The organism is Streptomyces sp. NPDC001515, assembly GCF_053597115.1.
The window spans coordinates 1-42,213 of the sequence record NZ_JBSFHN010000053.1 but is presented as its reverse complement, the minus strand read 5'-3'; the positions used below and the strand labels follow the sequence as shown (position 1 = coordinate 42,213).

At 71.7% G+C, this 42,213-nt stretch carries 36 protein-coding genes, 1 tRNA gene and 2 pseudogenes; 16 read left to right on the top strand and 23 right to left on the bottom strand.

The genetic code is table 11. The annotated features are described in order from the left end of the window. Positions 1-121 precede the first annotated feature (121 nt). From ACWCXC_RS35410 to arc, 3 genes are all read right to left on the bottom strand, one after another. Positions 122-340 carry a ubiquitin-like protein Pup gene (locus tag ACWCXC_RS35410; RefSeq protein WP_450683354.1) on the bottom strand — a complete coding sequence of 73 codons (219 nt, stop codon included), beginning with the start codon at positions 338-340 and terminating at the stop codon, positions 122-124. A 120-nt stretch (positions 341-460) separates the two neighbouring features. Next, entirely contained in the window at positions 461-1,972 is a 1,512-nt protein-coding gene (dop, locus tag ACWCXC_RS35405; protein ID WP_450683355.1) for a depupylase/deamidase Dop, read from the bottom strand. A gap of 239 nt (positions 1,973-2,211) precedes the next feature. Next, the gene (gene arc / locus ACWCXC_RS35400) at positions 2,212-3,978 is read right to left on the bottom strand and encodes a proteasome ATPase (protein WP_450683356.1); all 1,767 of its coding nucleotides are present in this window, start codon (positions 3,976-3,978) and stop codon (positions 2,212-2,214) included. A 241-nt stretch (positions 3,979-4,219) separates the two neighbouring features. On the opposite strand from arc, the gene ACWCXC_RS35395 reads away from it, so the two are divergent. After that, on the top strand, positions 4,220-4,531 hold the full coding sequence (locus ACWCXC_RS35395) for a ferredoxin (protein ID WP_450683357.1): 312 nt from the start codon (positions 4,220-4,222) through the stop codon (positions 4,529-4,531). A 32-nt stretch (positions 4,532-4,563) separates the two neighbouring features. Here the strand turns inward: ACWCXC_RS35395 and ACWCXC_RS35390 are convergent, their stop codons facing one another. The 3 genes from ACWCXC_RS35390 to ACWCXC_RS35380 all read right to left on the bottom strand — a co-directional run bounded on the left by ACWCXC_RS35390 (position 4,564) and on the right by ACWCXC_RS35380 (position 7,621). Continuing rightward, the gene (locus tag ACWCXC_RS35390) at positions 4,564-5,157 is read right to left on the bottom strand and encodes a hypothetical protein (protein WP_450683358.1); all 594 of its coding nucleotides are present in this window, start codon (positions 5,155-5,157) and stop codon (positions 4,564-4,566) included. Between the two features lie 245 nt (positions 5,158-5,402). Beyond that, a complete protein-coding gene (locus tag ACWCXC_RS35385) occupies positions 5,403-6,308 on the bottom strand; it encodes a tRNA (adenine-N1)-methyltransferase (protein ID WP_450683359.1) in 906 nt (301 codons plus the stop codon). Positions 6,309-6,370: 62 nt separating this feature from the next. Then, positions 6,371-7,621, bottom strand: coding sequence for a site-2 protease family protein (locus ACWCXC_RS35380; protein WP_450683360.1), 1,251 nt, complete (start codon positions 7,619-7,621; stop codon positions 6,371-6,373). Between the two features lie 172 nt (positions 7,622-7,793). On the opposite strand from ACWCXC_RS35380, the gene ACWCXC_RS35375 reads away from it, so the two are divergent. Further along, positions 7,794-8,639 (top strand): RecB family exonuclease, encoded by an 846-nt coding sequence (locus tag ACWCXC_RS35375; protein WP_450683371.1) that lies wholly within the window; start codon positions 7,794-7,796, stop codon positions 8,637-8,639. Positions 8,640-8,648: 9 nt separating this feature from the next. Beyond that, a complete protein-coding gene (locus tag ACWCXC_RS35370) occupies positions 8,649-9,320 on the top strand; it encodes a response regulator (RefSeq protein ID WP_093541287.1) in 672 nt (223 codons plus the stop codon). A gap of 38 nt (positions 9,321-9,358) precedes the next feature. On the opposite strand, the gene ACWCXC_RS35365 is transcribed toward ACWCXC_RS35370, so the two are convergent. The 3 genes from ACWCXC_RS35365 to metH all read right to left on the bottom strand — a co-directional run bounded on the left by ACWCXC_RS35365 (position 9,359) and on the right by metH (position 15,360). After that, positions 9,359-10,954, bottom strand: coding sequence for an ABC transporter substrate-binding protein (locus tag ACWCXC_RS35365; protein WP_450891643.1), 1,596 nt, complete (start codon positions 10,952-10,954; stop codon positions 9,359-9,361). 73 nt (positions 10,955-11,027) lie between these two features. Continuing rightward, entirely contained in the window at positions 11,028-11,729 is a 702-nt protein-coding gene (locus ACWCXC_RS35360) for an HAD family hydrolase (protein WP_450683362.1), read from the bottom strand. A 118-nt stretch (positions 11,730-11,847) separates the two neighbouring features. Beyond that, on the bottom strand, positions 11,848-15,360 hold the full coding sequence (metH, locus tag ACWCXC_RS35355) for a methionine synthase (RefSeq protein WP_450891642.1): 3,513 nt from the start codon (positions 15,358-15,360) through the stop codon (positions 11,848-11,850). A gap of 233 nt (positions 15,361-15,593) precedes the next feature. Between metH and ACWCXC_RS35350 the strand changes: the two genes are divergently transcribed. The 5 genes from ACWCXC_RS35350 (at position 15,594) to ACWCXC_RS35330 (ending at position 21,375) form a co-directional block, all read left to right on the top strand. Beyond that, positions 15,594-16,358, top strand: a complete 765-nt coding sequence (locus ACWCXC_RS35350) for an IclR family transcriptional regulator (protein ID WP_450683372.1) — start codon at positions 15,594-15,596, stop codon at positions 16,356-16,358. 226 nt (positions 16,359-16,584) lie between these two features. Beyond that, positions 16,585-17,376, top strand: a complete 792-nt coding sequence (locus tag ACWCXC_RS35345; RefSeq protein ID WP_450683364.1) for an MIP/aquaporin family protein — start codon at positions 16,585-16,587, stop codon at positions 17,374-17,376. 72 nt (positions 17,377-17,448) lie between these two features. Continuing rightward, positions 17,449-18,990 (top strand): glycerol kinase GlpK, encoded by a 1,542-nt coding sequence (gene glpK, locus ACWCXC_RS35340; RefSeq protein WP_450683365.1) that lies wholly within the window; start codon positions 17,449-17,451, stop codon positions 18,988-18,990. A 5-nt stretch (positions 18,991-18,995) separates the two neighbouring features. Beyond that, positions 18,996-20,609 (top strand): FAD-dependent oxidoreductase, encoded by a 1,614-nt coding sequence (locus ACWCXC_RS35335; RefSeq protein WP_450891641.1) that lies wholly within the window; start codon positions 18,996-18,998, stop codon positions 20,607-20,609. 94 nt (positions 20,610-20,703) lie between these two features. Further along, positions 20,704-21,375, top strand: coding sequence for a FadR/GntR family transcriptional regulator (locus ACWCXC_RS35330; RefSeq protein ID WP_450683367.1), 672 nt, complete (start codon positions 20,704-20,706; stop codon positions 21,373-21,375). Positions 21,376-21,461: 86 nt separating this feature from the next. On the opposite strand, the gene ACWCXC_RS35325 is transcribed toward ACWCXC_RS35330, so the two are convergent. Further along, positions 21,462-22,241 carry an SDR family NAD(P)-dependent oxidoreductase gene (locus ACWCXC_RS35325; RefSeq protein ID WP_450891640.1) on the bottom strand — a complete coding sequence of 260 codons (780 nt, stop codon included), beginning with the start codon at positions 22,239-22,241 and terminating at the stop codon, positions 21,462-21,464. After that, on the bottom strand, positions 22,238-23,581 hold the full coding sequence (locus ACWCXC_RS35320; protein WP_450685793.1) for an enolase C-terminal domain-like protein: 1,344 nt from the start codon (positions 23,579-23,581) through the stop codon (positions 22,238-22,240). Before ACWCXC_RS35320 ends, ACWCXC_RS35325 begins: the two co-directional genes overlap by 4 nt. Positions 23,582-23,837: 256 nt before the next feature. Here ACWCXC_RS35320 and ACWCXC_RS35315 point away from each other — a divergent pair, with 256 nt between their 5' ends. Continuing rightward, positions 23,838-24,917, top strand: coding sequence for a PAC2 family protein (locus ACWCXC_RS35315; protein WP_450891639.1), 1,080 nt, complete (start codon positions 23,838-23,840; stop codon positions 24,915-24,917). Positions 24,918-25,058: 141 nt separating this feature from the next. Here the strand turns inward: ACWCXC_RS35315 and mshC are convergent, their stop codons facing one another. The 4 genes from mshC to ACWCXC_RS35295 form a co-directional block, all read right to left on the bottom strand. Then, on the bottom strand, positions 25,059-26,288 hold the full coding sequence (mshC, locus tag ACWCXC_RS35310; protein ID WP_450685791.1) for a cysteine--1-D-myo-inosityl 2-amino-2-deoxy-alpha-D-glucopyranoside ligase: 1,230 nt from the start codon (positions 26,286-26,288) through the stop codon (positions 25,059-25,061). Between the two features lie 131 nt (positions 26,289-26,419). Further along, entirely contained in the window at positions 26,420-27,259 is an 840-nt protein-coding gene (locus tag ACWCXC_RS35305; protein ID WP_450685790.1) for an SCO1664 family protein, read from the bottom strand. Beyond that, complete coding sequence (locus ACWCXC_RS35300) at positions 27,223-27,813, bottom strand: DUF3090 domain-containing protein (RefSeq protein WP_020207450.1); 591 nt, start codon at positions 27,811-27,813, stop codon at positions 27,223-27,225. Before ACWCXC_RS35300 ends, ACWCXC_RS35305 begins: the two co-directional genes overlap by 37 nt. Before the next feature lie 114 nt (positions 27,814-27,927). After that, entirely contained in the window at positions 27,928-28,638 is a 711-nt protein-coding gene (locus tag ACWCXC_RS35295; protein WP_450685789.1) for a histidine phosphatase family protein, read from the bottom strand. A gap of 67 nt (positions 28,639-28,705) precedes the next feature. Here ACWCXC_RS35295 and corA point away from each other — a divergent pair, with 67 nt between their 5' ends. Further along, entirely contained in the window at positions 28,706-29,692 is a 987-nt protein-coding gene (gene corA / locus ACWCXC_RS35290; RefSeq protein ID WP_450685788.1) for a magnesium/cobalt transporter CorA, read from the top strand. Positions 29,693-29,708: 16 nt separating this feature from the next. Here the strand turns inward: corA and ACWCXC_RS35285 are convergent, their stop codons facing one another. Beyond that, complete coding sequence (locus tag ACWCXC_RS35285; RefSeq protein WP_450685787.1) at positions 29,709-30,497, bottom strand: ferritin-like domain-containing protein; 789 nt, start codon at positions 30,495-30,497, stop codon at positions 29,709-29,711. A gap of 251 nt (positions 30,498-30,748) precedes the next feature. Then, on the bottom strand, positions 30,749-31,798 hold the full coding sequence (locus ACWCXC_RS35280; protein WP_450685786.1) for an LLM class F420-dependent oxidoreductase: 1,050 nt from the start codon (positions 31,796-31,798) through the stop codon (positions 30,749-30,751). Positions 31,799-31,938: 140 nt separating this feature from the next. On the opposite strand from ACWCXC_RS35280, the gene ACWCXC_RS35275 reads away from it, so the two are divergent. Further along, a complete protein-coding gene (locus tag ACWCXC_RS35275; RefSeq protein WP_450891638.1) occupies positions 31,939-32,922 on the top strand; it encodes an aldo/keto reductase in 984 nt (327 codons plus the stop codon). Continuing rightward, positions 32,919-35,237, top strand: coding sequence for a helix-hairpin-helix domain-containing protein (locus ACWCXC_RS35270; protein WP_450891637.1), 2,319 nt, complete (start codon positions 32,919-32,921; stop codon positions 35,235-35,237). The genes ACWCXC_RS35275 and ACWCXC_RS35270 overlap by 4 nt, the downstream gene beginning before the upstream one ends. Before the next feature lie 60 nt (positions 35,238-35,297). Here the strand turns inward: ACWCXC_RS35270 and ACWCXC_RS35265 are convergent, their stop codons facing one another. Then, on the bottom strand, positions 35,298-35,954 hold the full coding sequence (locus tag ACWCXC_RS35265; protein WP_450685964.1) for a hypothetical protein: 657 nt from the start codon (positions 35,952-35,954) through the stop codon (positions 35,298-35,300). 47 nt (positions 35,955-36,001) lie between these two features. On the opposite strand from ACWCXC_RS35265, the gene ACWCXC_RS35260 reads away from it, so the two are divergent. Continuing rightward, complete coding sequence (locus ACWCXC_RS35260) at positions 36,002-36,190, top strand: DUF5703 family protein (protein WP_383650108.1); 189 nt, start codon at positions 36,002-36,004, stop codon at positions 36,188-36,190. Positions 36,191-36,264: 74 nt separating this feature from the next. On the opposite strand, the gene ACWCXC_RS35255 is transcribed toward ACWCXC_RS35260, so the two are convergent. The 3 genes from ACWCXC_RS35255 to ACWCXC_RS35245 all read right to left on the bottom strand — a co-directional run bounded on the left by ACWCXC_RS35255 (position 36,265) and on the right by ACWCXC_RS35245 (position 38,863). Continuing rightward, positions 36,265-37,011, bottom strand: coding sequence for a chaplin (locus tag ACWCXC_RS35255; RefSeq protein ID WP_450685963.1), 747 nt, complete (start codon positions 37,009-37,011; stop codon positions 36,265-36,267). A 139-nt stretch (positions 37,012-37,150) separates the two neighbouring features. Then, the gene (gene chpH, locus ACWCXC_RS35250) at positions 37,151-37,384 is read right to left on the bottom strand and encodes a chaplin ChpH (protein WP_450685962.1); all 234 of its coding nucleotides are present in this window, start codon (positions 37,382-37,384) and stop codon (positions 37,151-37,153) included. A 144-nt stretch (positions 37,385-37,528) separates the two neighbouring features. Continuing rightward, positions 37,529-38,863 (bottom strand): M20/M25/M40 family metallo-hydrolase, encoded by a 1,335-nt coding sequence (locus ACWCXC_RS35245; RefSeq protein ID WP_450685961.1) that lies wholly within the window; start codon positions 38,861-38,863, stop codon positions 37,529-37,531. A 184-nt stretch (positions 38,864-39,047) separates the two neighbouring features. Here ACWCXC_RS35245 and ACWCXC_RS35240 point away from each other — a divergent pair. Both ACWCXC_RS35240 and ACWCXC_RS35235 read left to right on the top strand, forming a co-directional pair. Beyond that, a tRNA-Leu gene (locus ACWCXC_RS35240) sits at positions 39,048-39,132 on the top strand. Positions 39,133-39,425: 293 nt separating this feature from the next. After that, positions 39,426-40,265: pseudogene (locus ACWCXC_RS35235) on the top strand (winged helix-turn-helix domain-containing protein); the annotation flags it as partial. A gap of 321 nt (positions 40,266-40,586) precedes the next feature. Here ACWCXC_RS35235 and istB read toward each other — a convergent pair. After that, positions 40,587-41,356, bottom strand: a pseudogene (gene istB / locus ACWCXC_RS35230) (IS21-like element helper ATPase IstB). After that, the gene (locus ACWCXC_RS35225; protein ID WP_450891636.1) at positions 41,353-41,994 is read right to left on the bottom strand and encodes a Mu transposase domain-containing protein; all 642 of its coding nucleotides are present in this window, start codon (positions 41,992-41,994) and stop codon (positions 41,353-41,355) included. Before ACWCXC_RS35225 ends, istB begins: the two are co-directional and overlap by 4 nt. Between ACWCXC_RS35225 and ACWCXC_RS35220 the strand changes: the two genes are divergently transcribed. Continuing rightward, positions 41,977-42,213 (top strand): hypothetical protein (locus ACWCXC_RS35220; protein ID WP_450891635.1); only part of this gene is annotated, 237 nt, incomplete at its 3' end. The two genes, ACWCXC_RS35225 and ACWCXC_RS35220, sit on opposite strands and share 18 nt — an antisense overlap.

Below are 42,213 nucleotides of genomic sequence, written 5' to 3'. Positions count from 1 at the left end.
AGCGCGGCGGCGCTGAGCCCGAAGACACCCATGAAGAGAGCCAGTCGGGCCGATCCCCAGCCGACCGACGCGCCCACCGCGTACCCCGCCCGACCGCCGACGGCCCGAGAGGGCCTGCCGGTTACTCGCCACCCTTTTGTACGAACGAGCGCACGAAATCCTCGGCGTTGGACTCGAGCACGTCGTCGATCTCGTCGAGGACGTCGTCCACGTCGTCGCTCAGCTTCTCCTGGCGCTCCTTGAGGTCCTCGGATGCCTGCGCGTCCTGCGCCTGCTCCTCGGTGCTCTCGGTGGAACGCGTCGCCTTCTGCTGTCCGCCGCCGGTGTCCTTGGTCGCCATGTAGCTCACCCCGCTCGGTTCGAAGCACTTGATCAGACCCTACCCAGAGGGTCCGACATCGGCCCGGTACTTGTCTCAACGTCCGGAGGTCATCGGAATGATTCCCAGCCGGCGGTCCTTTCAGCCGCCCGAGAGCACCTGGACCAGCTCTTCGGCGGTGCTGCAGCGGTCCAGGAGGGACTTGACGTGTTCACGGGTGCCCCGCAGCGGTTCCATCGTGGGAACGCGCTGGAGGGAGTCGTGGCCGGGCAGGTCGAAGATGACCGAGTCCCAGGAGGCCGCGGCCACGTCGTCCGCGTACTGCTCCAGACAGCGACCGCGGAAATACGCCCTGGTGTCGTCCGGAGGGGCCGTACGGGCCCTGTCGACCTCGGTCTCGTCCAGGAGCCGCTTCATCCGGCCGCGGGCCACCAGGCGGTTGTACAGGCCCTTCTCGGCCCGTACGTCGGCGTACTGGAGGTCCACCAGGTGCAGCCGCGCCGCGTCCCAGTCCAGGCTGTCGCGCCTGCGGTAGCCCTCCATGAGCTCCCGCTTGGCGATCCAGTCCAGCTCCCGGGAGAGGCTCATCGGATCGTTCTCCAGCCGGTTGAGGGTGTCCTCCCAGCGGCTGAGCACGTCCGCGGTCTGCTCGTCGGCGTCCGCGCCGTACCGCTCCTCGACGTATTTGCGGGCCAGCTCGAAGTACTCCATCTGCAACTGCACCGCGGTCAGCGTCCGGCCGCTGCGCAGCGTGATCAGCTGTCGCAGTCCGGGGTCGTGGGAGACCTGGTGCAGGGTGCGGACCGGCTGGTCGACGGCCAGGTCGACGTTGATGAAGCCGTCCTCGATCATGGACAGGACCAGCGCGGTGGTGCCCAGCTTGAGGTAGGTGGAGATCTCCGAGAGGTTCGCGTCGCCGATGATCACGTGGAGCCTGCGGTACTTCTCGGCGTCGGAGTGCGGTTCGTCGCGGGTGTTGATGATGGGGCGCTTGAGGGTGGTCTCCAGACCCACCTCGACCTCGAAGTAGTCGGCGCGCTGGCTGATCTGGAATCCGTGCTCGTGGCCGTCCTGGCCGATGCCGACCCGCCCGGCGCCGGTGACGACCTGCCGGGAGACGAAGAACGGCGTCAGATGGCGCACGATGTCGGAGAACGGCGTCTCGCGCTTCATCAGGTAGTTCTCGTGCGTGCCGTACGAGGCGCCCTTGTTGTCGGTGTTGTTCTTGTAGAGGTGGATCGGCTGGGCGCCCGGCAGCTGGGCGGCGCGCTCGGCGGCCTCCGCCATGATCCGCTCGCCGGCCTTGTCCCACAGGACCGCGTCCCGGGGGTTGGTGATCTCCGGCGAGCTGTACTCGGGGTGTGCGTGGTCGACGTAGAGCCGCGCCCCGTTGGTGAGGATCACATTGGCCAGGCCGATGTCCTCGTCCGTGAGCTGACTCGCGTCGGCGGTCTCGCGGGCGAGGTCGAAGCCTCGCGCGTCGCGCAGCGGATTCTCCTCCTCGAAGTCCCAGCGGGCGCGCCGCGCCCGGTGCATCGCCGCCGCGTACGCGTTGACGATCTGGGACGAGGTGAGCATGGCATTGGCGTTGGGATGACCGGGCACGGAGATCCCGTACTCCGTCTCGATGCCCATTACTCGCCGTACGGTCATGCGGCCCTCCTTGCCCGGCGGCGCTCCCCTTCCGGGGGCGACGCTCACGTACCGCCGGTTCTCCGGTGTGTGCGCGGTCCGTCCGTCCCCGCACTGCCCGACCGGGCGGTACGCCAGAGCCTAGAGCGCCTCTGTGCTGGTGGGGAGATCAATTACGTCATTCCTGCGGTGTCGTGGGAGCTGTCCGGAAAGCAACCGGCTGCGGACGCCCTGCCGGGCATCCGCAGCCGGTCCGCCTTCTAGAGGTACTGCCCGGTATTGGCCACCGTGTCGATCGAGCGGCCGGTGTCCGCGCCCTGCTTTCCGGTGACGAGCGTGCGGATGAAGACGATCCGCTCGCCCTTCTTGCCGGAGATCCTGGCCCAGTCGTCCGGGTTGGTCGTGTTCGGCAGGTCCTCGTTCTCCTTGAACTCGTCCACGCATGCCTGGAGGAGGTGGGAGACGCGAAGGCCCTTCTGGCCCTCTTCGAGGAAGGCCTTGATGGCCATCTTCTTGGCCCGGTCGACGATGTTCTGGATCATCGCGCCGGAGTTGAAGTCCTTGAAGTACAGGACTTCCTTGTCGCCGTTGGCGTACGTCACCTCGAGGAAGCGGTTCTCCTCGGACTCGGTGTACATCCGCTCCACGACCGACTGGATCATGGCGTGGGCGGCGGCCTCCTTGGAGCCGGTGTGCTCGGCGAGGTCGTCCGCGTGCAGCGGCAGCGAGGGGGTGAGGTACTTCGCGAAGATGTCCTTCGCGGCCTCCGCGTCCGGACGCTCGATCTTGATCTTCACGTCGAGGCGGCCGGGGCGCAGGATCGCGGGGTCGATCATGTCCTCGCGGTTGGAGGCGCCGATGACGATGACGTTCTCCAGGCCCTCGACACCGTCGATCTCGGCGAGCAGCTGGGGGACGATGGTGTTCTCCACGTCCGAGCTGACGCCGGATCCGCGGGTGCGGAAGAGCGACTCCATCTCGTCGAAGAAGACGATGACGGGGGTGCCCTCGCTCGCCTTCTCACGGGCCCGCTGGAAGACCAGGCGGATGTGGCGCTCGGTCTCGCCGACGTACTTGTTGAGCAGCTCGGGGCCCTTGATGTTGAGGAAGTAGCTCTTCCCGGCCGGCTGGCCGGTGACCTCGGCGACCTTCTTGGCAAGGGAGTTGGCCACGGCCTTGGCGATGAGCGTCTTGCCGCAGCCGGGCGGGCCGTACAGCAGGATGCCCTTCGGGGGCCGCAGTTCGTGTTCCTTGAAGAGGTCCGGGTGGAGGTAGGGGAGCTCGACCGCGTCCCGGATCAGTTCGATCTGGTCGCCGAGCCCGCCGATCTTGTCGTAATCGATGTCCGGGACTTCTTCGAGGACGAGCTCCTCGACCTCGCTCTTGGGAACGACCTCGTAGACGTAGCCGGAGCGGGGTTCGAGCAGGAGGGCGTCGCCGGGACGGATGGTGGTGTCCAGCAGGGGCTCGGCGAGCCGCACCACCCGTTCCTCGTCGGTGTGCCCGATCACCAGGGCCCGTTCGCCGTCCTCCAGGATCTCCTTGAGGGTGACGATGTCCCCGGCGCGCTCGAACTCCATGGCGTCGACCACGTTGAGCGCTTCGTTGAGCATGACTTCCTGGCCGCGCCGGAGCTCGTCCAGTTCGACGCTGGGACTGACGTTCACCCGGAGCTTGCGGCCCCCGGTGAAGATGTCGCAGGTGCCGTCCTCGTTCGCCTGCAGGAACACCCCGAAACCGGCCGGCGGCTGTGCGAGCCGGTCGACCTCCTCCTTGAGGGCCACGATCTGGTCGCGGGCCTCGCGGAGCGTGTTGGCGAGCCGCTCGTTCTGCGCGGACACGCCTGCGAGGTTGGTCTGCAACTCGACGATCCGCTCTTCGAGAATCCTCGTATGACGCGGAGAGTCGGCGAGCTTACGTCGCAGGACGGCGATTTCCTGCTCAAGATAGGCGACCTGGCCGGCCGGGTCTTCGGACCCCCGTCCGGGCCGGATGCCGCGGTTGATGTCGTCGTCGTGGGCTGCCACGGTCCTCACCTCCTCCAAAGGGAGCTGGACGCTTCCTGACCCTACCTGGGTGGGTGGTGATTGAAACCCCTAGATCACAAACACTGCGGTGTGTGTCCGATCTTCACCCTTGCGCTCTCCCTCGTCCCAGGGGAATACCCACCCTTCAACATCGGAAAGCCGCCGGTTGTATCGTCGAACCGTTCAACACCCGCCAGGGCTGGCATTTTCTGGTTCGGATACGCAGGGAACGGCAGGAGAAATGACCGTGCAGCAGGACGCTCCCGACGGTGGCGAGTCGCAGGATCTGGAGGTCTGGATCGACCAGGACCTGTGCACCGGGGACGGGATCTGTGTGCAGTACGCCCCCGAGGTGTTCGAGCTGGACATCGACGGTCTCGCGTATGTGAAGAGCGCGGACGACGAGCTGCTCCAGGACGCGGGGGCCACGACGCCGGTCCCGCTGCCGCTGCTCCAGGACGTCGTGGACTCCGCCAAGGAGTGCCCGGGCGACTGCATCCACGTGCGTCGGGTTTCGGACAGGGTCGAGGTCTACGGGCCCGAGGCCGCCTGAGAGCCGCCCCTGACGGGGCGGGGGCGCGCGGGTCAGATGCCGGTGTCCGCGGGGTCGGTGGACTGGCTGCTGCGGACGAAGGCGCCGTTCTGCCACTGCCAGGTGACCTTCTCCTGCTCGTCGGGGCAGCAGGAGGGCACCTCGGGCGAGGAGTAGCCGAGCAGGGTGGCGGCGACCACGCCGTCGCGCACCGTGAAGTCTCCGACGCTCATCTTCTGTACGGGGTCCACCAGGGTCGCCACGATCCTCGGTGCGGCCCCGTTCCCCTTGCCCGGGGTGAGGACGTAGACCCCGCTGGGCGGGGTGCCCGATCCGGCCGCGCAGTGGACCACCGCGACGGTCTCCGGGCGCTCGTCGCCGTCGAGGTCGCCGGGGACCTGCTTGGCGACCGTGTAGCCCGCCTGACCGCAGTCGAGGGGGAAGGCCGCGCGGGCCGGGTCGGGTGCGGCGGCCGGGGCGGCGGCGTGCGCGGCCGCGGTGCGGTGGGGCGTGGAGGCCGAGGCGCTCGAATCCGGCTGGAGCAGACCGGCGGCCGCGACGACGGCGGCCATGGCGGTCGCCGTGGCCACCCAGTGCAGCGGCGTGGTGTCGTTGTGCGCGAGGTCCGGGAGCGCGGAGGTCTGCACGCGGGATGTCTCCTGTGGTTCCTGTGGAGCCGCATACCGGAAGAGGCGGCTCTGTCGGCGGGACGTCGTCGGCCGGGTGGGGTGGCCAGCATCGTGCCACACCTCACACGGCAGCGGAACGGTGGGGTCGCTCCGGATCGTCCCTCCCGTGCGCGGGGTCGCGTACGGGCAACGAGGAGGCGCCGCCGTCGGGTTCCCGGGTCGGTCCGGAATCCCGGCGGCGGCGCCGGTACATGGGGGCGGGCTCAGTCGCGGTCGGAGCCGCTGCGGCCGCCCGGTCCCTCGTAGTCCTCGCCGTAGGCGCCCTTGGAGGGGCGGCGCCGGCGGGCGGGGGCGGTGACGCCGTCGGCCAGCCGGCGGGCGGTGACCAGGAAGCCCGTGTGCCCGATCATGCGGTGGTCCGGACGCACGGCCAGGCCCTCGACGTGCCAGTTGCGGATCATCGACTCCCAGGGCTGCGGCTCGGCGAAGCAGCCGATCTCGCGGATGGACTCCACGGTCCGGGAGAGCTGGGTGGTGGTGGCCACGTAGGCGCAGAGGATGCCGCCGGGGACCAGTGCCTTGGAGACGACGTCCAGGCACTCCCAGGGAGCGAGCATGTCCAGGACGACGCGGTCGACGTCGGTCTCCGTGAGGTTGTCCTGGAGGTCGCCGACCGTGAGCTGCCACGCCGGGTGGGGGCTGCCGAAGTAGCGCTCCACGTTCTGCCGGGCGATCTCGGCGAAGTCCTCGCGGCGCTCGTAGGAGTGCAGCATGCCCTGTTCACCGATGGCGCGGAGCAGGAAGGTGGACAGTGCCCCGGAGCCGACCCCGGCCTCCACGACGCGGGCGCCGGGGAAGATGTCGGCGAACGCCAGGATCTGCCCCGCGTCCTTGGGGTAGACCACGGCGGCGCCGCGGGGCATGGACAGGACGTAGTCGGGGAGCAGGGGGCGCAGCGCGAGATAGGCGACGTTTCCCGTGGTACGGACAACACTGCCCTCGGGGGCACCGATCAGCTCGTCGTGGGGGAAGGAACCCTTGTGGGTGTGGAAGTTCTTCCCGGCTTCGAGCGTGAAGGTGTGGTGGCGTCCCTTGGGATCGGTGAGCTGGACCTGGTCCCCGACCTTGAAGGGCCCGCGTCGGCGGGCGGCACCGGTCGGTTCAGACATGTGACCAGCGTACCGGTGTTTCGGCGGCCTCCGACCGCCCGTCCGGCCGGTGGGAGCGGAGGTCAGGCGGCGGGGCGTGCCATGGCGGCGACGAAAGCGCGTTCGACGTCGGCGGTGGAGAGCACGCCGTAGATCTCGCCGGTCTCCTCGACGACCAGGTACTCGGTGGCGGGGCTGGCCTTGAGGCGGTCGAGCAGGGCCTCTCCGGCGAGTTCCGCGGAGACCCGCATGCCCTCGGTCAGGTCCTGGGCGAGGCCGCTGACGGCCACCCAGGGGCGGCGGTGCTCGGGGACGGCGACGATGGCGGACTCCCGGACGAGGGCCTGGGGCTCGCCGGTGGCGTCGACGACGACGAGGGCGCGGGCGCCGGCCTCGTTGGCCCGGCGCAGGGCCTCGGAGAGCGGGGTGGCCGGTTCCACGGGGACGGCCCGCCGGGTGAGGGTGCGGGCGCGCAGGTCGGGCAGGTGCTCACGCAGCCGGGCCATGCGCAGGCTGTTGCCGGCGCCGGTCCAGATGATGGCGGCGAGGATCGCGGCGAGCAGCGCGTCGGTGACCGTGTCCATGCCGCTGATGTCGCGGTCGCCGCTGCCCAGGGTGTCGGTGCGGGTGAGCAGCGGCAGGCCGACCAGGGTGATGACGGCGAGGGCGCGGCCGACCCAGGCGGCGGCGACGGTGCCGCTCATGGGGCGGCCGGTGATCTTCCAGACGACGGCGCGGAGCATGCGTCCGCCGTCCAGCGGGAGGCCGGGCAGCAGGTTGAACGCGGCGACGATGAGGTTGGAGATCATCAGCCCGCCGAGCAGGACACCGGGCACGGTGCCGCCCTCGACGAACTTCATCGGGACGTAGAAGACCCCGGCGAGGACCAGGGAGAGCAGCGGGCCGACGAAGGCGAGGAGGAATTCGCGCCCGGGGGTCTCGGTCTCCTTCTCGATCTCGGAGACGCCGCCGAAGAACTGGAGCTGGATGCGGCGGACCGGGAGCTTGTAGCGGAGCGCGACGACCGTGTGGGCCAGCTCGTGGACGAGCACGGACGCGTAGAACGCGATCGCGAAGAAGAGGGCGACCAGGTAGCGCGCCGCGCCGAGGTCGGGCAGGACCCGGTCGAGCTGGCCGCCGAAGACCCAGGTGATCAGGGCGGCGACGAGGAACCAGCTGGGCGCCACGTAGACGGGCACGCCGAAGGGACGGCCCATGAGGATGCCGCCCCCGGGCTCGTCGCGGTGTCCGGGTGCGCCCTTGCCGGGGCCGCCGCCGGGGCCCGTACCCCCTGCGCCGGGCTGCGGCCGCCCGCTGTCGCCGCTCTCGTCCACGAGGTCCCTTCGGTCGGTGCCGTTTCGGCACGATGATGCAGTGTTCGAGGGTCTGTGGTCGATGGTATGCCGATTGATGTCAGTGGCGGGCCGTAGGGTCGTGGTCATGACCTCAGTGCCGCGGCCCTCCCAGCCGCCCTCGTCCCTTTCGCCGTCGCGGGCGAGCGACTTCATGCAGTGCCCGCTGCTGTACCGCTTCCGGGTCATCGACCGGCTGCCCGAGAAGCCCAGTGAGGCGGCTACCCGGGGAACGCTGGTGCACGCGGTGCTGGAGCGGCTCTTCGACAATCCGGCCGCGGAGCGGACGCCCGGCCGGGCGACGTCGTTGATCCCGGGCCAGTGGGACCGGCTGCTGGAGTCGCGGCCGGAGCTGGCGGAGCTGTTCGCGGAGGATCCGGGGGGCGAGCGGCTGGCCCGCTGGCTGTCGGAGGCGGAGCGGCTGGTGGAGCGCTGGTTCTCGCTGGAGGACCCGACGCGGCTGGAGCCCGCGGAGCGCGAGCTGTTCGTGGAGACGGAGCTGGAGTCGGGGCTGCGGCTGCGCGGGGTGATCGACCGGATCGACGTGGCGCCCACGGGCGAGGTCCGGATCGTGGACTACAAGACGGGGAAGGCGCCGCGTCCGGAGTACGCGGAGGGCGCGCTGTTCCAGATGAAGTTCTACGCGCTGGTGATCTGGCGGCTGAAGGGTGTGGTGCCGCGCCGGCTCCAGCTGGTCTATCTGGGCAGCGGGGACGTGATGACGTACGACCCGGTGACCTCGGACCTGGAGCGGGTGGAGCGCAAGCTGCTGGCGCTGTGGGAGGCGATCGCGACGGCCACCGAGACGGGCGAGTGGCGGCCCCGGCCGACGAAGCTGTGCGGCTGGTGCGACCACCAGGCGCTCTGTCCGGAATTCGGCGGGACTCCCCCGGTGTATCCGCTGTCGGTGCGCCCGGCGGAATCGGCGCAGGATGTCCAGGGCAGAATGGACCCGGTCCGCACCGGGGCCGGACGGCCTGTGGCCCTTGAAGGGCAGTGAGGAGATCCCGTGGCGATCCGCGTCCTGCTGGTCGACGACCAGCCGCTGCTGCGCACCGGCTTCCGGATGATTCTGGAGGCGGAGGGCGATCTGGCGGTGGTGGGAGAGGCCGGTGACGGTCTCCAGGCACTCGACCAGGTGCGGGCGCTCCAGCCCGATGTGGTGCTGATGGACATCCGGATGCCGCGGATGGACGGGGTCGAGGCGACCCGGCAGATCACCGGACCCGGCCGGGACGGACCGGCGAAGGTCCTGGTGCTGACCACCTTCGACCTCGACGAGTACGTGGTGGAGGCGTTGCGCGCCGGGGCCAGCGGCTTCCTGCTGAAGGACGCGCCGGCCAATGAGCTGGTGCAGGCGATCCGGGTGGTGGCGGCCGGCGAGGCGATGCTCGCGCCGAGCATCACGCGCCGGCTGCTCGACAAGTACGCGGATCATCTGCCGTCCGGCGAGGAGCCGGTTCCGGACACGCTGCACACGCTGACGGACCGCGAGGTGGAGGTCCTGAAGCTGGTGGCGCGCGGTCTGTCGAACGCGGAGATCGCCGCCGACCTCTTCGTCAGCGAGACGACCGTCAAGACGCATGTGGGCCATGTGCTGACGAAGCTCGGGCTGCGCGACCGGGTGCAGGCCGCGGTGTACGCGTACGAGAGCGGACTGGTGCGCCCCGGCGCCCAGTGATCCGGGCGGTTCCGAGGGCCGGGGCGCGGCCCCGGTAGTCAGTCCCGGCCGAGTTCCCAGAGCCGGAGGGTGGAGCCGGAGTCGATGCCGCGGGCGGCGCCGGTGACGCCGTCGCGGGCGGCGACGTACTGCTTGGCCTGCCAGATCGGGAGGACGGGGACGTCCCGGGCGACGAGGTCCTGGAGGCGGGCGAACAGCGTGGCGCCGGCGGAGCGGTCGCTCTCGCGCCGGGACTGGGCGAGGAGCGCCTGCTGCGCCGGCGCGGGGCTGTGGGGCGGGCCGAGGACGTTGTCCGGGCCGAGGAACGGGGCCGTGAAGTTGTCCGGGTCCGGGAAGTCGGGGGTCCTGCGCATGCCGTAGACGGCGTAGTCGCCGCGGAGCCGGGCGGCCCGGTAGGTGGCCGACGGGGTGCCCCGGACGGTGACGTCGAAGAGTCCGCTGTCGTTGAGCTGCTGCCGCAGGGCCCTGAACTCGGCGGCGGTGGCCGGGCCGTTCTGGCCGGTCGGGTAGTGCAGGGTGAGCCGGACCGGGGTCGGGACCCCGGCCTTCTCGAGGATCGCCGCGGCCTTCTTCGCGCTGGGTTCGCCGTAGGTGTCGAAGAAGGCGCTGGTGTGTCCGGTGACGCCGGAGGGGATCAGCGAGTAGAGCGGTTCGGCGGTCGATCCGTAGACCTGGCCGGCGATCCGGTCACGGTCGACGATCTGGGCCATGGCCCGGCGGACGGCCTTGTTCCGGACGGTGGGGTCCTCGGTGCCGAAGCCGAGGTAGCCGATGGCGAGTCCGGACATCTCGGTCAGGGCGATGCCCTCGCCGGTCCGCTCCCGCAGGCGCTGGGCCTGCTGGGGCGAGAGGGTGCGGGTCATCAGGTCGATCCGCCCGGCGTCGAAGGCCCGGCCGAGGGCGGTGGTGTCGGGGAAGAGGGCGAGTTCGACGCCCTCGTTCCGTATGCGCAGGCTGCCCCGGTAGCGGGGGTTCGGGGTGAAGACAATCTTCGTGACCCGGCCGTCGCGCACCTGGGGCTTCATGGTGTACGGCCCGGAGCCGTTCACCAGGAATCCCTCGCGCGGGGCGTCGGCCGGGTAGCTGCCACGCGGGACGATGCCCGCGGTGGGGGTGGCGAGCTTGTACGGGAAGGTCGCGTCGGAGGCGCGCAGATGAAAGACGACCTCGCGGTCGTTCACGGCCTCGACGGTGTCCAGGGTGTCCAGGAGGGCGGCGGGGCCGTGGGGGGTCTTGATCCGCAGGACGCGCTGGATGGAGTACGTGACGTCCTCGGCGGTCAGCTCGCCGCCGTCCGCGAAGGTGAGCCCGGGGCGCAGCCGACACCGGTAGCTCTCGCTCCCGGTGTCGGTGAAGCCGCAGTGCTCGGCTGCCTCGGGGACCGGTGCGCCGCCGTCGTCGGGCAGGCGGACGAGGGTCTGGAGGGTCTGTCGGAGCACGGAGCGGGCACCCGACCCCTCGGCGACGGCGGGGTCGAACGGGGCCGGGGCCTCCTTCGGGGCGGCGAACCGGTCCGTGGTGCCGACGACGACGGTGCCGCTCTGCTCTCCCCCGCCGTCCGACGCGCCGCAGGCGGCGAGCAGCGGCGCGAGCAGACCGGCGACGGCCGGCAGCACCAGGGTCTTGCGGTTCATGGTGGTCGTTCTCCCTCGTGCGGACCTGGGAGAACGACCTTAATGGGCGGGGCGGGCGGTCCCGGCCGACGGGTCAGGACGCCTGGGTGACCAGGTCCCGCAGGAAGGCGAGGTCGACCTCTTCCAGGGATCCGACGACCACCCGGCCGTCGGCGGGCGCGATGGGCGAGACGGAGGGGACGGCGACCACCCGGCAGCCGGCGGCCTCGGCGGCGGCCACCCCGGTCGCGGTGTCCTCGATGACGGCGCAGAGCCGGGGGTCGGCGCCGAAGCCGCGTGCGGCGGTGAGGTAGGGCTCGGGGTGCGGTTTGGTCCGGGTGACCTCGTCGCCCGCGACGGTGAGCGCGAAGTGGTGGCGGCCCACGGAGTCCAGGACGCGGTCGATGATCCGGCGGTGCGAGGCGGAGACCAGTGCGGTGGGGACCTTGTGCTCGGCCAGCTCGGCGAGCAGCCGCCGGGCGCCCGGCATCAGCGGCACCCCCCGGGAGATGCGCTGCTCGAAGCGGTCGTTGAGCAGCACGGTGAGTTCGTCGAGGGTGACGTCGGCGCCGGTGACCTCCATGAGGTAGCCCGCGCTGCGGGTCATCGGGCCTCCGACCACCACGTCCCGCCACGCCTCGTCGAGACGGTGCCCGAGGTCCGCGAAGACCTCCACCTCGGCGTCCCACCAGAAGCCCTCGGTGTCGACCAGGGTGCCGTCCATGTCGAGGAGGACGGCCCGCAGGCCCGCCTCCTCGGCCGTACGGGTCAGTGACACGGGGATCGTACTGGTCATCCGGCACACCTTTCACGAGGGACGAGAAGGCCGGCCGCCATTCCCGGAGGAGAGCGACCGGCCTGCACTGGACCGACCAGTGTACGGCTCGTCGTGCTACGGCGCGTCGAACGCGGCCTTACCGCGCGTTGAAGTACTTGGCCTCGGGGTGGTGGATGACGATCGCGTCCGTGGACTGCTCGGGGTGGAGCTGGAACTCCTCGGAGAGGTGGACCCCGATCCGCTCGGGCCGGAGCAGGTCGGCGATCTTCGCCCGGTCCTCCAGGTCCGGGCAGGCCCCGTAACCGAGGGAGAAGCGCGCGCCCCGGTACTTGAGCGCGAACATGTCCTCGACGTCGGCGGGGTCCTCGCCCGCGAAGCCGAGCTCGGAGCGGACCCGGGCGTGCCAGTACTCCGCGAGGGCCTCCGCAAGCTGGACGGAGAGTCCGTGCAGCTCCAGGTAGTCGCGGTAGGAGTTGGCCTCGAAGAGCTTGGCGGTCTCCGCGCCGATCTTCGAGCCGACGGTGACGACCTGGAGGCCGATCACATCGGTCTCGCCGGACTCCTCCGGGCGGAAGAAGTCCGCGAGGCAGAGCCGGCGGCCCCGGCGCTGGCGCGGGAAGGTGAAGCGGGTGCGCTCCGAGCCGTCCTCGTGCAGCAGGATCACGTCGTCGCCCTTGGAGACGCACGGGTAGTAGCCGTAGACGACGGCGGCTTCGAGCAGGTTCTCGGTGTGGAGCTTGTCGAGCCAGCCGCGCAGGTGCGGGCGGCCCTCGGTCTCGGCCAGCTCCTCGTACGTCGGTCCGTCGCCGGCCCTGGCCTGCTTGAGGCCCCACTGGCCCTTGAAGAGGGCGCCCTCGTCGAGCCAGGAGGCGTACTCCTTGAGCTGGATGCCCTTGACGACGCGGCTGCCCCAGAACGGCGGGGTGGGCACCGGGTTGTCGACGGCCACGTCGGAGCGCACGCCCTCTTCCGGCTCCTCGACCTCCAGCACGGCGGTGTCGCGCTTGGGGACGCGGCGCTGCTTCAGCTCGGGCAGGACGGCTCCGGGGACGCCGCGCTTGACGGCGATCAGGGCGTCCATCAGCCGCAGGCCCTCGAAGGCGTCGCGGGCGTAGCGGACCTCGCCCTCGTAGATCTCGTGGAGGTCCTGCTCGACGTAGGCGCGGGTCAGGGCGGCGCCGCCGAGGATCACCGGGTAGTCGGCGGCCAGCTTGCGCTGGTTCAGCTCCTCCAGGTTCTCCTTCATGATCACGGTGGACTTGACCAGGAGGCCGGACATGCCGATGACGTCGGCCTTGTGCTCCTCGGCGGCGTCCAGGATCGCGGAGACGGGCTGCTTGATGCCGATGTTGACGACGTTGTAGCCGTTGTTGGACAGGATGATGTCGACGAGGTTCTTGCCGATGTCGTGGACGTCGCCCCGGACGGTGGCCAGGACGATGGTGCCCTTGCCCTGGGCGTCGGTCTTCTCCATGTGCGGTTCCAGATACGCCACCGCGCTCTTCATGACCTCGGCGGACTGGAGGACGAACGGCAGCTGCATCTGGCCGGAGCCGAAGAGTTCGCCGACGACCTTCATGCCCTCCAGGAGGGTGTTGTTGACGATGTCGAGCGCGGGAGTGTCCGTCAGCGCCTCGTCGAGGTCCGCCTCCAGCCCGTTCTTCTCGCCGTCGATGATCCGGCGCTGGAGGCGCTCGTCCAGCGGCAGGGCGAGCAGTTCCTCGGCCTTGCCCGCCTTCATGGACGTCATGTTGACGCCCTCGAACAGCTCCATGAGCCGCTGGAGCGGGTCGTAGCCCTCGGCACGGCGGTCGTACACGAGGTCGAGGGCGACCTTGACCTGCTCCTCGTCGAGGCGGGCGATGGGCAGGATCTTCGAGGCGTGGACGATCGCGGAGTCCAGGCCCGCCTTGACGCACTCGTCGAGGAAGACCGAGTTCAGCACGACCCGGGCGGCCGGGTTGAGGCCGAAGGAGATGTTGGACAGGCCCAGCGTGGTCTGGACGTCGGGGTGGCGCTTCTTCAGCTCGCGGATGGCCTCGATGGTGGCGATGCCGTCCTTGCGGGACTCCTCCTGCCCGGTGCAGATGGTGAAGGTGAGGCAGTCGACGAGGATGTCCGACTCGTTGATGCCCCAGTTGCCGGTGAGGTCCTCGATGAGCCGCTCGGCGATGGCGACCTTGTGCTCGGCGGTGCGGGCCTGGCCCTGCTCGTCGATGGTCAGGGCGATGAGCGCGGCGCCGTGCTCGGCGGCCAGCGCGGTGACCTTGGCGAAGCGGGAGTCGGGTCCGTCGCCGTCCTCGTAGTTCACCGAGTTCAGGACGGCGCGGCCGCCGAGCTTCTCCAGGCCGGCCCGCAGGACGGGCAGCTCGGTGGAGTCGAGCACGATCGGCAGCGTGGAGGCGGTGGCGAAGCGGCCGGCCAGCTCCGCCATGTCCGCGACGCCGTCGCGGCCCACGTAGTCGACGCAGAGGTCGAGCATGTGGGCGCCCTCGCGGATCTGGTCGCGGGCCATCTCCACGCAGTCGTCCCAGCGCGCCTCCAGCATGGCCTCGCGGAACTTCTTGGAGCCGTTGGCGTTGGTCCGCTCGCCGATCGCGAGGTAGGAGGTGTCCTGGCGGAAGGGCACGGTCTGGTAGAGGGAGGCGGCGCCCGGCTCGGGGTGCGGCTCGCGGACGGCCGGGGTCAGGCCCCGGACCCGCTCCACGACCTGGCGCAGGTGCTCGGGGGTCGTCCCGCAGCAGCCGCCGACCAGGGAGAGGCCGTACTCGCGGACGAAGGTCTCCTGCGCGTCGGCCAGCTCCGCCGGGGCCAGCGGGTAGTGCGCGCCGTCCTTGCCGAGGACGGGCAGGCCGGCGTTGGGCATGCAGGAGAGCGGGATCGTCGAGTGGCGGGCGAGGTAGCGCAGGTGCTCGCTCATCTCGGCGGGGCCGGTGGCGCAGTTGAGGCCGATGAGGTCGATGCCGAGCGGTTCCAGGGCGGTGAGCGCGGCGCCGATCTCGGAGCCGAGCAGCATCGTGCCGGTGGTCTCGACGGTGACGGAGCAGATCACGGGCAGATCGGCGCCGGTGGCCGCGAGGGCGCGCCGGGCGCCGATGACCGATGCCTTGGTCTGGAGCAGGTCCTGGGTGGTCTCGATCAGCAGGGCGTCGGCGCCGCCGGCGATCAGGCCCTCGGCGTTCTGCTGGTAGGCGTCGCGGAGCCGGTCGTACGGGGCGTGGCCGAGGGTGGGGAGCTTGGTGCCGGGGCCCATGGAGCCGAGCACCCAGCGCTGCTGTCCGGTGGAGGCGGTGAAGGCGTCGGCGGTCTCGCGCGCGATGCGTGCCCCGGCCTCGGAGAGTTCGAGGACCCGGTCGGCGATGTCGTACTCGCCGAGGGCGGCCAGGTTGGCGCCGAAGGTGTTGGTCTCCACGCAGTCCACGCCGACCGCGAAGTACTCCTCGTGGACCGAGCGCACGATGTCGGGGCGGGTGACGTTCAGGATCTCGTTGCAGCCTTCGAGGTTCTCGAAGTCCTCCAGCGTGGGGTCCTGGGCCTGGAGCATGGTGCCCATCGCTCCGTCGGCCACCACCACACGGGTGGCGAGTGCCTCGCGCAGGGCTGCGGCTCGGTTCCGGCTCTCGGCGGAAGGGGTCGGCGACGGGGCCATGGATTTACTCCCAGGGGTGCGACGGCTGTCGGCTTTGCGCCCTCGGCAAAGAGCGCACCCGGCCAGGGTAGCCGGGTCCGGACCAGGGTCGTCACACCGTCCGGGGATCGGACGGCATCCTGTCAGGAAGCTTTCAGGCGTCGGGCGCCGAAGATTTCTGTTGCTGTCGAGCAGGGGTCGGCATCGACCGATAGTGTTCAGCATTGTCGAACAAGGTGGAGGAGTACGGCGCGATGGCCAAGAACATCCAGTCCCTGGAGCGGGCGGCCGCCATGCTGCGCCTGCTGGCGGGCGGCGAGCGGCGGCTGGGCCTCTCGGACATCGCCTCCTCCCTGGACCTGGCCAAGGGCACCGCGCACGGCATCCTGCGCACACTCCAGCACGAGGGCTTCGTCGAGCAGGACGAGGCGTCGGGCCGCTATCAGCTGGGCGCCGAACTGCTGCGCCTGGGCAACAGCTATCTGGACGTGCACGAGCTGCGCGCCCGCGCCCTGGTGTGGACCGACGACCTGGCGAGATCCAGCGGCGAGAGCGTCCATCTGGGCGTGCTGCACCAGCACGGCGTGCTGATCGTCCACCACGTCTTCCGGCCGGACGACAGCCGGCAGGTCCTGGAGGTGGGGGCCATGCAGCCGCTGCACTCCACGGCGCTGGGCAAGGTGCTGGCCGCGTTCGATCCGGTGGCCCACACCGAGGCCGTGGAGGCGGAGCGGCAGTCCTTCACCCCCCGCACCGTCACCGCCCCCGACGCCTTCGAGGCCACCCTCGACCTGACCCGCGCGCGGGGCTGGGCGGACGACGTGGAGGAGACCTGGGAGGGGGTGGCCGCGGTGGCCGCCCCCATCCACGACCGGCGGCGGATGCCCGTGGGCGCCGTCGCGGTGACCGGCGCGGTGGAGCGGGTCTGCGCGGACGGCGAACTGCGGCCCGAGCTGGTGGCGGCCGTACGCGACTGCGCCCGCGCGGTCTCCCGGGACCTCGGGGCCCGCCGCTTCTGACCCGCCCGGCCCCCTTGGCCCATGAGTTTTGGGGCACACAACCCTTGACGCCCCTTCGCCCGGACGAAACACTGCCGTTCACCGGTCGGCATTGTCGAACGACTAACGGAAAATAGCGTTAGTGTGTGACGGTGCCCAGGGCCGGGCAACGCCCTCCCACGAGGGCGCGGACCACCGGAGGGACCCGTGGTTCGGCTTCCCTGGACGAAGGACAAAGGAGTCGCGGGTGTCCAGCTCCGACATCTTCATCGGCGAGACCATCGGGACCGCCGTGCTCATCCTGCTCGGCGCCGGTGTGTGCGCCGCCGTCACGCTCAAGCACTCGAAGGCGCGGGACGCCGGGTGGCTCGCCATCACCTTCGGGTGGGGGTTCGCGGTGCTGACCGGCGCCTATCTGGCGGGCGGGGTCTCCGGCGCGCACCTCAACCCGGCCGTCACCATCGGGCTGGCGATCGAGGGCGGCACCGCGTGGAGCGACGTTCCGCTCTACCTCGCCTCCCAGCTGCTGGGCGCGATGATCGGCGCGGTGCTGGTCTGGCTGACCTACTACGGGCAGTTCCGGGCGCACCTCACGGATCCGGAGGTCCTCGGCGCCCATACGGGTGAGGAGGGCATGGTCGACCAGTCCGCCGCCCCCGCCGCCGGGCCGGTGCTCGGGGTCTTCTCGACGGGACCGGAGATCCGCAACGCCGTGCAGAACGTCCTGACCGAGGTCATCGCCACGGTCGTGCTGGTCCTGGCGATCCTGACGCAGGGGCTCAACGCGGACGGCGACGGCCTCGGCACCCTCGGCGCGCTGATCACCGCGCTGGTGGTCGTCGGCATCGGCCTGTCGCTCGGCGGTCCGACCGGCTACGCGATCAACCCGGTTCGCGACCTCGGTCCGCGTATCGTGCACGCGCTGCTTCCGCTGCCGAACAAGGGCGGATCCGACTGGGGTTACGCCTGGGTCCCCGTCGTCGGCCCCCTGATCGGCGGCGCGCTGGCGGGCGGGCTCTACAACGTCGCGTTCGCCTGAGCGGCGGCGCACGACCGCACGTCCCGACCCCGTCGCAACCCCACGACCACCCAGACCTTCCGGGAGCACACCGTGACCGACGCACACACCACCGGCAGCCACGGCGCCGGGCCGTTCATCGCGGCCATCGACCAGGGCACCACCTCCAGCCGCTGCATCGTCTTCGACAAGGACGGCCGGATCGTCTCCGTCGACCAGAAGGAGCACGAGCAGATCTTCCCCAAGCCCGGATGGGTGGAGCACGACGCGGCGGAGATCTGGGAGAACGTCCAGGAGGTCGTCGCCGGCGCCATCGTCAAGGCCGGCATCACCGCCGCCGACGTGAAGGCCATCGGCATCACCAACCAGCGCGAGACCACGCTGCTGTGGGACCGGCACACCGGTGAGCCGGTGCACAACGCCCTCGTCTGGCAGGACACCCGCACCGACGCGCTCTGCAAGGAGCTGGGCCGCAACGTCGGCCAGGACCGGTTCCGGCGCGAGACCGGGCTGCCGCTCGCCTCGTACTTCGCCGGGCCCAAGGTCCGCTGGCTGCTCGACAACGTCGAGGGGCTGCGCGAGCGCGCCGAGCGGGGCGACATCCTCTTCGGCACGATGGACTCCTGGGTCATCTGGAACCTGACCGGCGGCACCGACGGCGGCGTCCACGTCACCGACGTCACCAACGCCTCCCGCACCCTCCTGATGAACCTGCACTCGCTGAGCTGGGACCCCAAGATCCTCAGCTCCATGGACATCCCGGCGGAGGTGCTGCCGGAGATCCGCTCCTCGGCGGAGGTCTACGGCACCACGAAGGGCGGCGTCCTCGACGGCGTACCGGTCGCCTCCGCGCTCGGCGACCAGCAGGCCGCACTGTTCGGCCAGACCTGCTTCGCCGAGGGCGAGGCCAAGTCCACGTACGGCACCGGCACCTTCATGCTGCTGAACACCGGCGAGACGCCCGTCAACTCCTACAACGGGCTGCTGACCACGGTCGGCTACCGGATCGGCGACCAGAAGCCGGTCTACGCCCTGGAGGGCTCCATCGCGGTCACCGGTTCGCTGGTGCAGTGGATGCGCGACCAGATGGGCCTGATCCAGTCCGCCGCCGAGATCGAGACCCTGGCCCTGTCGGTCGAGGACAACGGCGGCGCCTACTTCGTCCCGGCGTTCTCCGGGCTGTTCGCCCCGTACTGGCGCCCCGACGCCCGCGGCGTCATCGCCGGCCTCACCCGTTACGTCACCAAGGCGCACATCGCCCGTGCCGTGCTGGAGGCCACCGCCTGGCAGACCCGCGAGATCAGCGACGCGATGACCAAGGACTCCGGCGTCGAGCTGACCGCGCTCAAGGTCGACGGCGGGATGACCTCCAACAACCTGCTGATGCAGACGCTCGCCGACGTCCTGGACGCGCCCGTGGTGCGGCCCATGGTCGCCGAGACCACCTGCCTCGGCGCCGCCTACGCCGCCGGCCTGGCCGTCGGCTTCTGGCCCGACACCGACGCCCTGCGCGCCAACTGGCGCCGGGCCGCCGAGTGGACCCCCCGGATGGACGCGGACACCCGCGCCCGCGAGTACAAGAGCTGGCTCAAGGCCGTGGAACGGACCAAGGGCTGGCTCGACGACGAGGAGTGACCGACATGACCACCCTGCAGAGCGTCCCCGCACTCGGGACGCACCCGGCCTCCGGCTCCCTTCCGAGCCGCGCCGAGACCCGGGAGCAGCTCTCCAAGGCGACGTACGACCTCCTGGTGATCGGCGGCGGCATCCTGGGCATCTCCACCGCCTGGCACGCCGCGCAGTCCGGACTGCGGGTGGCCCTGGTGGACGCCGGCGACTTCGCCGGCGCCACCTCGTCCGCCTCCTCCAAGCTGCTCCACGGCGGTCTGCGCTATCTGCAGACCGGCGCGGTGAAGCTGGTGGCGGAGAACCACTTCGAGCGCCGTGCGGTCTCCCGCCAGGTCGCCCCGCACCTGGCCAATCCGCTCACCTTCTACCTGCCGGTGTACAAGGGCGGGCCGCACGGCGCGGCGAAGCTCGGCGCGGGCGTCTTCGCGTACTCGGCACTCTCCGCGTTCGGCGACGGCGTCGGCCATGTGATCAGCCCGGCGAAGGCGGTGCGCGACGTGCCGGAGCTGCGGACGGATAACCTGCGGGCCGTCGCGGTCTACGGCGACGACCAGATGAACGACGCGCGGATGGCACTGATGACGGTGCGCGCGGCCGTCGACGCGGGGGCCACGGTCCTCAACCACGCGGCGGTCACCGGGCTGCGGTTCACCCGGGGCCGGGTGACGGGCGCGGAGCTGCGCGACCGGCTGGACGGCGGCGAGTTCGGGGTGGACGCCCGACTCGTGCTGAACGCGACCGGGCCGTGGGTGGACCACCTGCGGCGGATGGAGGACCCGGGGGCGGCGCCCTCGATCCGGCTGTCCAAGGGCGCGCACCTGGTGCTGCGGCGGACCCGTCCGTGGCGGGCCGCGCTGGCCACGCCCATCGACAAGTACCGCATCACCTTCGCCCTGCCGTGGGAGGACATGCTGCTGCTCGGCACGACGGACGAGGTGTACGAGGGCGATCCGGCGGACGTGGCGGTGACCCCGCGGGACACCGCGCAGATCCTGGACGAGGCGGCGTTCTCGGTCCGCGACCAGCAGCTGTCGCCCGAGCTGATCACGTACTCCTTCGCCGGCCTGCGGGTGCTGCCGGGCGGGCCCGGCGACACCTCGCGGGCCAAGCGCGAGACCGTGGTGACCGAGGGCCGGGGCGGGATGCTGTCGGTGGCCGGCGGGAAGTGGACGACCTTCCGCCACATCGGCCGCACGGTGATGAACAAGCTGGCCGTCCTGCCGGGCCACCCGCTCGGGGAGGGCCTGGAGCCCGTCTCCCGGCTGCCGCGCAAGCTCCCGCTGCCCGGCATCGCCAATCCGAACGCCGTCGCCCACCGGCTGCTCACCGACGGCGCCGCCCCCGGCGCGGGCATGGCCGTGGACACGGCGCGGCATCTGGCCACGCACTACGGTTCGCTCGCCTTCGACATCGCCCGGCTGGCCAACGAGAACCCGGCGCTCGGCGAGCGGATCCACCCGGACGCCCCGGAGATCTGGGCGCAGGTCGTCTACGCGCGGGACCGGGAATGGGCCGAGACCGCCGACGACGTGCTGCGGCGCCGCACCACGCTGACGATCCGGGGGCTGGCGGACGACGCGCTGCGGACGAGGGTGGAGGCGCTGCTCGGCGAGCGGCGCGGGTGACCGCCCGGCTGCCTCCCGAACGGTCCGAACGATGCGCCAGCCCCCGTACGGGGACGCATAATGGGGCGATACATCGGATGTCTGGAGGTCGCCCGTGGCTGTCACCGACGAGGCCATCGAGAAGATCAAGGAAATGATCGTCTCGGGCGCGCTACGGCCGGGCGATCGCCTCCCCAAGGAGAGCGAACTCGCCGCGGAGCTGGGCCTGTCCCGCAACTCGCTGCGGGAGGCGGTGCGCGCGCTGTCGCTGATCCGCATCCTCGACGTGCGCCAGGGGGACGGCACCTACGTCACCAGCCTCGACCCCCAACTGCTGCTGGAGGCGCTGAGCTTCGTGGTGGACTTCCACCGCGACGACACCGTGCTGGAGTTCCTGGCGGTGCGGCGGATCCTGGAACCGGCGGCGACCGCGATGGCGGCGCTCCGGATCGAGGAGGAGCGGATCGACGCGCTCGCCGCGCAGCTGGACGCGCTGGGCGCACACCCCTCGGTGGAGGAACTGGTCGCCGGTGACCTGGAGTTCCACCGGAGCATCGTGAGCGCGTCCGGGAACGCGGTGCTCTGCTCCCTGCTCGACGGTCTGTCGGGGCCGACGACACGGGCCCGGGTCTGGCGCGGTCTCACCCAGGAGGACGCGGTGAGCCGCACCCTGCACGAGCACCGGGCGATCCTCGCGGCGCTCCGGGACCGTGACGCGGAGGCGGCCAGGTCGTGGGCGACGGTACACGTGGCGAGCGTGGAGCAGTGGCTGCGCTCGACGCTGTAGCCGTGCGGGGCGGGGCGTCCGGTACGGGCGTACGCGCCCCGGTGACCGGCGGCGGGGGCGTTCCGGCCCCGGCCGCCGGGCCCGGGTCAGCTCCCGGCGGGGCGCAGGCGCAGCCCCTGCATGCCGCCGTCGACGGCCAGGGCGGTTCCGGTCACGGAGGCCGCGGCGGGGCTCGCGAGGTAGACGACGGCGGCGGCCACCTCCTCGGCGGTGACCAGCCGGCCCAGTGGCTGGCGGGCGTTGAGCGCGGCGCGCTCGGCCTCCGGGTCGTCGGCCTGTCCGAGGAGGCGGCCGATCCACGGGGTGTCGGCGGTGCCGGGGTTGACGCAGTTGACCCGGATCCCCTCGCGGACGTGGTCGGCGGCCATGGCGAGCGTGAGGGAGAGGACGGCGCCCTTGCTGGCGCTGTAGAGCGCGCGCTGGGGGAGCCCGGCCGTCGCGGCGATCGAGCAGGTGTGGGTGACGGAGGCGGCGCCGGGGCGCTCGGCGGCGGCCCGGCGCAGATGGGGCAGCGCGTGCCGGGCGGTGCGGACCATCCCGAGGACGTTGATGTCCAGGACCCGGGCCCATTCGGCGTCGTCGTTGTCCTCGACGGTGCCGATGGCGCCGATGCCGGCGTTGGAGACGAGCGTGTGCAGGGAGCCGAGTTCGGCGGCGGCCCGGTCGACGGCCTCGCGCACGGCGGTGTCGTCGGTGACGTCGGCGGTGACGGCAAGGGTGCCCTCGGGGGCCCGCGAGGTGTCCCGGTCCAGCACGGCGACGCGGGCCCCGCGCTCCAGGAGCAGGGTCGCGACGGCGGCCCCGATCCCGGAGGCGCCGCCCGTCACCAGGGCGTTCATTCCGTCGAAGTCGTGTGCGCCGGTCATCGGGCGTCCTCCTTGTCGGTGCGGCGGGCCTGCCAGACGGCGCCCTCCGGGAAGCGGTGTGCGGTGATCGACTCGGGGCGCATCCGGGCGGAGAAGCCCGGGGCGGCCGGGGCGGTGTAGCGCCCGGAGGCGATGACCACCGGGTCGACGAAGTGTTCGTGGAGATGGTCGACGTACTCGATCACCCGGTCCTCCCAGCTGCCGGAGACCGCGACGTAGTCGAACATCGAGAGATGCTGGACGAGTTCGCACAGGCCGACGCCCCCGGCGTGCGGGCAGACCGGCACGCCGAACTTGGCGGCGAGCAGCAGGATCGCCAGGTTCTCGTTGACCCCGGCGACCCGGGCGGCGTCGATCTGGACGAAGTCGACGGCCCCGGCCTGGAGCAGCTGCTTGAAGACGACGCGGTTGGCGGCGTGCTCGCCGGTGGCGACCTTGACCGGCTGACCGGCCCGCACGGCCGCGTGGCCGAGGATGTCGTCGGGGCTGGTCGGCTCCTCGATCCAGTGCGGGTCGTACGGTGCGAGCGCGGTCATCCACTCCACCGCGCCGGCCACGTCCCAGCGCTGGTTGGCGTCGACCGCGATCCGCACACCGGGGCCGACGGCCTCGCGGGCGAGCGCCATTCTGCGGACGTCGTCGCCGAGGTCGCCGCCGACCTTCAGCTTGATCTGGGTGAAGCCGTCCAGGACGGCCTCCTCGGCCAGCCGGACGAGCTTGTCGTCGGAGTAGCCGAGCCAGCCCGGCGAGGTGGTGTAGGCGGGGTAGCCCTCGGCGCGGAGCCGCGCGGCGCGCTCGGCGCGGCCGGGTTCGGCGGCGCGCAGGATCTCCAGCGCCTCCTCGGGGGTGAGGGCGTCGGTGAGATAGCGGAAGTCGACGAGCGAGACCAGTTCCTCGGGCGTCATCGCCGCCAGGAACTCCCAGACGGGCAGGCCCGCGTGCGTGGCGGCCAGGTCCCAGGCGGCGTTGACGACCGCGCCGGCCGCCATGTGCATCACCCCCTTCTCCGGTCCCAGCCAGCGCAGTTGGGAGTCGTGGGTGAGGTCGCGGTGGAGTGCGCCGAGGTCGGCGGCGGTACGCGGGACCGGGCGGCCGAGCACATGGGGCCGCAGCGCCTCGATGGCGGCGGCCATGACCTCGTTGCCGCGCCCGATGGTGAAGCAGAAGCCGTGCCCCTCGGCGGGCTGGCCCCCGTCCGCCGGCGACGCGGCGTCGGTGCGCAGCACCACGTAGGCGGCCGAGTAGTCGGGGTCGGGGTTCATGGCGTCCGAGCCGTCCAGTTGTTCCGAGGTCGGGAACCGGATGTCGTGGACCTCGAAGCCCGTGACGGTCTGACTCATGTGCGCCCCCAGGGGTATGAACATCGGATCTCTGCTCTGGTCATCCGATGTATAACCCCCAGAGAGCGCGATCGTCCAGAGCGAACGGCGAATTTCCGCCCACAGCTCGGATGTATTGGCGGACTGATACCCGGATACGGCCGGTGTACGGGCGGACCGCGTCCGGTTCACACGGCCGTGCACGAGGGCTGCGGCGCCAGTGGCCACAAGCCGTAAGGTTGTTCCGTACGCAAGGGAACTTCGGAAGGAGGCCTGGGTGATCGAGCTCGACGGGGTTCCCGAGCTGGTCGACCCGGTCATGGTGGCCGCGTTCGAGGGGTGGAACGACGCCGGTGACGCCGCCTCCACGGCGGTGGCGCATCTGGACCGCGAATGGAAGGGCGAGGTGTTCGCCGCGCTCGACGCCGAGGACTACTACGACTTCCAGGTCAACCGTCCGACGGTCTGGCTGGACGGCGGGACGCGCAAGATCACCTGGCCGACCACCCGGCTCTCCGTGGTCCGCGTCGGCGGCGAGAAGCCGCGCGACCTGGTCCTGGTCCGGGGCATCGAACCGTCGATGCGCTGGCGCTCGTTCTGCAACGAACTGCTGGGCTTCGCACACGAGCTGGGTGTCGAGATGGTGGTGGTGCTCGGTGCGCTCCTCGGCGACACCCCGCACACCCGGCCGGTGCCCGTCAGCGGGGTCACGTCCGATCCGGACCTGGCCCGGACCATGGATCTGGAGGAGACCCGGTACGAGGGGCCGACCGGCATCGTCGGCATCCTCCAGGAGGCCTGCACGCACGCGGGCGTGCCCGCGGTCAGCCTGTGGGCGGCGGTGCCGCACTACGTCTCGCAGCCGCCCAACCCGAAGGCCACGCTGGCGCTGCTGAACCGCCTGGAGGACCTGCTCGGGCTGCGCATCCCGCTGGGCGAGCTGCCCGAGGACGCCCGCGCCTGGCAGCTCGGCGTCGATCAACTGGCCGCCGAGGACAGCGAGGTCGCGGAGTACGTGCAGACGCTGGAGGAGGCCCGGGACACCGCCGAGCTGCCCGAGGCGAGCGGCGAGGCCATCGCCCGGGAGTTCGAGCGCTATCTGCGGCGCCGGGACCCCGGGCCCGGTCAGGCGCCGGGCGGGCACGCCACGGAGAGCGGCGACGCCTCGTACCTCCGGGACACCTCCAGCGGCCGGACCAGGCCGCCGAAGCCGATCCGGCCGGAGAGCGGTCCGGGGCCGGCCGGCGGCACCGGCGGAGCGGGCCGGCGCGGCCCGGCGAAGCCGCCCGGGGACGCCTCGGACGAACCGCCCGAGGACGCCCCGGACGACTCCCCGGGAGATTCCCCCGAGGAGTGATCCGGCGGGCACGGAGCCGGGCGGGGCGCGTCCCCGCCCGGCTCCGCCGTTTCCGTCCGCCCCTCAGGAACGGATGCGTCACCGGCCCCGGACGTCGTCGTGACGTCCGGGGCCGGTGAAGGGTGTCGAAGGGGCGGGTGGTTACAGCGCGACTCCGAGCAGGGCGTCGACGGCGCGCGAGACGAGACCGGGCGCGCCCTCGTCGTCCCCGCCCCCGGCGGTCTGGCGCTCGGCCCAGCGGTCGACGGCGGCCAGCGCCGCCGGGGCGTTCAGATCGTCGGCCAGAGCCGCGCGGATCTCTTCGACGAGCGCGTCGGCCGGCAGCCCGTCGGGCCGCGAGACCGCCGCGCGCCACCGGGCGAGCCGTGCCACGGCGTCGGTGAGGACCTGGTCGGTCCACTCCCAGTCCGCGCGGTAGTGGTGCGCGAGCAGGGCCAGGCGGATCGCCGCCGGGTCCACGCCCTCACGGCGCAGCGCCGAGACGAAGACCAGATTGCCCCGGGACTTGGACATCTTCTCGCCGTCCAGGGCGACCATGCCGGCGTGCACGTATGCCTGGGCGAAGGGGTGCTCGCCGGTCAGCACCTGGGCGTGCGAGGCGCCCATCTCGTGGTGCGGGAAGGCCAGGTCGGAGCCGCCGCCCTGGACGTCGAAGCCCATGCCCAGGTGGTCCAGGGCGATGGCCACGCACTCGATGTGCCAGCCGGGCCGGCCCGCGCCGAGCGTGCCGCCGTCCCAACTGGGCTCGCCCTCGCGGGCGGCCATCCAGAGCATCGGGTCGAGCGGGTTCTTCTTGCCGGGGCGCTCCGGGTCGCCGCCGCGTTCGGCGGAGAGCAGGCGCATCGCCTCGGCGTCGAGGTTCGAGACCTCGCCGAAGTGGGGGTCGGTGTCGACGGAGAAGTACACGTCCCCGTCGAGTTCGTAGGCGGCGCCCGCGTCTCGGAGCCGTTCGACGAGCGGCACGATGCCGGGTATCGCCTCGACGGCTCCGATGTAGTGCTTCGGCGGAAGCATGCGCAGGGCGGTCATGTCCTCGCGGAACAGGGCCGTCTCGCGCTCGGCGAGTGCGGTCCAGTCCTCCCCGTCGCGCACGGCCCGCTCCAGCAGCGGGTCGTCCACGTCCGTCACGTTCTGGACGTAGTGAACCTGCCGCTTGGTGTCGAGCCACACGCGCTGGACGAGGTCGAACGCGTTGTAGGTCGCCGCATGACCCATGTGGGTCGCGTCGTACGGCGTGATGCCGCAGACGTAGATGCGGGCGACGGGACCGGGGTCAAGGGTGATCCGTCCGCCGGTCGCGGTGTCGTGGATCCGAAGGTCGCGGCCCTTGCCGGGCAGGGCGGGGACCTCAGAAGCGGGCCAGGCATGCATGCCACGAGCGTAACCGGATGCCCCTTCCGGATACGAACCGGAGGGGGGATCCTGTCCGAAGAGGCCCTCTTGCGTCCCGGGACACCACGTGCCTGCGCCCCGTACGCCTCAGTGGGCGCGCCGGGCGCCCGTCACAGCGGCGGCCAGGGGATGGAGGGCCACTCGCCGCTCGGCACGCGGTGCAGCCCGGAGGCGCGCAGCGCGGCCACCCGGGCGCGCAGCGCCTCGGTCTCGGCCGGCGTGAGGAGTTCCGCCAGCCGGGTGAGCAGCGGCTCCCCGGGCTCCAGCCGGGCGGCCAGCCGGTCCAGCACCTCGACGGCCTCCGCCGTCAGCGGATCCCCGGCCCAGCCCCAGAGCAGGGTGCGCAGCTTGTCCTCGGTGTGGAAGGTCACCCCGTGATCGATGCCGTAGAGCCGGCCGTCCGGGGCGGGCAGCAGATGGCCGCCCTTGCGGTCGCCGTTGTTGATCACGGCGTCGAGCACCGCGAGGCGGCGCAGCCGGTCGTCGTCCGCGTGCACGAGCAGCGCGGTGCGCCCCTCCCCCACCTCGGCGCGGACCACGGCCTTCCAGCCGGGCCCCGGCTCCTCGTCCTCGACGAGCGCGAGCAGCCCGGGTCCGTCGTCCTCCTGCGGGGCCGGCTCGATCCAGAGCTGGCACATGCCCTCTCCGTACGGCCCCTCGCGCAGCACGGTGGGCGGGACGAGGCCCCAGCCTGTCGCCTCGGAGATCTCGTACGCGGCCACCTCGCGCTGGGCGAGGGTGCCGTCGGGGAAGTCCCAGAGCGGCTGTTCGCCCGCCACCGGCTTGTAGACGCAGTGCGCCTCCTCGCCGTCCAGGGCGACCGAGCAGTACAGGACCGCGTTGGACGCCCCGCGGACCTGGCCGAGCACCGTGAGCCGCCCCTCGCCTAGCAGGGTGAGCGGCCCGGGGCCGCTCAGGCCCCGCGACGGTATCCGTTCTGGCGCGGGCATACGTGTCCTTCCGGGTCGAGCGGCAGGCTGCACAGGGGGCACGGCGGGCGGCCGGCGTTCACGACGTCGAGAGCGCGCTTGGCGAACGCCCTGGCCTGTGCGCCGCTGAGGCGCACCCGGAGCATCGGGGGCCCGTTCTCCTCGTCCTGGAGCAGCCGCTCCTCGGCCTCGGCCAGGTCCTCGACGGAGTCCGCGTCCAGCTCGACCAGGGCCTGCGCCTCGACGATCATGCGCTGTTCCTCGCCGTCCCAGGCCAGCGCCATGGTGCCGACGCGGAACTCCTCCTCGACGGGCACGTCGAGCGGGGCGGTGTCGGTGACGTCCATCGGGGCCACGGCCGGGACCGGCGAGTTGCCCCCGGTGCGGCGCACCACCTCGTCGAGCAGTTCGTCGACCCGCTCGGCGAGCGCGGCGACCTGGGTCTTCTCCAGGGCCACGCTGGTGACGCGTCCGCCTGAGGAAGCCTGCAGGAAGAACGTACGACGTCCAGGCAGCCCGACCGTGCCGGCCACGAAACGGTCCGGGGGGTCGTACAGGAACACCTGACGGGACACGTCCTGTCTCCCTTGAGAATTGAGGGCGGATGAGGGTCGGCCGGGGCCCGGGGCGAGTCCTCGCGGACCGGCCCCGGGGCGCCTACGGCGCGTCCACCCTACTGCGCGGAGCGATCACGGCGCCCCAGCGCCGCCGCCGACCGCCGCGTGGCCCTCGGCGCCCGGCGCCGCGCCCGCGTCGGGGCCGGGGTCGCGGGGCGCGAGACCGGCCAGGTCACCGGTGTCGCCGAGCCGCAGCAGGAACGGCCGCAGCCCGGTGTAGCGGATCGCGGTGACCGAGCAGGGGTCGGCGTGGATGCGCTGGAAGAGGTCCAGGTGCAGGCCGAGCGCGTCGGCGACCAGGGACTTGATGATGTCGCCGTGGGAGCACATCAGATAGACGGCGTTCTCGCCGTGCTCCGCCTCGATCCGGGCGTTCCAGTCGCGGACCGCGTCGACGGCGCGGGCCTGCATCGCCCGCATCGACTCGCCGCCGGGGAAGGCGGCGGCGGAGGGGTGCTGTTGTACGACCTTCATGAGCGGTTCGTCGGTGAGTTCGGCGAGCTTGCGCCCGGACCAGTCGCCGTAGTCGCACTCGTTGATCCGCTCCTCGGTGTGCGAGGCCAGTTCCGGCCTCGCGGCGAGCAGGGGGGCGAGCGTCTCGTGGCAGCGCTGGAGGGGGCTGCTCACGGCGGCGGCGAGCGGCAGGGCCGCCAGACGTCCGGGCAGGGCGGCGGCCTGGGCCGCGCCGCGCTCGTCGAGCGCGACCCCGGGGGTGCGGCCGGCGAGCAGCCCGGACGTGTTGGCGGTGGAGCGTCCATGGCGTACGAGGATCAGGGTGGGCATACCCGCCAGCGTAGGCCGGGGCGCCCGAGAGGGTGCGCGGCGGACCGGGGCGGGGGAGAATGCGCGCGTGATCGTGGACTGCGCCATCTACCGCGAGGGCCGCCGCACGGCGGGCCCCGACGACCTCTCCGACGCCCTGGACCAGGCGCGGGCGAGCGGTGACGCGTTCCTGTGGATCGGTCTGCACGAGCCGACGGAGAAGGAGTTCGACCGGGTCAGCAGCGAGTTCGGGCTGCATCCGCTGGCGGTGGAGGACGCCCTCTCCGCCCACCAGCGGCCCAAGCTGGAGGTCTACGACGACTCGCTCTTCGTGGTGATCAAGCCGATCGTCTACGACCACGCGAGCGACTCGGTGAGCGCGGACGAGCTGATGATCTTCATCGGCGACTCGTTCGTGGTGACGGTCCGGCACGGCGAGGGGGCGCCGCTGGCCGCGGTGCGCCGGCGGCTGGAGGCGGAGCCGGAGGTGCTCCGGCACGGGCCGGCGTCGGTGCTGTACGCGATCAGCGACGCCGTCGTGGACCACTACATCGATGTGACGGGCGAGCTCCAGGTCGACCTGGAGGAGCTGGAGACGCAGGTCTTCGCCCCGGCCGGGTCCGGGGACTCCAAGAACACCGCGGCCCGGATCTACACCTTCAAGCGCCAGGTGCTGGAGTTCCGCCGGGCGGCGGTCCCGCTGGCGGCGCCGATGGCGCGGCTGGCGAGCGCGGGCGTGCCCTTCGTCCCCGCCCGGTCGCAGCCGTTCTTCCGCGATGTGCAGGACCATCTGACGCGCGTCAACGAGCAGGTGGAGGGGCTGGACCGGCTGCTGTCCGACATCCTGTCCGCGCATCTCGCGCAGATGGGGGTGCGGCAGAACGACGACATGCGCAAGATCTCGGCCTGGGCGGCGATGGCCGCCGTGCCGACGATGGTCGCGGGGATCTACGGGATGAACTTCCAGCACATGCCGGAGCTGCACTGGGTCTGGGCCTACCCGGCGGTGCTGCTGCTGATGACGGGCGTGGTCCTGGGGCTCTACCGCCAGTTCAAGCGGCGCGGCTGGCTCTGAGGGGCCGGGCCGCCGCTCAGGCGAACTCGGGGGCCGCGACGGCCGGGCCGCCCAGCGCGTCGCGCCGCTCGGGGGGCGCCAGGCTCACCATGCGCCGCCAGCCGACGGCCCGTTCGTACGCGTACACGGCGTGGATCCCGGCCGCGAGCACCGCGGCCCTGGCGCGGGACCAGCCGAGGATGCGGCCCATGTGGTCCATCACGGCGAGGCTGACGTCGCGGTAGACGCGGATCTCGGCGAGCGCGCACTCGCGCAGGATCCGCTGGATGGTCCGGCCGTGGCCGGCCGCCGCGAAGCGGAGCAGTTCCTCGTGGCAGTAGGCGAGGTGGTTGTCCTCGTCGTTCGAGATCATCTTCACCGCGCGGCCCAGGTCGGGGTGGTCGGCGAAGTGCTTGCGCAGCAGGCGCATCTGCTCGGAGGCACGCTGCTCGGTCACCCGGCTGTGCGCGAGGTAGGTGATGATGTCGCGCTCGGTGAGGGGTTCCTCCCGGCCCAGCCGCGCGTGGGCCAGTCCGATGCCGTGCCGCTCCAGGAGCATCGTGTAGTCGGTGTCGCCGGGGACCTCGGCCGGGGTGAGTCCGCGCTTCTTGAGCAGGGCGTTGAAGATCCGGCCGTGTTTGTCCTCGTCGGCCCCGTGCCGGGTGATCCTGGGGGCCAGGGCGCGCTGGCTCGCGGGCACGAGGGCCGCGATGCGGGCGTTCTCCCATCCGCCCTGGGACTCCCCGCTGGCCGCGATCGAGCAGAACAGCCGGAACGACTCGTCGTCGTCGAGGATCTCCTGGAACAGGTTCTTTGCCGAGAGCATCACTGCCACCTCCGTACCGGCGTCCGCCGAGCGCCAGTCAAATGCGCCCCGCTCCGGCGGGCAACACGAGCGGCCCCCGACTGGTCCGAACGGGCAGGGTCCAAACCGCCGCACCGTCCCGCACCACCGCCGGCCCGGCCCCGGGCAAATCGTTTCCGCAGTGCCCGTGACCCCGGGTCGACGACGGCGTTGTTCCCCATGACGGCCGTGGCGGGGAAGACCCCCGAGCCCCCACCACGGCCGCGGACCCGTCAGGCGAGTCCGGCACGCTCCAGCGCGTCCGTGCCGGCCCGCAGCGCCGCGATCCGCTCGTCGAGCGTGAAGCCGGCCGGGGCCAGCGTGAGCGTCGTGACGCCCACCTCCGCGTACGCCTGCATGCGCGCGGAGATGCGCTCCACCGACCCGAGCAGCGTGGTCTGGTCGATCAGCTGGTGCGGAACGGCCGCCGCCGCGCCGCTCTTGTCCCCGGAGAGGTACTTCTCCTGGATCTCGGCGGCCTCCTTCTCGTACCCCATGCGCTGGGCGAGCCGGTTGTAGAAGTTCTGCTTGGCGCTGCCCATGCCGCCGACGTACAGCGCGGTGTACGGACGAAACATGTCCGCGAGGCCGTGGATGTCGTCACCGACGGCGAGCGGGACGGTCGGGCAGACGTCGAAGCCCTCCATCGTCTTCCCGGCCTTCTCCCGCCCGGCCCGCAGGGGGCTGATCGCGGTCTCCTCCAGATGCTCGGCGGACGGGAAGATCAGCAGCGCGCCGTCGGCGATCTCGCCGGTCTGCTCCAGGTTCTTCGGGCCGATGGCGGCGATGTAGAGCGGGATGTGCTCGCGCTGCGGGTGCACGGTCAGCTTGAGCGGCTTGCCCGGCCCGCCCGGCAGCGGGAGCGTCCAGTGCTGCCCCTCGTACGACAGCCGCTCGCGGCTCATCGCCCGCCGGACGATCTCGACGTACTCCCGGGTGCGGGCGAGCGGCTTGTCGAAGGTGACGCCGTACCAGCCCTCGGAGACCTGCGGACCCGAGACGCCGAGGCCGAGGCGGAAGCGACCGCCGGAGAGGGAGTCGAGGGTGGCCGCCGTCATCGCCGTCATGGCGGGCTGGCGGGCCGGGATCTGCATGATCGCGGAGCCGACGTCGATGGACTCGGTCTGCGCGGCGACCCAGGACAGCACGGTCGGAGCGTCGGAACCGTACGCCTCGGCCGCCCAGCAGACGTCGTAGCCGAGCCGGTCGGCCTCCTGCGCGACGGCGAGGTTGTCGCCGTCCATTCCGGCGCCCCAGTAACCGAGATTGATGCCGAGCCGCATAACCGCTCCCCTTACTGATCAGTAACGTCCCTGTGTTCCGGACTCTAGCGCGCGGGACCCCGATGCGGCAGGGGCCGTCCGGGCGCCGGTTGTCCACAGCCCTGCTCCGCGTGGGGCTCTGGCCAGTAATCTCAGCGCCCATGGAGCAGAGGCATCTCGGCCGCACCGGCCTTCGAGTGTCCCGGATCGGGCTCGGCACCCTCACCTGGGGCCGCGACACCGACGAGCACGACGCTGCCGAGCAGCTGAAGGCCTTCTGGGAGGCGGGCGGCACGCTCGTCGACACCGCCGACGTGTACGGCGGGGGCGAGGCCGAATACCTGTTGGGGCGCCTGGTCGAGGGGCTGGTGCCCCGGCGCGATCTGGTCATCGCCACCAAGGCCGGCAGCGTCGCCGATCGGTACCGCAGGTTCGACGCCTCGCGCGGCCATCTGCTCGCCGCCCTGGACGCCTCGCTCGCCCGGCTCGGCACCGACCACGTGGATCTGTGGCAGGTGCACGCCTTCGATCCGCAGACTCCGCTGGACGAGACGCTGCACGCCCTGGACCTCGCCGTCTCCAGCGGTCGCGCCCGGTACGCGGGCGTGTCGAACTTCTGCGGCTGGCAGCTGGCCAAGGCCGCCACCTGGCAGCTCGCCGCGCCCGGCGCGCGCACCAGGATCGCCAGTACGCAGATGGAGTACTCGCTGCTCCAGCGGGGCGTGGAACGCGAGGTGCTGCCGGCCGCGCTCGACCTCGGGGTGGGGCTGCTGCCCTCCTCCCCGCTGGGCCGGGGTGTGCTGACCGGCAAGTACCGCACGGGCACCCCCGCCGACTCGCGCGGCGCCTCCGAGCTGCTGGCCCCCTTCGTCGAGCCGTATCTCGACGACGCGGCGAGCCGCATCGTGGACGCCGTGACCACCGCCGCCGAGGGGCTGGCCAGCACCCCGCTCCAGGTGGCCCTGGCCTGGGTCCGGGACCGGCCCGGCGTGGTGGCACCGATCATAGGAGCGCGCAACGCGCGGCAGCTCGCGGAGGCATTGTCAGTGGAGACGCTTAGTCTTCCTGACGAGATCTGCCAGGCGCTCGACGATGTGTCGGCGCCCGTGCACCGCTATCCGGACCAGGACTGGAGCACGCTGTGACTGCGCTTCCCCGGGGGGAGTCCCCCGGCCCCGCGGCCGACGACGACGTCGCCGACGAGCCCGCCGCCGCACCCGAGACGGCCACCGCCGAGGCGGGCACGGCCCCCGGCACCGATGCGGGTGCGGACGCCGACGCCGGTGCGGAATCCGACGTGGCTGCGGTTTCCGGCGCGGGGGCGGTTTCCGGCGCCGTCGCGGGTCCCGGCTCGGGTACGGGTACGGAATCCGGCGCGGACGCGGACGCGGGTGCGGACACCGGCGCGGGCACGGAGCCGGGCGCCGGGGACGGGGACGGGGCCGCCGGGCTCTCCGAGGCGGAGGCCGAGCTGGCCGCCCAGCGCGAGCTGCGGGAGCGGATCGAGAAGCGCAAGGCCGAGAAGGCCGGACCGGTCGAATCGGGGGCGAGTCTGAGCGGCCCGGCGGCCGATCTGCTGGCGGCGGTGCGGGCCGTGGAGAGCGGCGAGAAGCCCGGCGCCGCGTTCTTCGACTCCCCCGCCCCCTCACCGGCCCGCCGGAGCGTCCCCGCGCCCGCGCCGGTGCGCGCCCCGGTCCCCGAGGCCGTCCCCGCGCCCAGGGAGGCGGCGCCGGAGACGGTCACGGCCGTGGCCGCCGTGCTGGCCGAGGGCGGGGCGCCCGCCTCGCTGGCCGCCCCGGCCGCCCTCGCCCTGGGCGAGCGGGCCGGAGAGGCGCTGCGCGCGGACCCCTGGCGGCTGCTGTCCCTGCCGGGTGTCGGCCCGGAGCAGGCCGACGCCTTCGCCCGCGCCCTGCTGGGCGCCGAGTGCGGCCCCGACGACGCACGGCGGGCGGCGGCCCTGGTCGGCTGGCTGCTGGAGCGCGCCGCGCTCCAGGGGCACACCGCGCTGGACGCGGAGCGGGTGCGCGCCGCGCTCGCCGAACGCGCCGTGAGCGACCCCGACGCCGCCGTGCAGCACGCGGTCGCCGAGGGCGCCGTCCTGGTCTTCCAGGACGGGAGCGAGGACCGGGAGGGCGAGGACGGCGCGGGCGCTGAGGAGGACGCCGGGCAGGACACCGACGGGGCGGACGCCGAGCCCGTGCGGGTCCTCCTCGGCCTCGACCGGTACGCCCTGGCCGAGGAGAGCCTGGCCGACGGCCTCGCCCGGCTGGCCAACGCCGGGGAGAAGGACGCCGACTGGTCGGACGCCGCAGCGGCGGCCCCCTCCCCGTCGGCCGCCGAGCTGATCCGCTCGGTCGCGGCGCACGCGCTGGTCGCGCACACGGGCGGCGAGGCCGCCCGCGCCGAGCCGGCCGCCCTCATCGCCGCGGCCACGCGTCTGGGCCTGCGGGCCCTGGGCGCCACGCACAGCCCCGACGGACGGCGCCGGCTGGCCGAGGCGGCCGGCGACCCGGCGGCGGCCGTGACCCTCGCCGGGCTGCTCTCCGGCTCCGAGGGGCCCGGCCGGGACGAGGAGGGCGCGCTCCGCGTCGATCTGCTCGTCGTGCTGGACGCCCCGCAGCTGGACGTGGAGACCGGCGCGATGCTGGTGGAGTCGCTGGCGGACGGGGCCCGGCTGGTGCTGAGCGGCGACCCCGGGGTGCTCGGCTCGGCCGGCGCGGGGCGGGTCTTCGCCGATGTGCTGGCCGCCCGCGCCTGCCCGCAGGTGGTCTCGCGGACGCCCGATCCGGGTCCGATCGGCGAGCTGGTCTCCGGCATCGGCATCGGGGAGCTGAACCAGGTGGAGGCGCCCGGCAAGGAGGTCGTGATCGTGCCGGTGCGCGACGCGGGAGAGGCGGTGCACCGCACGGTGCAGCTGGTCGCCGACTCGGTGCCGCGCGCCCTGGGCGTGCCCGCCTCGGACACCCAGGTGATCACCGTCGGGCACGGCGGTTCGGCCGGCACGCGGGCGTTGAACGAGGCGCTGAAGCGGCGGCTCAACCCGGGCCCCGGCCGGTTCGGCGGCTTCGATCCGGGTGACCGGGTGGCCCATGTCCCCGCGCCCGGCCGGACGGTGCCGGGCGTGGTGGTCTCGGCCGACGCGGAGGGGCTGCACCTGGACTGCGCGGGCAGCCCCGTCGTCGTGTCGCAGGAGCAGGTGGCGGCGTCCGTGCGCCACGCCTGGGCGCTCAGCGCCCACCAGGCGGCGGGGATGCGCTGGCCCGCCGTCGTCGTGGTGCTGCCCGGGGACGCGGCGCAGGGCCTGAGCCGCCCGTGGGTCTACACAGCGTTCGGGCGCGGTGAGCGGCATCTGTCCGTGGTCCACGGCGTGGACCAGGCGCTGCCCCGCGCCGTGGCCGGGGTCCCGGGCCAGGAGCGCACCACGCGGCTGCGCTCCCTGCTGGAGACCTCCGGGGGCTGACGGCACGGGGCCGGGAACGCCTCGTGCGCCCCCGGCCCCGGCCGGTTCCCCGGCGGTGTCTCAGGCCCGGTCCCCGGCCAGTCCGTCCAGTTCCTCGTCGAGATCGTCCTCGTCGAAGACGGAGCTGACGTCGAAGCGGCAGACCACGAGCTGCGGGTCCGCGTCGTCGAAGGGGGCGCCCAGCCACTCCCCCGGTTCCGGCAGCTCGTCGGCGGCCGCGACCCAGAGCGTGGAGTCGCCCTCCTCCAGCCCGAATTCGGTGTGCCTGGAGGCGATCTCGTCCGGCTCGTACTCCCCGAAGAGCACCCCGAGCGCTCCATGGACGCTCCCGCCGGCCGCGGCCGCGCTCCCCGCGTGCCCGGCCGGGTCGGCGTCGGCGAGCCGCTGTGCCTGGGCGAGCAGGCGCTGCGGCTCCACGACGGCGTAGTCGCGGCGGATCAGCACGCTGAGCGCGTGCGGCTCCTCGGGACCGCCGTAGGGCGGCAGGGAGTCGTCCACCCCCGGGATCTCGAAGGGGGTGACCTCGTCGTGGCGGTCGTAGAGGAGTTCGTCATAGGCCTCGGCGGCGGCGGCCAGTGCGTTGAACGCGTCGTAGACAGCGGGGTCGTCGTCCCCGGTCCGGCGTTCGACCGCCGCGAGGTGGTGGTCGATCGCGGCTTTGACCGCGTCGGCGGCGGCGCGTACCTCGGCAGCGGTGGGCTGCGCAGCATCAGACATAGGGCAGACGCTATCCGTACCGGGCCCGTGCTTGCACAATAGATGCGATGCCGGAATACGAATTTGTCGATGTGTACGTGCCGCGCGGGGTGTCCCGGAAGGACACGACCCGCCTGTTGACCGACCATGCCGAGTACGGGCACTGGGAGTTGGACCGACTCACCCTGCGCCTTGACGGCAGCCGCCGGGTCCGGCTGAGGCGGCGGATCATCCGCCAGCTGCGGGCCACCTGGTGACAGCGGAACGGGCCCCGCCGCGGCGGGGCCCGTTCGCTCTCTCGTCTTTTCTTCCGCCCGTCGGCGGGCCGTCGCTACGCGGCCCTGGAGCGGCGGTACAGCACCGTGCCGACGCCGGCCAGCAGCAGTCCGGCACTCGCCGGGACGAGCGTGTCCAGACCGCCCGCGCCGGTGTGCGCGAGCTGCGGGGTGCTCGCCGGCAGCGTCTGCGGCCGGGGCGTGTTCGGAACGGTGGGCGGCTCCGGCGGCGTCACGTGCCGGACCGGGGGAACCGGCTCCGGCTCGGGCTCCGGGGTGCTGCCGTTCTCGCAGGTGTTGCCCGACGTGGAGTTGAGCAGTCCCACGATGGTGATGTCGTTCCCGCAGGCGTTGACGGGGATGTCGACGGGCACCTGGACCTGGTTGCCCGAGAGCAGTCCGGGCGAGCCCTGGGTGTGGCCCTGTGCCGTCGCTCCGCCTCCGTGGTCGCCGTTGCGGCCCCGGTGCTTGCCGGTGCCCGCCTGGGCGCCCCGGTCGCCGGCGGTCGCGTGGCTGCCGGTGTTCCCGGCCTTCCCCCCGGGTCGGCCGGACGTACCGTCCGAGCCGTTGGCGCAGGCGTTGCCCATCGCCGGGTTGAGGAGTCCCACGACACTCACCGAGTTGCCGCAGACGTTGACCGGTACCTCGACCGGGATCTGGACCGAATTCCCAGACAGCACCCCCGGGGAATTCGACGCACCGCCGACCGCTCCCGCGTCCGCGTGCGCGTAGCCGCCGCTGAGCGCGAGGACTCCGCTCGCGGCCGCCATGGTCATCAGGCCTTTGCGCGTGACCTGTCGCATAGGTTCTTTCCTGCCTTCTACCTTCCGGAATACCCCCGGATTCGACATGCGCGGGGGCAGAGGACCCGACGGCCCCGGAGCACATGGCGTGCGCTCCGGGGCCGAGCGGGTTCAAACCCTTACGGGTTGACGCACGACGTCAGTCGTTGACGCAGGTGTTGCCGAAGGCCGGGTTCAGCAGCCCGATCACGGAGATCGTGTTGCCGCACACGTTCACCGGAACGTGGACGGGAACCTGGATCGTGTTGCCCGAGATCACACCGGGGCTGCCGATGGCGGCACCCTGGGCACCCGAGTCGGCGACGGCCATGCCGGCACCCGCGAGCACGAGACCGCTGGTGACAGCCGCAGCGGCGACGATCTTCTTGATCATGGAAATTCCTCCTCGTTGGCAATGCGGTCCCAGCCGCGGACCGCATCACCTGTAACGAGGAAGAGGTAACCGGGCTACGAGTGATCCACCCCTTTCACTCGTTCCGGTCAGGTACGCACAAGCTGGCGATTACCGCCCCCGGTGTCAGCTGTGATCGATGAACCGGTCCAGGACGCGGGCGCCGAACTTCAGGCCCTCCACCGGCACCCGCTCGTCCACGCCGTGGAACATCCCGGCGAAGTCCAGCTCCGGCGGGAGCTGGAGGGGGGCGAACCCGAAGCAGCGGATGCCCAGGTCGTCGAAGGACTTGGCGTCCGTGCCGCCGGAGAGCATGTACGGCACCGCGCGGGCGATCGGGTCCTCGGCCTTCAGCGCGGTCTGCATGGCGTCGACCAGCGCGCCGTCGAAGTCGGTCTCCAGCGCCTTGTCGCCGTGCACGTCCTCGCGGCGCACGCGGGGGCCGAGGATCCGGTCGAGGTCGGCCAGGAACTCCTGCTCGTACCCCGGCAGGAAGCGGCCGTCCACATGGGCGGTCGCCTGGCCGGGGATCACGTTCACCTTGTAGCCCGCGCCGAGCATCGTGGGCGCCGCGGAGTTGCGCAGCGTGGCGCCCACCATCTTGGCGATCCCGCCGAGCTTGGCCAGGGTGGCGTCCATGTCCTCGGGGTCGAGCGGGGTACCCAGCGCGTCGGACAGCTCGTCCAGGAACGAGCGGACGGTCTTGGTGACCCGCACCGGCCAGGTGTGCCGGCCGAGCCGCCCGACGGCCTCGCACAGCTCCGTGATCGCGTTGTCGTCGTTGGTCATCGACCCGTGGCCGGCCGTGCCCTCCACGGTCAGCCGCATCCAGTGCATGCCCTTCTGCGCGGTCTCCACGAGGTAGAGGCGCAGGTTCTCGTTGACGGTGAACGAGAAGCCGCCGACCTCGCCGACGGCCTCGGTGACGCCCTCGAAGAGGTCCGGGTGCTTGTCGACGAGGAAGCGCGCCCCGTACGTCCCGCCGGCCTCCTCGTCCGCGAGGAAGGCGAGCACGATGTCGCGCGGGGGCTTGCGGCCGCTGCGCATCCGGTCGCGGACGACGGCGAGCGTCATCGCGTCCATGTCCTTCATGTCGACCGCGCCCCGGCCCCACACGCAGCCGTCCGCGATCTCCCCCGAGAACGGGTGGTGCGTCCAGTCGTGGGCGTTGGCCGGGACGACGTCGGTGTGGCCATGGATGAGCAGGGCGGGCTTCGAGGGGTCCTCGCCCTCGATCCGCGCCACCGTCGAGGCGCGCCCCTTGTGCGACTCGAAGATCTTCGGCTCCAGGCCGACCTCCGCGAGCTTCTCCGCGACGTACTCGGCGGCGGCCCGCTCCCCCGGCCCGGAGTGGTCCCCGTAGTTGCTGGTGTCGATTCTGATCAGGTCACGACAGAGGTCGACGACCTCGTTCTCCGCACTGACGCCGGAGCCGGTCCTGGCCGCTGTGGTCTCGCTCACGCTGATTCCTTCCACTGTCGCTGTCGTGCTCCCCCTCATCCTCCCGCGCCGGGCCCGAGGACCCAAGGGCGCCCGCGCCGCCGTCGCACGGCCGTCACACCCACCGGGGCGTGATCGAGCACCCCGCATTGTTTGCTATGGTTTTCCACGTCGGAACGGGCGAGGCCCGCGAGACAGACACCTAGTCCGGGTGGCGGAATGGCAGACGCGCTAGCTTGAGGTGCTAGTGCCCTTTATCGGGCGTGGGGGTTCAAGTCCCCCCTCGGACACTGTGGTCAACCGACCAAATGGAGCCGGTCAAAGCGACGCTTTTGTCGCTTTGACCGGTTTTGTTGTTGCGGTGGACACGATGTGGCCTTTGCGGGTTCACAGAAGGCCAGATGCGTTTGTGCTTCTCAGGTGGGGTGTGAGGGGTTAGGTGGGTCAGGCTCCCGGGGTGGTGTCGGGAACGTAGCCACTGGGGCTCAAGTCGTGAAAATTCTTGACTTAGAACTCCTACTGAGGTTGAACTCGTGGAGTCGTAGGGCCTGACGGCTCGTCGCCCGTGCGGTATCACCGGTGCATGCGGTATCCACAAGGGGGCGGGCTGACCGCCGAACGGCAGCAGTTTCGCGAGGAGTTACGGCTCCGGGCGGCCGAGAGGTTCGCCTAGGGTGAGGCGAGCTCGGTGATCGCCAAGGACCTGCGGGTCAGCGTCCGCTCGGTGCAGCGGTGGCGGCAGATGTGGGACGAGGGCGGCCCACGGGCTCTGCGATCGCAGGGGCCGGCGTCACTCCCGAGACTGAGCGAGAAGCAGTTCACCCGGCTGGAGGCGGAGCTGGCCAAGGGGGCCGGCTGCGCACGGCTGGGAAGACGAGCGCTGGACCCTGAGCGGTGTGAAGACCGTGATCGGACGGCGCTTCCACTTGACCTACACGGTCCAGGGCGTGCGGAAACTCCTCGTGCGTAACGGCTGGTCCTGCCAGGTCCCGGCCAGACGCGCTATGGAACGGGACGACGTCGCGGTGGCCGGGTGGGTCAAGGAGGTGTGGCCCTGCGCGGAAGACTCGCGGCGGTGAGCGGAGCCTGGCTCGTCTTCGAGGACGAAGCCGGATTCTCCATGACACCGCCGCAGGCCAGAACCTGGTCGCAGCGCGGCCGAACCCCAGTGGTGCGGGTGCGGGGCCGTTCCCATAGACGGATATCGATCGCCGCGCTGACCTGCTACAAACCCGGCCACAGGTCGAGGCTGATCTACCGGCCACGCCGGGACGACGGTCAGCGCGACGGCCGCAAGAGCTTCTCCTGACGCGACTACCGCGATCTGCTGATCGCCGCCCACCAGCAGCTCCACGGCCCGATCGTGCTGGTCTGGGACAACCTGAACGTCCACAGAGCCGCCGGGTGTCGACGTACTCCTGAAAGTGCTCCACTGAGTACAGAGATCTCTGCACCACGCCTCCCCGGCCGTCGCCCCGCGGGCCTGATGCCGTGTCGTGCGGAGTACTCTCGCCCCGAGAGGGGGTGTCATGGAGTCGCTGGGAACTCTGTTCATGGCCGCAGCTTGGGGTGTTCCCCTGGTAGCCCTGCTGAGCGGCGTGATTGCCGTCGCGGCCACCATACGTTGGCGCCGTCGAGCGATCAGCGCCCTGGAGAGAGCCGAGGCAGAGCAAGGCGGACCAGACTCGCACGTCCCCAGTCCGCAGCATCCTGGCAGGTCAAGGCCCTTCCAGTGACAGGGACTTCATGCCGCGTCGTCTCGTTCGCGTTCGATGGCGGCGAGTCGGTTCTTGAGGCGGTAGCTGGGGCCGTTGATGGAGATGACTCCGCAGTGGTGGAGGAGCCGGTCGAGGATGGCGGTGGCGAGAACTTCGTCGCCGAACACCTGTCCCCATTCGCTGAAGGTCTTGTTCGAGGTCAGGACGAGCCCTTTTCGTATCGCTTTGAGATGACCTGGAACACGAGGTTCGCCTCTGCGCGGGCGAGCGGCTGGTAGCCGACCTCGTCCAGGACGAGAACAGCGGGCCGCAGGTAGCTGCCGAGCTTGCTGGTCAGACGGCCTGCGGCTTCGGCAGCGGTGAGGTTGCGGACCATGTCGTCGAGGCTCGTGAAGTAGATCGAGTAGCCGGCCCGGCAGGCCGCGACTGCGAGAGCGACCGCGATGTGTGTCTTGCCCACTCCCGGCGGCCCGAGCAGGGCAGCGTTGGCCTTTGCCTCGACGAACGTGAGGGTGGCGAGGTCCTTGACCTTGCGGGGGTCGAGCTCGGGCTGGAACGAGAAGTCGTAGTCGTCGAGCGTTTTGTGGTGCGGCAGCCGAGAGAGCCGCAGGCCCTGGCGGAAGCGTCGGTCGTCACGGACGGCGAGTTCTTCGGAGAGGACCAGGTCGATGAAGTCGAGGTAGCCCATCTTGGCCTCGTCAGCCCGCTGAGCGTACTGGGTCAGGGCCTCGGCCAGGTGGGGCAGGCCCAGCTTCGCGGCCGTGTTGCGGATGCGGGTGGAGACCAGCTCGCTCAAGAGGATTCCTTCGGCGTTCGGTGGGTGGTGAAGGGGCGGGTCCCAGTCAGCTCGTCATAGACCGACAACGGCCGTCGGCCGACCTCGACCTGGGTGGCCGCAGCCCGGTTCAGCAGGGCCAGCAGCGATCCCGCCTCGGTTCCGCCGTTCTGCCGACAGGGGGCGGGCAGGTCTCCGCCGGCCGTGACGCGGCGGCTGGCTCCGGTGGGCAGTCCGTCCCAGTGCCGTTCGTCCACGACCCTGGCGCCGCGGCCGTCTGCCCACGGGTGGGTGGCCAGCAGGGTCTCTCCCCGGTGGTCGGGTGTGGTGGCATGCAGGGTGATCTGGGACTTCGTGGCTCTGATCTCGACCAGCTGGCGCGGCCGGATCCGTTGGGCCGGCACCGAGTAGAGGTTAGCTTCGAAGGCGACGAGGCAGTCCTTGCCGACGTAGCGGAGGTGCCTCTGGGTGACCACGTATGGAGTGGCGGGCAGTGGGCGGAGAGCCATGTGGTCGCGGACCGCCCGCAGTCCGATGACCTCACCGTGGGTGCCGTGGACCTTGGCCCGCCGCAACGGGACCCGGGCGGTGAAGGCGGCGCTCAGTTCCTCGACGGAGGAGAAGGCGCGTCCGGCCAGGACGTGGTCGCGGACGATCAAGACCTGGCGCTCGACGCGGCCCTTCCCCGTTGGCCGGTAGGCGGCGAGCACGTCGGGGTCGAAGTCGTAGTGCCCGGCGAACGCGACCGCCTCTGGATGCAGTGGAACGGCCTCACTAGGGGCGAAGAGGTCCTAACAAAGGCGTTTCACGTGCCGGTGTGTGATGAGGCAGGTGGCGAGGCCGAGGAAGGCTTCGTGGATGTCGTCTCGCCGCTCCCA

Coding starts and splice junctions, on each gene's coding strand:
- ACWCXC_RS35410 (WP_450683354.1), bottom strand. CDS start 340: ATGGCGACCAAGGACACCGGCGGCGGACAGCAGAAGGCGACGCGTTCC.
- dop (WP_450683355.1), bottom strand. CDS start 1,972: ATGACCGTACGGCGAGTAATGGGCATCGAGACGGAGTACGGGATCTCC.
- ACWCXC_RS35395 (WP_450683357.1), top strand. CDS start 4,220: ATGACCGTGCAGCAGGACGCTCCCGACGGTGGCGAGTCGCAGGATCTG.
- ACWCXC_RS35385 (WP_450683359.1), bottom strand. CDS start 6,308: ATGTCTGAACCGACCGGTGCCGCCCGCCGACGCGGGCCCTTCAAGGTC.
- ACWCXC_RS35375 (WP_450683371.1), top strand. CDS start 7,794: ATGCAGTGCCCGCTGCTGTACCGCTTCCGGGTCATCGACCGGCTGCCC.
- ACWCXC_RS35365 (WP_450891643.1), bottom strand. CDS start 10,954: ATGAACCGCAAGACCCTGGTGCTGCCGGCCGTCGCCGGTCTGCTCGCG.
- ACWCXC_RS35360 (WP_450683362.1), bottom strand. CDS start 11,729: ATGACCAGTACGATCCCCGTGTCACTGACCCGTACGGCCGAGGAGGCG.
- metH (WP_450891642.1), bottom strand. CDS start 15,360: ATGGCCCCGTCGCCGACCCCTTCCGCCGAGAGCCGGAACCGAGCCGCA.
- ACWCXC_RS35350 (WP_450683372.1), top strand. CDS start 15,594: ATGGCCAAGAACATCCAGTCCCTGGAGCGGGCGGCCGCCATGCTGCGC.
- ACWCXC_RS35335 (WP_450891641.1), top strand. CDS start 18,996: ATGACCACCCTGCAGAGCGTCCCCGCACTCGGGACGCACCCGGCCTCC.
- ACWCXC_RS35325 (WP_450891640.1), bottom strand. CDS start 22,241: ATGACCGGCGCACACGACTTCGACGGAATGAACGCCCTGGTGACGGGC.
- ACWCXC_RS35320 (WP_450685793.1), bottom strand. CDS start 23,581: ATGAGTCAGACCGTCACGGGCTTCGAGGTCCACGACATCCGGTTCCCG.
- mshC (WP_450685791.1), bottom strand. CDS start 26,288: ATGCATGCCTGGCCCGCTTCTGAGGTCCCCGCCCTGCCCGGCAAGGGC.
- ACWCXC_RS35305 (WP_450685790.1), bottom strand. CDS start 27,259: ATGCCCGCGCCAGAACGGATACCGTCGCGGGGCCTGAGCGGCCCCGGG.
- ACWCXC_RS35295 (WP_450685789.1), bottom strand. CDS start 28,638: ATGCCCACCCTGATCCTCGTACGCCATGGACGCTCCACCGCCAACACG.
- ACWCXC_RS35285 (WP_450685787.1), bottom strand. CDS start 30,497: ATGCTCTCGGCAAAGAACCTGTTCCAGGAGATCCTCGACGACGACGAG.
- ACWCXC_RS35280 (WP_450685786.1), bottom strand. CDS start 31,798: ATGCGGCTCGGCATCAATCTCGGTTACTGGGGCGCCGGAATGGACGGC.
- ACWCXC_RS35275 (WP_450891638.1), top strand. CDS start 31,939: ATGGAGCAGAGGCATCTCGGCCGCACCGGCCTTCGAGTGTCCCGGATC.
- ACWCXC_RS35265 (WP_450685964.1), bottom strand. CDS start 35,954: ATGTCTGATGCTGCGCAGCCCACCGCTGCCGAGGTACGCGCCGCCGCC.
- ACWCXC_RS35260 (WP_383650108.1), top strand. CDS start 36,002: ATGCCGGAATACGAATTTGTCGATGTGTACGTGCCGCGCGGGGTGTCC.
- ACWCXC_RS35255 (WP_450685963.1), bottom strand. CDS start 37,011: ATGCGACAGGTCACGCGCAAAGGCCTGATGACCATGGCGGCCGCGAGC.
- chpH (WP_450685962.1), bottom strand. CDS start 37,384: ATGATCAAGAAGATCGTCGCCGCTGCGGCTGTCACCAGCGGTCTCGTG.